Origin of the sequence: Streptomyces sp. I05A-00742 (assembly GCF_013055795.1) — a bacterium.
GTDB lineage: Bacteria > Actinomycetota > Actinomycetes > Streptomycetales > Streptomycetaceae > Streptomyces.
Genome location: NZ_JABETO010000018.1, coordinates 1 through 54,815, shown reverse-complemented (window position 1 = coordinate 54,815; position 54,815 = coordinate 1). Strand labels below are relative to the sequence as shown.

Here is a 54,815-nt window from a genome sequence, read left to right as displayed (position 1 = left end):
CATCCGCCAGCGGGTCAGATACGCCACGGGCGGCTCCCCGACGAGCGTCGTGAACCGCCGGGCGAACGCCGCCCGCGACAGCCCGGAACGCCCGGCCAGCGACTCGACCGTCCACTGCGCCGACGGGTCCTCGTGGATCGCGCTGAGCGCCGGCGCCACCACCGGGTCGCCCAGCGCCGCGGCCCACCCCGCGCCGTCCCCGGCCGGCCGGTCCTCCAGCCAGGCCCGCAGGATGTACAGCAGCAGCGAGTCGATCAGCGAGGGCACGATGCCCGCCGAGCCCGGCCGCGGGTTCTCCACCTCCGCCCCGAGCAACCGCACGGCGGCGCTCAGCTCGGGGTGCCGGCCGTCCCGCGTCGGCAGGTGGATCACCGCGGGCAGCCGCCCGACGAGCGGGTGCGGCCTGCCCTGGTCCAGGTGGTAGTTGCCGCACAGCAGACTGGTGCGCTGCCCGTCGCCGCCCAGCGTGACCGTCCCGATCGGCGTGCCGAGGCAGAACGGCGCGGCGTCCTCGTCCGTGGCCGGGGTGTCCGGGTGATCGGCGAGGATGTGGCCGCGCCCGTCCCGCAGGAAGATCACGTCGCCGGTCTCCAGCAGGACCGGCTCCGGGTACGTCTCCGCGTCGTCCAGCGGGATCATCCAGCACCTGCCGTGCAGCACCACGTGGAACCCCGCCCCCGCGACGGGCGGCAGCCGCAGCCCCCACGGCGCGTGCCCGTCGGTACGGACGGAGGCCGGGCTCCCGGTCCGCATCGAGGCCAGCGCCTCGGTCAGGATGTCCACCGCGTTCTCCTCTCCGTAAGGCCCCACACGATAGGGGCCGGGCCCGGCCGCCCCGGAAGCCGTCAGCCGACGGTCAGCACGACCTTGCCCCGCACCCGCCCGGAGCCCACCAGCTCATGCGCCCCGCCCGCCTCGGCCAGCGGGAACGTCGCGTCGACGTGCGGCCGGATCCGGCCGGCGTCCACGAGTCCGGCGATGGCCTCCAGGGCCGCGTGGTCCGGCTCCACCGAGACCCCGGCGAAGCGGAACCCGGCCGCCTCGGTCCGGGCGGCGAGGTCGCGGTCCCCGTGCTCCATGATGCTGACGAGCGTGCCGCCGGGGCGCAGCACGGTGAGCGAACGGTCGCCCTGGGACGTGGAGTCGAAGACCACGTCCATGTCCTTCACGGCCTCGGTGAAGTCCGTGTTCCGGTAGTCGACGACGTGGTCGGCGCCCAGACCGCGGAGGAACTCGTGCCGCCCGGCACTGGCCAGGGCGGTCACCTCGGCACCGCGGGCCTTCGCGATCTGGACGGCGAGGTGGCCCACGCCGCCCGCCGCGCGGTGGACCAGCACCCGGTCGCCCTCGGCCACCCGCGCCGCGTCCACCAGCCCCTGCCAGGCCGTGAGCGCCGCGAGCGGCAGCGCCGCGGCGTGCACATGGTCCAGCGAGGCGGGCTTGAGGGCCACCTGCCGCGACGGGACGGCCACGTACTCGGCGTAGGCGTTCGCGGCCCGCGGGAAGAACGGCATCCCGTACACCTCGTCCCCGACCTTGAACCGGGCCCCGGGAGCGGCCTCCTCCACCACCCCCGAGACATCCCAGCCCACACCGAACGGCGGCTCCCCCAGCAGCGGATATGCCCCGGACCGCACCGCCACGTCCACCGGGTTCACCCCGCTCGCCACGACCCGCACCAGCACCTCGGCCGCGAGCGGCACCGGCCGCCCGGTCTCCACCAGCTCCAGGACCTCGGGGCCGCCGAAGGACTTCTGGACAACAGCACGCATGGGGGCGCTCCTTGATCTGTGCGAGGTGTTCGCTCGGCTGATGTCCCCAACCGTAGGGACGCCGGACGAGCGGCTGAATGGCCTTCCGTCTCCGGAACATGTCCGAACGTCTTCCTCGGGGCGGCTCCGAAGCCTGCTCCCGCGTCAGGCCCCCGACCGGAGCGGCGCAACCGTGCGTGACCGCCCGGGCGTCTTGCTGGCCGGAGCACCGGTCGCGTGAAAGGGTTATTCCATGAGGTTCATCCTGAATGTCATCTGGCTGGTCCTCTGCGGCCTCTGGATGGCCATCGGCTACGTCGTCGCCGGCCTGATCTGCTGTGTACTCATCGTGACCATCCCCTTCGGCATCGCCAGCTTCCGCATCGCGTCCTACGCACTCTGGCCCTTCGGCCGTACGACGGTCGAACGGCGCGACGCCGGGGCCGGTTCGCTGCTGGGGAACGTCATCTGGCTGGTCTTCGCGGGATGGTGGCTGGCGCTGGGCCACATCCTCACCGGCATCGCGCTCTGCGTGACCATCATCGGCATCCCGCTGGGCATCGCGAACTTCAAGCTGATCCCGATCTCCCTCATGCCGCTCGGCCGCGAAATCGTCCCCACGGACGAGCCGTTCGCGACCCGCTGACGGCGCGCGCCCGGCCGCTCCCGCACCCCGGGCGTCCGCTTTCGGCCAAGACCGGGCGATTCCCTGCCGACGTCCCCCGTACGCACCAGAGTTGGGGGCCGCGCACGTCCGCGCGGGAGTGCGTCGGCCGCCGGGCCGGTGCCCTACGGGAGGGAATCGCACCATGCTCAGCACCAGGCCCCGGCTGCGCGCCGCCGCCGTCACCGCCGCGGCGGTGCTCGCCGTGGGGGCTCCCACGGCCTACGCCGCGCTCGACACCGACACGGCCCCCGCCGCCCAGCAGACACCGGTGCGGGGCAAGCCGTACATCGGCACCCATCTGTATTTCGGCACGGGAGGCAACGGCGGCCGGCCGGACGTGACCGACAAGCAGTTCACGGACTTCGTCGCCAAGCGCGTCACGCCCGTCTTCCCCGACGGCCTGACCATCGAGAACGCCCGCGGCCAGTGGCGGGACGCCAAGGGCGTCGTCATCCGCGAGCGCTCCTACGAGCTGACGGTCCTCTACCCGAAGCGGCAGGCGCGCGCCAAGGACCCGGGCATCGAGGCGATCCGCGCCGCTTACAAGAAGCAGTTCCACCAGGAGTCGGTGATGCGCGTGGACGAGGCCGCGAACGTCGACTTCTGACGGTTCGTCGGGAGCCGTGAAAGCGGTGCACAACGGATGAGGGCGCGCAGGAAAAAGGCCGGAACCTTTCCCTGCGCGCCCTCGCGCCGGGTGCCCGCGGCTAGCGGTAGTTCACGAACTGGAGGGCGAAGTCCAGGTCCTTGCCCTTGAGCAGCGTGATGACGGCCTGGAGGTCGTCGCGGCTCTTGGAGGAGACGCGCAGCTCGTCGCCCTGGACCTGGGCCTTGACGCCCTTCGGGCCCTCGTCGCGGATGATCTTGGCGACCTTCTTGGCGTTCTCCTGGGAGATGCCCTCCTCAAGAGAAGCGAAGATCTTGTACTCCTTGCCCGATGCCTGCGGCTCGCCCGCGTCCAGGGACTTCAGCGAGATGCCGCGCTTGATGAGCTTCGACTGGAAGACATCGAGAATCGCCTTGACCCGCTCCTCGGAGTTGGCCCGCATCTCGATCTTCTCGCCGGACCAGGCGATCGAGGCGCCGACGTTCTTGAAGTCGTAGCGCTGCGAGATCTCCTTGGCGGCCTGGTTGAGGGCGTTGTCGACCTCCTGCCGCTCGACCTTCGAGACGATGTCGAAACTGGAGTCGGCCATATTGAGTTGGCTCCTCGTGCGTAGATTTCCGTCAGGGGTCGCGGCGTGGGGGGCGCCTCCGGGGAGGCTCCCGGCGGGTGGCCGGGACGGGTCCGGAGGGCGGCCGCCCCGCAAGCCTAGTCATCCCGGAAGCGTTCGGCTGGCTTCGAATCGAGTGGCGGAGCACCCCCGGGCATCGGGTATGGTTTACGTCGTTGCCAGGAACTCTCGAAAGGGAGTCCGAAGCAGCCCCATGGCGGTGTGCCCGAGTGGCCAATGGGAGCGGACTGTAAATCCGTCGGCTTAGCCTACCCAGGTTCGAATCCTGGCGCCGCCACAGGAGAAGGCCCCTGTTCCTCCGGGAACAGGGGCCTTTCTGCTGCCCCGAGCCGACCCGTCTCAGCAGCCGGCCACGTTCCGCACCGCCTCCGCCACCGGCGTCGTGCCGCCGGTCAGCTCCAGCGTCCGGCCGGCCGTGCCCGGTGCGTCCAGCAGCGCCAGCAGGACCGCCGCGACATCGTCGCGGGTGACCTCGCCGCGGCCCGTGGACGCGTCGAGCGTGACCCTGCCGGTGCCGGGGTCGTCCGTGAGGCGGCCGGGGCGCAGGATCGTCCAGTCCAGGCCCGCGCGCGAGCGGACGTCCTCGTCCGCGGCGCCCTTGGCCCGCAGGTAGGCCGCGAAGACCGGGTCGGTGCCCTCGGGGGGCTCGCCGTCGGCGCCCATGCTGGAGACGACGACGAAGCGCCGCACCCCGGCCGCCTCCGCCGCGTCGGCGAAGAGCGCGGCCGCGCCGCGGTCCACGGTGTCCTTGCGTTCGACGCCGCTGCCGGGGCCCGCGCCGGCCGCGAAGACGGCGGCGTCGGCGCCCTCCAGGTGCCGGGCGACGTCCGCGACGGACGCCGACTCCAGGTCGCAGACGACCGGTTCGGCGCCCGCGGCGAGCAGGTCGCCCGCCTGTTCCGGCCGACGGACCATGCCGGCCACCTCGTCCCCGCGCGCGGCGAGCAGCCGCTCCAGCCGGCGCGCGATCTGTCCATGTCCACCAGCGATGACAATGCGCATGATCCGACCGTACGCCCCGCCCGGACCGGGCATCAGGAGGGTTCGCCCCCGCGCGGCGCCTGCCGGGGCAGGTCCAGGGACACGGCGCCCGCCGAGTGCCGGTACTCGCGGACGGCGCTGGTACGGGACACCACCCGCCCCCCGTGCACCACCAGGCGGCTGTACCCGAGCGACAGCACCCCGGCGATCCCGCCGCCCCGGACGGCCAGCAGCTCGGCCGGGAAACCGGCCTCCACCCGGACCTCGGCCAGGCCCATCGCCTCCCGCGCCCGCCCGCAGACCGCCTCGTACGCCTGCTCCGGGGTCAGCTCGCCGCGCGAGGCGAGCAGGAAGGCGGCCTCCAGCGGGTCGCCGCGGCCGACCGGGTTGGCGGCGTCCCGGATCGCGCCGCTGCCGGCCGCGACACGGACGCCCGCGGCGCGCAGCAGCCGTACGGGCGCGGCGTGCGAGACGCGGTAGCGGCTCTGCGCGGTCACCCCGCAGTCGCCCTGCGGCAGGCACACCACGGTCACCCCGGCGGCGGCGAGCTGTTCGGCCGCCCGGACGGCCGTCTCGCGCGGCAGCCGGGCCAGCCCGCCGCACGGGCCGAGGGTGACGGCCGGGCGCAGTCCGCCGGCCATCGCGGCGAGCCGGGCCAGCCGGGGCGGGTCGTCGGCGTCGGTGTGCAGGTCGACGGCGCAGCCGTGCTCGGCCGCGATCTGGAGGACGGCCTCCACATAGCCGGTGGGGTCCGGGTCGAGGTCGGGGCAGCCGCCGACGGCGGTGGCGCCCATCTTGACCGCGTCCCGGAGCACGGCCAGTCCGTCGGCCCCGGCGAGCCCGGTGAGCAGCCGGGGGACGGCGACGGCCGTGAGGTCGGTGAGGTCGCGCAGGACGCGGCGGGCGGCCAGGACGCCCTCCAGCGCCCGCAGCCCGTGCACATCGCCGACCCGGACGTGCGAGCGCACGGCGGTGGCACCGTGGCCGAGCTGGAGCAGGGCGGCCTCGGTGGCGCGCCGCTGGACGTCCTCGACGCCGTCCGGGACCGGGCCGTCGAGGTCGGCGGTGAGCGCGGTGTCGGCGTGCGCGTGGGGCTCGGCGGGGGCCGGCAGCAGCAGGTAGCCGGCGAGGTCGCAGCGGACGCCGGGGGCGAGGCTGCCCGCCGTCCCGACGGCCTCGACGCGCCCGCCGCTGAGCCGGACGTCCACCACGCGGCCGTCGGCGAGGTGGGCGCCGCAGAGCACCAGGGGCTTCTCGCCGGGGCCGCCGCCGGCCGGGGAACCGGACGGGGAGCTCGCGTCGCCGTCGGGATTCCTCGAGGGCTGCGGCTGCTGGTTGTCGGGCATCGCGCTCCCTACGGTCCGGGGCATTCGCGCAGCGTGGTCCGAGCCTAGGCCGCGGGGGGAGCGGGTTCGAGCAAGCGACGACGAGCGGGGAATAGTCGTACTGGTGTGGCCCCGGAGTCACCCTGAAGCGGTGCACGGGCCCTCCGGTCGGGGGCGTCCCGATACGGATTTCACCTTCGGCCGCAGAGCGTGTAATGTCTTCCTCGCTCGCCCCAATAGCTCAGTCGGCAGAGCGTCTCCATGGTAAGGAGAAGGTCAACGGTTCGATTCCGTTTTGGGGCTCTGGTGTGAGAGGTTTCCCCGCCTTCGGGCGGGGAGGTTCTCCCGCATCACAGCGGTGTAGCTCAGTCGGTAGAGCAAGCGGCTCATAATCGCTGTGTCACCGGTTCAAGTCCGGTCACCGCTACACATAGTAGCCGATTGCGGGGTCGGTCCTCCGATCGGCTACTCTTGTCTGCGTTCATCCGTCCATCCGTCAAGGAGCACTCACGTGGCTGCCACCGACGTCCGCCCGAAGATCACGCTGGCCTGCGTGGAGTGCAAGGAGCGGAACTACATCACCAAGAAGAACCGGCGTAATGATCCGGACCGTCTTGAGATGAAGAAGCACTGCCCGCGTTGCAACGCGCACACCGCGCACCGCGAAACGCGATAACGCACAGTCGTTCATGAGGCCGTCCCCGATTCCCGGGGGCGGCCTCGTGGCGTATCCACACCCAGGAGGTACCGAGCCGATGGCGCTCGACCAGTCCTTCGTCGGCCGGACCTATCCGGCCACCGCCCCTTATGAGGTCGGCCGCGAGAAGATCCGTGAATTCGCCGAGGCCATCGGCGACGCGAATCCGGTGTACACCGACACCGAGGCCGCCAAGGCGTTCGGTCACCCGGATGTGATCGCCCCGCCGACCTTTGTGTTCGCGATCACGTACCGGGCCGCGGGCCAGGTGATCCAGGACCCGCAGCTGGGGCTCGACTACAGCCGCGTCGTCCACGGTGACCAGAAGTTCGCGTACGTCCGCCCGGTCCGCGCGGGCGACCGGCTGACGGTCACCTCCACCATCGAGTCGATCAAGTCGATGGCGGGCAACGACCTGCTGACGATCCGCGGCGAGGTCCACGACGAGCACGGCGAGCACGTCGTGACCGCCCACACGATGCTGGTGGCCCGGGGCCCCGAAGAAGCCGCTGCCGAGGAGGCGTGATGACGGCCAAGGTTTCCTACGACGAGGTCGAGGTCGGCACCGAGCTGCCGGCGCGGGAGTTCCCCGTGACCCGCGCCACCCTGGTGCGCTACGCGGGCGCCTCGGGGGACTTCAACCCGATCCACTGGAACGAGCGGTTCGCCAAGGAGGTCGGGCTCCCGGATGTGATCGCGCACGGCATGTTCACCATGGCCGAGGCGATCCGCGTGGTCACCGACTGGACCGGTGACCCGGGAGCGGTGGCCGAGTACGGGGTCCGCTTCACCAAGCCGGTCGTCGTGCCGAACGACGACGAGGGCGCGGTCATCGAGGTCAGCGCCAAGGTCGCGGCCAAGCTGGACGACGAGGCGCGGACCGTGCGCGTCGACCTGCTGGCGCGCAGCGCCGGCCAGAAGGTGCTCGGCATGTCGCGGGCCGTGGTCCGGCTGGCATAGGTCCGCGGGGGCCGGGGTCGGGGGTTGCGAGGTTAGTTAGTAGCCACTAATCTTCTCTCCATGGTCAGGATGAGCGCGGAGGAGCGGCGCGCGAGCGTCGTCCGGGCGGCGGTCACGGAGTTCGCGCGGGGTGGCTACCACGGCACCTCGACGGAGGTGATCGCCCGCCGGGTGGGGGTCTCGCAGCCCTACCTCTTCCGCCTCTTCCCCGGCAAGCAGGCGATCTTCCTGGCGGCCGTCGAGGCGTGTCAGGAGAAGATCGTCCGCACCTTCGCGGAGGCCGCCGAGGGCGTGCCGACCGAGGGTCGCAAGGTGGCGATGGGCGTGGCGTACGAGCACCTCATCGCCCGCGACAAGGAAACGCTGCTGATGCTCCTGCAGATGTGCGTCGCGGTCGCCTCCGCCGAAGCGGCGGGGGATATGGAGTTCGGCCGCCCGATCCGGGAGCGCTGGGAGCAGATCCACGACCACGCCCACCTCGCGCTGGGCGGCGACGCGGAGGCGACCGCCCGGTTTATGGGGCACGGGATGCTCATCAACAGCCTGGTCTCGCTGGGTTTCCCGGCCGAGCACCGGGTGTGGGACGGTCTGCCCTCCGAGCAGGACTGACCCGGTCCGGCCCCCGCGGGCCGGACTTTCTTTTGACCCGCAAAGTTAGTGACTGATAAATAAGTAGGGGGAGAAATGGATCAGCACGCCCCGCGACGGGCCTTCTGGGCGCTCGTCGTCGCCGGCGCCGCCGGTTTCATGGCCGCGCTGGACAATCTCGTCGTCACCACCGCACTGCCCTCCATCCGCGAGGACCTCGGCGGATCGCTCGAAGACCTCGAATGGACCGTCAGCGCCTATACGCTCACCTATGCCGTCCTCTTGATGCTCGGCGCCGCGCTCGGCGACCGGTTCGGCCGCCGCCGGTGCTTCGCCATCGGCATCGCACTCTTCACCGCCGCCTCCGCGGGCGCCGCCCTGTCCTCCGGCATCGACGGGCTGATCGCCTTCCGCGCCCTCCAGGGCGTCGGCGCCGCGATCATGACGCCGCTGAGCCTCACCCTGCTCACCGCGGCCACCCCGCCCGAGCGGCGCGGCACGGCCTTCGGCATCTGGGGCGCGATCAACGGCCTCGCCGTCGCCACCGGGCCGCTCATCGGCGGCGGGCTCACGGAACACATCTCCTGGCACTGGATCTTCTGGCTGAACGTCCCCATCGGACTGCTCCTGCTGCCGCTCGTCCGGCTCCGCGTCGCCGAGTCCCACGCCCCGGACGCCCGCCTCGACCTCGTCGGCACGGCCCTCGTCAGCAGCGGCCTGTTCGGCATCGTCTTCGGCGTCGTCAACGTCAACACCCATGGCTGGACCGGCGGCCGCGTGCTCACCGGGCTGATCGCCGGCGCCGTCCTGCTCCTGGCGTTCGTCCGCCACAGCATCACCCACGAGAAGCCCATGCTTCCCATGCGGCTCTTCCGCAGCCGTGCCTTCAGCGGCGTCAACGCGGCCGGACTGCTCATGTTCTTCGGCATGTTCGGCTCGATCTTCCTGCTCAGCCAGTTCCTCCAGGGCGTCGGCGGCTACTCGCCCACCGAGGCAGGACTGCGGATGCTCCCCTGGACCGGGATGTCGCTGATCGTCGCCCCGCTCGCGGGCCTGCTCGCCGACCGCATAGGGGGCCGCATCGTCGTCGTCTGGGGCCTGGCGCTCCAGGCGGTCGGACTCGCCTACTACGCCCTGGTGCTCTCCGCCGACCTCTCCTACACCGACCAGCTCCCCGCACTGGTCCTCAACGGCGTCGGCATGGCGCTTTACTTCGCGCCCGCCTCGGCCCTCGCCATGGGCTCCGTCCGCCCCGCCGAGCAGGGCATCGCGTCCGGCGCGAACAGCGCGCTGCGCGAACTGGGCGGCGCGTTCGGCGTCGCCGTCCTCGGCTCGGTCTTCGCCGCCCGCGGCGGGTTCGGGTCGTCCCAGCAGTTCGTCGACGGGACGGTGCCGGCGCTGTGGATCGGGGCCGGGGGTGTCGCCTTGGCGGCCGTGGCCGCGGCGCTGATACCGCGGGCCCGGCGGCGCTCCGCGGCGCCGGTGGACGCCCCGGAGCCGGTCCGGGCCTAGCCGGGGCGGGGGCGGACCGCGCCGCCCCCGTACCCTTGTCGCCGTGCAGGAACTCCACGACACCCCCCTCGCCCCCCTGACCACCTTCCGCCTCGGTGGCCCCGTGACCCGGCTGGTCACGGCCGTCACCGACGAGGAAGTGATCGCGACCGTGCGCGAGGCGGACGCGGCCGGGACGCCGCTGCTGATCATCGGCGGCGGCAGCAACCTCGTGATCTCCGACAAAGGTTTCAGTGGCACAGCTCTGCGCATCGCTACCACCGGATTCACACTCCAGGGGACCCGTCTGGAGCTCGCCGCCGGCGAGAACTGGTCCGACGCCGTCGCCCGGACCGTCGAGGCCGGGCTCGCCGGCATCGAGTGCCTGGCCGGCATCCCCGGCTCGGCCGGGGCCACCCCGATCCAGAACGTGGGCGCCTACGGCCAGGAGGTCTCCTCCGTGATCACGGAGGTCGTCGCCTACGACCGCCGGACCGGTGAGACCGTCGTCCTGCCGAACGCCGAGTGCGGCTTCTCCTACCGGCACAGCCGGTTCAAGGCCGACCCCGCCCGCTACGTCGTCCTCCGCGTCCGCTTCGCCCTGGAGGACGCGGGTGGGCTCTCCGCCCCTCTCAAGTACCCCGAGACCGCCCGCGCCCTAGGTGTCGGGGCCGGGGACCGTGTCCCCGCCGCCGCCGCCCGGGAGACCGTGCTGCGGCTGCGCGCCGGCAAGGGCATGGTGCTCGATCCGGAGGATCACGACACCTGGTCCGCGGGGTCCTTCTTCATGAACCCCGTCCTCACGGCCGAGCAGCATGCCGCGTTCCTGGCGCGGGCGGCGGAGCGGCTCGGGGCGGACGTCGTCCCGCCCGCCTATCCGGCGGGGGACGGGCTGGTGAAGACCTCTGCCGCGTGGCTGATCGACAAGGCGGGATTCACCAAGGGGTACGGGGGTGGGGCTGCCCGGATCTCGACCAAGCACACGCTGGCTCTCACGAACCGGGGGGCCGCGACGACGGAGGATCTGCTGGCTCTCGCCCGTGAGGTGCGGGATGGGGTGCGGGACGCGTTTGGGGTGACGCTGGTGAATGAGCCGGTGACGGTGGGGGTCAGCCTTTAGGGGGATGCCCCAACCCCTCCCCCAGAGGGGGCACCCCCATTTCACCGTTTCTTGCGGGGGCAAGCCCCCGCACCCCCGAGCACGCCTGCGGCGCGCGTCCTCAAACGCCGGACGGGCTGATGTGCGCCCCCCTACGCCGCCCCACCCCCCACCCACGCGTCGATCCCCGCCAGCATCCGCCCCCGCACGTCCGCCGGCGCCACCGACCCGCGTACCGACTGCCGGGCCAGCTCCGCCAGCTCCTCGTCCGTGAAGGCGTGGTGCTCGCGGGCCAGCTCGTACTGGGCGGCCAGGCGGGAGCCGAAGAGGAGGGGGTCGTCGGCGCCGAGGGCCATGGGGACGCCGGCTTCGTAGAGGGTGCGGAGGGGGACGTCGGAGGGTTTTTCGTAGACGCCGAGGGCGACGTTGGAGGAGGGGCAGACCTCGCAGGTGACGCCGCGGGTGGCGAGCTTGCGGAGGAGGCGGGGGTCCTCGGCGGCGCGGACGCCGTGGCCGACGCGGCCGGCGTGGAGGTCGTCGAGGCAGTCGCGGACGCTGCCGGGGCCGGCGAGCTCGCCGCCGTGCGGGGCGGCGAGCAGGCCGCCCTCGCGGGCGATCTGGAAGGCGCGGTCGAAGTCGCGGGCGAGGCCGCGCCGCTCGTCGTTGGAGAGGCCGAAGCCGACCACGCCGCGGTCGGCGTAGCGCACGGCGAGCCGGGCGAGCGTCCGGGCGTCCAGGGGGTGCTTCATCCGGTTCGCGGCGACGAGGACCCGTATCCCGAGGCCCGTGTCGCGGGAGGCGCGCTCCACCGCGTCCAGGATGATCTCGATCGCGGGGATCAGGCCGCCCAGCCGGGGCGCGTACGAGGTGGGGTCGACCTGGATCTCCAGCCAGCCCGAGCCGTCCCGGACGTCCTCCTCGGCGGCCTCGAACACCAGCCGCTGGATGTCCTCGGGGGAGCGCAGGCAGGAGCGGGCGATGTCGTAGAGCCGCTGGAACCGGAACCAGCCGCGTTCGTCCGTGGCCCGCAGGCTCGGGGGTTCGCCGCCGCTCAGGGCCTCCGGCAGGTGCACCCCGTACTTGTCGGCGAGCTCCAGCAGGGTCGCGGGGCGCATCGAGCCGGTGAAGTGGAGGTGCAGATGGGCCTTCGGCAGCAGACGGACGTCGCGAACGTTCTCCATTCCCGGATCCTGCCGTATCGACCCGGCCGACCGGAAGGGCGTTTCCCTGAACGGGGAACGGCCCGAAAACGAGAACGAGGCACCCCCTCGCCGACGGGGGTGCCTCGTCGCGTCAGCGCGCCTCGGCCAGCAGCTTCTGGATCCGCGAGACGCCCTCGGTCAGGTCCTCGTCGCCGAGCGCGTACGACAGGCGCAGGTAGCCCGGGGTGCCGAACGCCTCACCAGGGACGACCGCGACCTCGGCCTCCTCCAGGATGAGCGCCGCCAGCTCCACGGAGGTGGCGGGCCGCTTGCCGCGGATCTCCTTGCCGAGCAGCGCCTTGACCGACGGGTAGGCGTAGAACGCGCCCTCCGGCTCGGGGCAGAGGACGCCGTCGATCTCGTTGAGCATACGAACGATCGTGCGGCGGCGGCGGTCGAAGGCGACCTTCATCTCCTCGACGGCCGTCAGGTCGCCGGCGACGGCGGCCAGGGCCGCGCGCTGGGCGACGTTGCTCACGTTGGACGTGGCGTGCGACTGGAGGTTGGTCGCGGCCTTCACCACGTCCTGGGGGCCGATGATCCACCCCACGCGCCAGCCCGTCATCGCGTACGTCTTGGCGACACCGTTGACCACGATGCACTTGTCCCGCAGCTCGGGCACGACCACCGGCAGCGACGAGAACTCGGCGTCGCCGTAGACGAGGTGCTCGTAGATCTCGTCCGTCAGCACCCACAGCCCGTGCTCCGCGGCCCAGCGGCCGATCTCCTCGACCTGGGCGCGGGAGTAGACGGCGCCGGTCGGGTTGGACGGGGAGACGAAGAGCAGCACCTTGGTGCGCTCGGTGCGGGCCGCCTCCAGCTGCTCGACGGAGACCCGGTAGCCGGTGGTCTCGTCGGCGACGACGTCGACCGGGACGCCGCCCGCGAGCCGGATCGACTCGGGGTACGTGGTCCAGTACGGCGCCGGGACGATCACCTCGTCGCCCGGGTCGAGGATCGCGGCGAACGCCTCGTAGATGGCCTGCTTGCCGCCGTTGGTGACGAGCACCTGGGACGCCTCGACCTCGTAGCCCGAGTCGCGCAGCGTCTTCGCGGCGATGGCGGCCTTGAGCTCGGGGAGCCCGCCGGCCGGGGTGTAGCGGTGGTTCCTGGGATCGCGGCAGGCCTCCACGGCGGCGTCGACGATGTAGCCCGGCGTCGGGAAGTCCGGCTCGCCCGCGCCGAAGCCGATCACCGGACGCCCGGCGGCCTTGAGGGCCTTGGCCTTGGCGTCCACGGCGAGCGTCGCGGACTCGGAGATCGACCCGATACGGGTGGAGACCCGGCGGTCGGTGGGTGCCTGGGCGGCGGGGAAGGGAGCGGTGGCATCGGTCATAAGGGCATCGTCGCAGAACCCGCGCACGGGGGGCGCGCAGGTTCCACGGACCGGTACGTGACGTCCACGCCCCGGCCCCGGAGACCCGCGCGAGCCCTTCGGAACAGGGGGCGGACCACGTCCTGTCCGGGGGTTTTCCACCGACCCCGGCGGTATCTGTTCGACGTCGGAGCCAGGACCACGTACACTCAGGCGTCGTTGGCCCCTCACAGGCGAATCCGTCCGGACACATCGTGCGGTCGTACGGATGCGGTACGTTGGGGGAACCACAAAGGGTCGTAGCTCAATTGGTAGAGCACTGGTCTCCAAAACCAGCGGTTGGGGGTTCAAGTCCCTTCGGCCCTGCTACACGCATCGTCACCGAGGTGCGTGCGTACGCACTGATGCACCGCCGTGCGGCTCAACCGGGCGCGGCACGGCCACGACCCGGATTCAGGTGAGGACGTAGTGACGGAAGCCCTTGGCTCCACCGCGACGCCTGAGAGCGGTCGTCCCGAGGACGAGGTCGCCGTCAAGAAGCGCCGCGGCGGCAAGCGTGGCAAGAAGGGCCCGCTGGGGCGCATGGCGCTGTTCTACCGCCAGGTCGTCGCGGAGCTCCGCAAGGTCGTCTGGCCCTCGCGTGGCCAGCTCTCGACGTACACCACTGTGGTGATCGTCTTCGTCGTCATCGTCATTGGTCTCGTGACCGTGATTGACTATGGGTTCAGCCACGCCGTCAAGTACGTCTTCGGCTGAGCCCGCCCGCGCGCCAAGGCGGTCGCCTCCGGGAGGGTTCCGGAGAGCCGCCTTTTCGCACGTTCCACCCCTTGTAGCCAGGAAGAAGCAGCCACGTGTCTGACCCGAACCTGAACGACGCCGCCGAGCCCGTCGAGTCGGCAGAACCGGCCGACGTCGATGCCGCGGCTGCCTCGGCCGAGGTCGAGGGCGGGGCTGCCGCTGACGACACCGAGCGCGAGATCGTCGAGAATGCCGATGGCGCCGACGAGCTCGACGCGGAGGAGGCAGCGGCCGGCGAGCCGGCCGAGGAGGCCGCCGTGCGTGTCGAGGACGAGACCGAGGCACTCGCCGAGGCCGACGCCGACGCCGAGGAGACCGCCGAGGCCGAGGAGACCGCTCCGGTGGACCCGGTCGCCGCGCTCCGCGAGGAGCTCCGCGGGCTGCCCGGCGAGTGGTACGTCATCCACACCTACGCGGGTTACGAGAACCGCGTGAAGACCAACCTCGAGCAGCGCGCCGTCTCGCTCAACGTCGAGGACTACATCTTCCAGGCCGAGGTGCCGCAGGAAGAGGTCGTCCAGATCAAGAACGGCGACCGCCGCACCGTCCGCCAGAACAAGCTCCCCGGCTATGTGCTGGTGCGCATGGACCTGACGAACGAGTCCTGGGGCGTCGTCCGCAACACCCCCGGCGTCACCGGCTTCGTGGGCAACGCCTACGACCCGTACCCGCTGACCCTGGACGAGATCGTCAAGATGCTCGCCCCGGAGGCCGAGGAGAAGGCCGCCAAGGAGGCCGCCGAGGCCGAGGGCCGCCCGGCCCCCAGCCGCAAGGTCGAGGTCCAGGTGCTGGACTTCGAGGTCGGCGACTCCGTCACCGTCACCGACGGCCCGTTCGCGACGCTCCAGGCCACGATCAACGAGATCAACGCCGACTCGAAGAAGGTCAAGGGCCTCGTCGAGATCTTCGGCCGCGAGACCCCGGTCGAGCTCAGCTTCGACCAGATCCAGAAGAACTGACACCTTCTGGCACGTAAGCCTCCGAAGAGGTCAGACCGGCTCACAGGGCCTGTCTGACCTCTCGGTTTTTGGCCCGGCCACGTTACCCGTTATCGTGGTGCGGTATGCCTGCGCGCAGTGTGTCGCGGGCAAAAAACTCTCACTAGGACCCGGAGAGAGCAATGCCTCCCAAGAAGAAGAAGGTCACGGGGCTTATCAAGCTCCAGATCCAGGCCGGTGCCGCCAACCCGGCTCCGCCGGTCGGCCCCGCGCTGGGTCAGCACGGCGTCAACATCATGGAGTTCTGCAAGGCCTACAACGCCGCGACCGAGTCGCAGCGTGGCATGGTCGTGCCGGTGGAGATCACGGTCTACGAGGACCGTTCCTTCACCTTCGTGACCAAGACTCCGCCGGCCGCGAAGCTGATCCTCAAGGCCGCGGGCGTGGACAAGGGCTCCGGCGAGCCGCACAAGACCAAGGTCGCCAAGATCACCGAGGCGCAGGTCCGCGAGATCGCCACGACCAAGATGCCCGACCTGAACGCCAACGACCTGGACGCCGCCGCGAAGATCATCGCCGGCACCGCCCGTTCCATGGGCATCACGGTCGAGGGCTGACAACCGAATTCGCGGAGTGGCCGGCGGAGCGCAGCGAAGCCGTCCGCGGAGCGAATGAGGGCGGAAGCCCGCCCCAAGAAGGGCGCGGGCTGACAACCACCCCTGGCAGCACCCGTGGAAGGGCCAGCGCTGGCCCGGACCACGACTCCAATCACCACTGAGGAGTTTCAGTGAAGCGCAGCAAGACTCTTCGCAACGCGGACGCGAAGATCGACCGGGAGCGTCTGTACGCCCCGCTCGAGGCCGTCCGTCTGGCGAAGGACACCTCCGGCACCAAGTTCGACGGCACCGTCGAGGTCGCCCTGCGTCTGGGCGTCGACCCGCGCAAGGCGGACCAGATGGTCCGTGGCACCGTGAACCTTCCGCACGGCACCGGTAAGACCGCCCGGGTCCTGGTCTTCGCGACCGGTGACCGTGCCGAGGCCGCGCGTGCCGCGGGCGCCGACATCGTCGGCGCCGACGAGCTCATCGACGAGGTCGCCAAGGGCCGTCTGGACTTCGACGCCGTCGTCGCCACCCCGGACCTCATGGGCAAGGTCGGCCGCCTCGGCCGCGTGCTCGGTCCCCGTGGTCTGATGCCGAACCCGAAGACCGGCACGGTCACCCCGGACACGGCCAAGGCCGTGACCGAGATCAAGGGCGGCAAGATCGAGTTCCGTGTCGACAAGCACGCGAACCTGCACTTCATCATCGGCAAGACGTCGTTCGACGAGAAGTCGCTGATCGAGAACTACAGCGCCGCGCTCGAGGAGATCCTCCGCCTCAAGCCGTCCGCCGCCAAGGGCCGCTACGTCAAGAAGGCGACCCTGAGCACCACCATGGGCCCCGGCATCCCGCTGGACCCGAACCGCACCCGCAACCTCCTCGTCGAGGACGAGACCGTCTGAACGACGGTCCCGCACAGCGTGTGACCTGGGGGCCGTCCCCCGTACCCGTTCCGGGTGCGGGGGACGGCCTCTTTCTTATTGTCTTCTTGTCGTGCGGCTGCGTTATCGTCGGGCGAACGAACGTGCAAGTGGTCTCCAAAAAGGTGGGGGATATGTCCAAGTCCACGGTCCGTCGCATAGGTATCTCGCTGTCCGCCGCGGCGGTTCTCGTCGGCGCCGTCGCATGCGACTCCGACGACAAGAAGAAGGACGACAAGAGCTCTTCGCAGAACCAGTCGAAGAGCGACGCGAAGACCGAGGGCCGGAGCCCGGTCCAGGCCCTTCAGGCGGCCTTCAAGAAGACCAGCGCGGCGAAGTCGGCCAAGGTCCACATGACCATGGAGATGCCGACCGGCATGAAGGACGCCCCCGCCGGGACCATGGTGATGGACGGCGTTCAGGGCTGGAACCCCACGGTCCTGGACATGACGGTGAGCGGTACGGCACTCGCCGGCAAGGACGGCCCCGGTGCCACGCGCATGATCATGCTGGGCAACGTGATGTACATGCAGATGCCCGCCAAGGCCATGGAATCCGCCCCCGCCGAAATGCGCGGCAAGAAGTGGATGAAGATCGACGTGGCCGCCGCTGCCAAGGAGTCGGGGGACCCCGCGCTCCAGAAGCAGATGACGGGGAACATGAACGACATGAACCAGGACCCGGCCAAGCAGATGGCCGTCCTGCTCGACTCGCCCAACCTCAAGAACCTCGGTTCGGAAAAGGTCAATGGTGTCGACGCCCAGCACTACAAGGGCACGCTGAGTGTCGACGAAGTGGTGAAGGGCAACGAGTCCGCCAAGCTCATGGACGCCAAGGACCGTGAGCAGCTGCTGGACAACATCAAGAAGTCCGGCATCAAGAACTACGACATGGAGTTCTGGCTCAACAGCGAGGACCTGCCGGTGAAGATGGTCGTGGGCATGGACAGCGCCCAGGGCAAGATCAAAATGGCCGCGGACTACAAGGACTACGGCGCCAAGGCCGACGTCCAGGCGCCGCCGGCCGGTGAGACCCTCGACTTCATCGAAATGATGAAGAAGCTGAAGGGCGGTTCCGGCGCCGGCGCGTAGAGCCGCGCGGACCTCATCCGCTGAGCGAATACGGCCCCCGCGCCTCACCCCGAGGTGCGGGGGCCGTATTGTCGCTGTTCCCTTTGGGCTACCGAAGGGTATTGTCACGGAAGTTTGCAAAAGTTTTCGCGAAAACCGCGATGCCCATTGGGGAAAAGATCATGAACTCGATGCACCGGAAGGCCGCTGGAGCCCTGCTCGTCGGCGCCCTGCTGTGCGGCACGGCCGCCTGCTCGTCGGACGACGGCAAGGATGACAAGAAGGCCTCCGGGCACAGCTCCGATGCGGCCGCGAAGCCCGCGCAGAAGCCGGTCGACGCGTCCTTCGCGGCGGCGGTGGAACGGGCCGCGAAGAAGAACGAAGAGATCACTTCGCTGCGGTACACCATGAGCGGCGCCATGCCCGAGAACGGGCATGTCGAGGCCATGGCCTCGATGAGCATGAAGCCGCAGGCCATGCAGATGAAGATGAAGGTGAAGGGCGCCACCCCGGACGAGAGCGGGGAAATGGAGATCCGCCTCGTCGACGGCGGCATGTACCTCAACGCCGGCGAGAAGGGCTCTGCCGCCACCGGTGGCAAGAGCTGGATGAAGTTCCCCTCGGGGACCGCCGGAAAGGCCCCGGGCGGCACCAATGCCTTCGGGATGCGCGGCCAGGCCGAGCAGAACCCGGTGGACGACGCCGGCTCCATGAAGGCCGCCAAGGACCTCGACAAGGTCGGCCAGGAGACCGTCGACGGCGTGAGGACCACCCACTACAAGGGCACGGTCACCCTCGCCCAGATGCGGAAGTCCCTGGCGAAGGAGGACGCGGCCGCCAGGAAGCGTCACGAGGCCAAGCTGAAGTCGTACGAGGACCTTGGCGTCGAGAAGTTCCAGATGGACATATGGATCGACGGCAAGGACCACACCAAGCAGTTCCGGATGCGGTCCGCCACCAAGAAGGGTCCGATGGACCTGACGATCAAGTTCCTGGACTACAACAAGCCGGTCGACGTCAAGGCCCCGGCGGCCTCCGAGGTCATGGACCTGGGGCAGCTGGGCAAGGACTCCTAGGGTCTCCCGGGGGCGTCTCCCAGGGGGCGCCCCCCCGGCCGTTACGGCCGATTTGCCTGACGACGGCTCGTTCACGTACTCTCTGGCAGAAGCCAAAGACCGCTGGTCGTTGCTGTGCCTTCATCCGAAGGCGTGGTGGCCGAAGGATCCGCTAGCTGCGGGCGACCTGCGCAGGTGACTGTGGTTGAACTCCCGTGTGGACGTCATGTTCATAGTGGTCGAGTCACGCCCCGTGCGCCCGCGCCGGGGCGTTTCGTTTTGCCCAGGTCCCTTCTCGCGTCTATGCGGTCCGAATCACCCGGAAGGAGGCCGAGGCTCATGGCGAGGCCCGACAAGTCCGCCGCGGTTGCCGAGCTGACGGACAAGTTCCGCAGCTCCAATGCCGCCGTGCTGACCGAGTACCGCGGTCTCACCGTGGCGCAGCTCAAGCAGCTGCGTCGTTCGCTCGGTGAGAACGCCCAGTACGCCGTGGTGAAGAACACGCTGACCAAGATTGCGGCCAATGAGGCCGGGATCACGCTCGAGGACCAGCTCTTCGCTGGCCCGACGGCCGTCGCCTTCGTCACCGGTGACCCGGTGGAGTCGGCGAAGGGTCTGCGTGACTTCGCCAAGGACAACCCGAACCTCATCATCAAGGGCGGTGTCCTTGACGGTAAGGCGATGTCCGCCGATGAGATCAAGAAGCTTGCGGACCTCGAGTCCCGCGAGGTTCTGCTCAGCAAGCTGGCCGGTGCCATGAAGGGCAAGCAGTCCCAGGCTGCCTCGCTCTTCCAGGCGCTGCCGACGAAGCTCGTCCGCACCGTGGACGCGCTCCGTGCCAAGCAGGCCGAGCAGGGCGGTGCCGAGTAATTCGGCTCGCGCATTGACCGGCGCCACCAGGCACCGGTCGCAGCGGGCCGTACGCCCGCCGACATGTACATCCCGGCACCTGCCGATTTAGTGGAAGGACCCGCCATCATGGCGAAGCTCACCCAGGACGAGCTGCTCTCGCAGTTCGAGGACATGACCCTTCTCGAGCTGGCCGCGTTCGTCTCCGCCTTCGAGGAGAAGTTCGACGTCACCGCCGCCGCTGCCGCGCCGGTCGTCGTCGCCGGTGGTGCCGCTGGTGGCGCCGCCGCCGAGGCCGCCGACGAGAAGGACGAGTTCGACGTCATCCTCACCGGCGCCGGCGACAAGAAGATCCAGGTCATCAAGGTCGTGCGTGAGCTGACCTCCCTGGGTCTGAAGGAGGCCAAGGACCTCGTCGACGGCACCCCGAAGCCGGTCCTCGAGAAGGTCACCAAGGAGGCCGCGGAGAAGGCCGCCGAGTCCCTCAAGGGCGCCGGCGCCTCCGTCGAGGTCAAGTGATCTCAGGGAGTCGTATGACTCCCGTCTGACGAACGTCAGAGAGCCAAGGGCGATCACCCATGCGGGTGGTCGCCCTTCGGCGTACCCGGGAGGGCTGCGCCACCTCGCCCCCGAGGCGAGTATGGTGATCTTTGTTGCCCCGCAGCAGTGGCCCGGCGTGGCTGCTCAGGGCCGCCCGGGGGCCGGAGGGCCTTGACGAACGGCACGCCGCGCGCAATTCTCGGGACGCAGTGACTTTCGGAATCCCGCTGGTTCGGTCCGAAGTTCCATCCGAGGCACCGTCCGAGGCATGGATCGCCGGCGGAGAGGGAAGTATCGTCGTGCGCTTCCGGTAGGCGGTCGGCGGGCAGGGCCCGCAGGGGCGCCGGAGGCGTCCGGCACGGCGAGGACAACAGGATCCCGGAGGGAGAGATTGGTATCGCACCGGTCTCGGGACATCCGCTCTGGACATCAGTGGGCCAAGTGGCTACACTGACCCTTTGCGCTGCCTGTTAGCTGCTCCCTGCCCGTCACCAGGGGCATGCCCACTGCCGAGCACTGCTGATGGAAACCCCTTGAGCTGGGATTTCTCTCGTATGCACGGAGTGGGACCGGTACGCGCGTAGTGAGTCCGAGCCCTCGGAAGGACCCCCTCTTGGCCGCCTCGCGCAACGCCTCGACCGCCAATACGAACAACGGCGCCAGCACTGCCCCGCTGCGCATCTCATTTGCGAAGATCAAGGAGCCCCTTGAGGTTCCGAACCTCCTTGCGCTGCAGACCGAGAGCTTCGACTGGCTGCTCGGCAACGCCGCCTGGAAGGCTCGCGTCGAGGCTGCGCTGGACAGTGGACAGGACGTCCCCACCAAGTCCGGTCTGGAGGAGATCTTCGAGGAGATCTCCCCGATCGAGGACTTCTCCGGGTCGATGTCGCTGACTTTCCGCGACCACCGTTTCGAGCCCCCGAAGAACTCGATCGACGAGTGCAAGGAGCGCGACTTCACGTACGCGGCCCCGCTCTTCGTCACGGCCGAGTTCACCAACAACGAGACCGGTGAGATCAAGTCCCAGACGGTCTTCATGGGCGACTTCCCGCTCATGACGCCCAAGGGCACCTTCTGCATCAACGGCACTGAGCGTGTCGTCGTCTCGCAGCTGGTCCGTTCCCCCGGTGTCTACTTCGACTCCTCCATCGACAAGACGTCCGACAAGGACATCTTCACGGCCAAGATCATCCCGTCCCGGGGTGCCTGGCTGGAGATGGAGGTCGACAAGCGCGACATGGTCGGCGTCCGCATCGACCGCAAGCGCAAGCAGTCCGTCACCGTGCTGCTCAAGGCTCTCGGCTGGACGACCGAGCAGATCCTGGAGGAGTTCGGCGAGTACGAGTCGATGCGCGCCACCCTGGAGAAGGACCACACCCAGGGCCAGGACGACGCGCTGCTCGACATCTACCGCAAGCTGCGTCCGGGCGAGCCGCCCACGCGTGAGGCCGCGCAGACGCTGCTGGAGAACCTGTACTTCAACCCGAAGCGCTACGACCTGGCGAAGGTCGGCCGCTACAAGGTCAACAAGAAGCTGGGCGCGGACGCCCCGCTCGACGCCGGTGTGCTGACCGTCGACGATGTCATCGCGACGATCAAGTACCTGGTGAAGCTGCACGCCGGCGAGGTCGAGACGGTCGGTGAGAACGGCACGCAGATCGTCGTCGAGACCGATGACATCGACCACTTCGGCAACCGCCGTCTGCGCAACGTCGGCGAGCTCATCCAGAACCAGGTCCGCACGGGTCTGGCTCGTATGGAGCGCGTCGTCCGCGAGCGGATGACCACCCAGGACGTCGAGGCGATCACGCCGCAGACCCTGATCAACATCCGGCCGGTCGTCGCCTCCATCAAGGAGTTCTTCGGCACCAGCCAGCTGTCCCAGTTCATGGACCAGACCAACCCGCTGTCGGGTCTGACCCACAAGCGCCGTCTGTCGGCGCTGGGTCCGGGCGGTCTCTCCCGTGAGCGGGCCGGCTTCGAGGTCCGTGACGTCCACCCGTCGCACTACGGCCGTATGTGCCCGATCGAGACGCCCGAAGGCCCGAACATCGGTCTGATCGGCTCGCTCGCGTCCTACGGCCGCGTCAACGCGTTCGGTTTCGTCGAGACCCCGTACCGCAAGGTCGTGGACGGCCAGGTCACCGACGAGGTGCACTACCTGACCGCCGACGAGGAGGACCGCTTCGTCATCGCCCAGGCGAACGCGGCGCTCAACGACGACCTGCGCTTCGCCGAGGCCCGTGTGCTGGTCCGCCGCCGTGGTGGCGAGATCGACTACATCGCGCCGGACGAGGTCGACTACATGGACGTCTCGCCGCGCCAGATGGTGTCGGTCGCGACCGCCATGATCCCGTTCCTCGAGCACGACGACGCCAACCGCGCGCTCATGGGATCGAACATGATGCGCCAGGCCGTTCCGCTGATCAAGGCGGAGGCCCCGCTGGTCGGCACCGGCATGGAGTACCGCTGCGCGGTCGACGCCGGTGACGTCATCAAGGCCGAGAAGGACGGCGTGGTCCAGGAGATCTCCGCGGACTACGTCACCGTCGCCAACGACGACGGCACCTACAACACCTACCGGGTCGCGAAGTTCTCGCGCTCCAACCAGGGCACGTCCTTCAACCAGAAGGTCGTCGTCGACGAGGGTTCCCGCGTCGTCGCCGGCCAGGTGCTCGCCGACGGCCCGTCCACCGAGAACGGTGAGATGGCGCTCGGCAAGAACCTGCTCGTGGCGTTCATGCCGTGGGAGGGTCACAACTACGAGGACGCGATCATCCTGTCGCAGCGCCTCGTGCAGGACGACGTCCTCTCCTCGATCCACATCGAGGAGCACGAGGTCGACGCCCGTGACACCAAGCTGGGCCCCGAGGAGATCACCCGGGACATCCCGAACGTCTCCGAGGAGGTCCTCTCCGACCTCGACGAGCGCGGCATCATCCGGATCGGTGCCGAGGTCATCGGCGGCGACATCCTGGTCGGCAAGGTCACCCCGAAGGGTGAGACCGAGCTGACCCCGGAGGAGCGTCTGCTCCGCGCGATCTTCGGTGAGAAGGCCCGTGAGGTCCGTGACACCTCGCTGAAGGTCCCGCACGGCGAGATCGGCAAGGTCATCGGCGTCCGCGTCTTCGACCGCGAGGAGGGCGACGAGCTTCCTCCGGGCGTGAACCAGCTGGTCCGCGTCTACGTCGCCCAGAAGCGCAAGATCACCGACGGTGACAAGCTCGCCGGCCGTCACGGCAACAAGGGCGTCATCTCCAAGATCCTGCCGGTCGAGGACATGCCGTTCCTGGAGGACGGCACCCCGGTCGACATCATCCTCAACCCGCTCGGTGTCCCGTCCCGGATGAACCCGGGACAGGTCCTCGAGATCCACCTCGGCTGGCTCGCCAGCCAGGGCTGGCAGGTCGAGGGCGACGAGGACTGGATGAAGCGGCTCCAGGCGATCGGCGCCGACGAGGTCGCGCCGGGCACCAACGTCGCGACCCCGGTCTTCGACGGCGCCCGCGAGGACGAGATCGCCGGCCTCTTCGAGTCCACGATCCCCAACCGTGACGGCGAGCGCATGGTGCTCCCGTCCGGCAAGGCCCGGATGTTCGACGGCCGCTCCGGCGAGCCGTTCCCGGACCCGATCTCGGTCGGGTACATGTACATCCTCAAGCTCCACCACCTGGTCGACGACAAGCTGCACGCCCGTTCGACCGGTCCGTACTCCATGATCACCCAGCAGCCGCTGGGTGGTAAGGCTCAGTTCGGTGGCCAGCGCTTCGGTGAGATGGAGGTGTGGGCGCTGGAGGCTTACGGCGCCGCGTACGCCCTCCAGGAGCTCCTGACCATCAAGTCCGACGACGTCACCGGCCGAGTGAAGGTCTACGAGGCGATCGTCAAGGGCGAGAACATCCCCGAGCCCGGCATCCCCGAGTCCTTCAAGGTGCTCATCAAGGAGATGCAGTCCCTCTGCCTCAACGTGGAGGTGCTGTCCTCGGACGGCATGTCCATCGAGATGCGGGACACCGACGAGGACGTCTTCCGCGCGGCGGAGGAGCTCGGTATCGACCTGTCCCGGCGCGAGCCGAGCAGCGTCGAAGAGGTCTGACGGGTCTGACCGGGGCCTCCCTGTGAGGCCCCGGTCGTCCCCGGACCCCCAGACCACTGATGTAGAGCCCATACCTCGCTGACGCGAGAGGGCACGAACCCTGAAAGAGGGATTGACGACAAAGTGCTCGACGTCAACTTCTTCGACGAGCTGCGGATCGGCCTGGCGACCGCGGACGACATCCGAACCTGGTCCCACGGCGAGGTCAAGAAGCCGGAGACCATCAACTACCGCACCCTGAAGCCGGAAAAGGACGGGCTCTTCTGCGAGAAGATCTTCGGCCCCACCCGGGACTGGGAGTGCTACTGCGGCAAGTACAAGCGTGTCCGCTTCAAGGGCATCATCTGTGAGCGCTGTGGCGTCGAGGTCACCCGCGCCAAGGTGCGCCGTGAGCGGATGGGCCACATCGAGCTCGCCGCTCCCGTCACCCACATCTGGTACTTCAAGGGCGTTCCGTCGCGGCTGGGCTACCTGCTCGACCTCGCCCCGAAGGACCTCGAGAAGGTCATCTACTTCGCCGCCTACATGATCACGTGGGTGGACGAGGAGCGCCGTACGCGCGACCTGCCCTCGCTGGAGGCCCATGTCTCCGTCGAGCGCCAGCAGATCGAGCAGCGCCGCGACGCCGACCTGGAGGCCCGCGCCAAGAAGCTCGAGTCCGACCTGGCCGAGCTCGAGGCCGAGGGTGCCAAGGCCGATGTGCGCCGCAAGGTGCGCGAGGGTGCCGAGCGTGAGATGAAGCAGCTGCGCGACCGCGCGCAGCGCGAGATCGACCGTCTCGACGAGGTCTGGAACCGCTTCAAGAACCTCAAGGTCCAGGACCTGGAGGGCGACGAGCTGCTCTACCGCGAGCTGCGCGACCGCTTCGGCACCTACTTCATGGGTGCGATGGGCGCCGCCGCGCTGCAGAAGCGCCTGGAGTCCTTCGACCTCGACGAGGAGGCCGAGCGCCTCCGCGAGATCATCCGGACCGGCAAGGGCCAGAAGAAGACCCGTGCGCTCAAGCGCCTCAAGGTCGTCTCCGCCTTCCTGCAGACCCGCAACAGCCCCAGCGGCATGGTGCTGGACTGCATCCCGGTGATCCCGCCGGACCTGCGTCCGATGGTGCAGCTGGACGGTGGCCGTTTCGCGACCTCCGACCTGAACGACCTGTACCGCCGCGTCATCAACCGCAACAACCGCCTCAAGCGACTCCTTGACCTCGGTGCCCCCGAGATCATCGTGAACAACGAGAAGCGCATGCTTCAGGAGGCCGTCGACGCGCTCTTCGACAACGGCCGTCGTGGTCGCCCGGTCACGGGCCCCGGCAACCGTCCGCTGAAGTCGCTGTCCGACATGCTCAAGGGCAAGCAGGGCCGCTTCCGTCAGAACCTGCTGGGCAAGCGAGTCGACTACTCGGCGCGTTCCGTCATCGTCGTCGGCCCGCAGCTCAAGCTGCACCAGTGCGGTCTGCCCAAGGCCATGGCGCTGGAGCTCTTCAAGCCGTTCGTGATGAAGCGCCTGGTCGACCTGAACCACGCGCAGAACATCAAGAGCGCGAAGCGCATGGTCGAGCGCGGCCGCACGGTCGTGTACGACGTGCTGGAAGAGGTCATCGCGGAGCACCCGGTTCTGCTGAACCGTGCGCCCACGCTGCACCGCCTCGGCATCCAGGCCTTCGAGCCGCAGCTGGTCGAGGGCAAGGCCATCCAGATCCACCCGCTCGTCTGCACCGCGTTCAACGCGGACTTCGACGGTGACCAGATGGCCGTCCACCTGCCGCTCTCCGCGGAGGCGCAGGCCGAGGCCCGCATCCTGATGCTGTCCTCGAACAACATCCTCAAGCCGGCCGACGGCCGTCCGGTCACCATGCCGACGCAGGACATGGTGCTCGGTCTGTTCTTCCTCACCACCGACGAGGAGGAGCGCGAGGTCATCGGCGAGGGCCGGTCCTTCGCGTCCGTCGCCGAGGCGATCATGGCGTTCGACGCCCGGGAGCTCTCGCTCCAGGCGAAGGTCGACATCCGCTTCCCGATCGGCACCGTTCCCCCGCGCGGCTGGGTTCCCCCGGTCGAGGAGGAGAACGACGGCGGCATCGGGGCAGGTGAGTGGCAGACGGGCGACAGCTTCCGCCTGCGCACCACCCTGGGCCGCGCGCTCTTCAACGAGCTGCTGCCCGAGGACTACCCGTTCGTCGACTACTCGGTGGGCAAGAAGCAGCTCTCCGAGATCGTCAACGACCTGGCCGAGCGCTACCCCAAGGTCATCGTGGCGGCGACGCTCGACAACCTGAAGGCGGCCGGCTTCCACTGGGCCACCCGTTCCGGCGTCACCGTCGCCGTCTCCGACATCGTCGTGCCGGAGGCCAAGAAGGAGATCGTCAAGGGCTACGAGGCCCAGGACGAGAAGGTCCAGAAGCAGTACGAGCGCGGTCTGATCACCAAGGACGAGCGCACGCAGGAGCTCATCGCGATCTGGACCAAGGCGACCAACGAGGTCGCCGAGGCGATGAACGCGAACTTCCCCAAGACGAACCCCATCTTCATGATGGTTGACTCGGGTGCCCGAGGAAACATGATGCAGATGCGGCAGATCGCCGGTATGCGTGGTCTGGTGTCGAACGCGAAGAACGAGACCATCCCGCGGCCCATCAAGGCGTCGTTCCGCGAGGGTCTCTCCGTGCTGGAGTACTTCATCTCCACCCACGGTGCCCGTAAGGGTCTCGCGGACACCGCCCTCCGTACCGCCGACTCGGGTTACCTGACCCGTCGTCTCGTGGACGTCTCGCAGGACGTGATCATCCGCGAGGAGGACTGCGGCACCGACCGCGGCCTCAAGCTGTCGATCGCGACCCGGGACGCCAACGGCGTGCTGCGCAAGGCCGACGACGTCGAGACCAGCGTCTACGCCCGCATGCTGGCCGAGGACGTCGTCGTCGACGGCAAGGTCATCGCGCCGGCCAACGTCGACCTCGGTGACGTGCTCATCGAGCAGCTCGTCGCCCATGGCGTCGAGACGGTCAAGACCCGCTCGGTCCTCACCTGCGAGTCCGCGGTCGGCACCTGTGCCTACTGCTACGGCCGCTCGCTGGCGACCGGCAAGCTGGTGGACATCGGCGAGGCGGCGGGCATCATCGCCGCCCAGTCGATCGGTGAGCCCGGTACCCAGCTGACGATGCGTACCTTCCACACCGGTGGTGTGGCCGGTGACGACATCACCCAGGGTCTGCCCCGTGTCGTCGAGCTCTTCGAGGCCCGTACCCCGAAGGGTGTCGCCCCGATCTCCGAGGCCGCCGGCCGTGTGCGGATCGAGGAGACCGAGAAGACCAAGAAGATCGTCGTCACCCCCGACGACGGCAGCGACGAGACGGCGTTCCCGATCTCGAAGCGTGCCCGTCTGCTGGTGGGCGAGGGCGACCACGTCGAGGTGGGCCAGAAGCTCACCGTGGGTGCCACCAACCCGCACGACGTGCTCCGGATCCTCGGTCAGCGCGCGGTCCAGGTCCACCTGGTCGGCGAGGTCCAGAAGGTCTACAACTCGCAGGGCGTGTCGATCCACGACAAGCACATCGAGATCATCATCCGGCAGATGCTCCGCCGCGTGACGATCATCGAGTCCGGCGACGCGGAGCTGCTGCCGGGCGAGCTCGTCGAGCGCTCGCGCTTCGAGGCCGAGAACCGTCGTGTGGTCCAGGAAGGCGGCCACCCGGCCTCCGGCCGTCCGCAGCTGATGGGTATCACCAAGGCCTCGCTGGCCACCGAGTCGTGGCTGTCCGCCGCGTCCTTCCAGGAGACGACCCGAGTGCTGACGGACGCGGCGATCAACGCCAAGTCCGACTCGCTCATCGGCCTCAAGGAGAACGTGATCATCGGTAAGCTCATCCCGGCCGGTACGGGTCTGTCCCGTTACCGGAACATCCGGGTCGAGCCGACCGAGGAGGCGAAGGCCGCGATGTACTCGGCCGTCGGGTACGACGACATCGACTACTCGCCCTTCGGGACGGGGTCGGGTCAGGCGGTTCCGCTGGAGGACTACGACTACGGTCCGTACAACCAGTAGTCCCCGCTTGTTCGGGGCGCAGGGCGGTCATCCCTCGGGGGGTGGCCGCCTTGCGGCGTTTCTGGGGTGCCCCGGGCCCGCCCTTTCACCGTTTCTTGCGGGGGGTGCCCCGCACCCCCTTGAAACCGCGCTCCGCGCGGTTGTCCTCAAACGCCGGACGGGCTGACTTCAGCCCGTCCGGCGTTTGAGGACGCGCGCCGCAGGCGCGCTCTGGGGGAGCGGGGGCGCAGCGCCTGCAGAACCGGTGAAAGGGCGGGACCGGGGCACACCCACCCCCCACCCCCCACCCCCTACCTCCCCACCACCTCCACCACCGCCACAACCACCCCCGCCAACCCCACCAACGCCGCCACACTCGCCAACGGCCACCGCCCCCGCTCCAGCGCATCAAGCCGCGCCTCGTGATCCGCAAGCTGCCGATCCGTCTGATCGTTGCGCTGGACGACGAGGGCGAGAGCACCGTCGACGCGGGCGAAACCGGCCTCCATGGTGCCGCGGAGGCGTTCGAGCTCCAGGGCGACGGCGGTGGGCGGAGGCGGGTCGGCGGTCATGGGCCGCTCCGGTCGGCGGCCGGGGGGTCGGTGCGGAGCCAGTGGGGGAGGAGGGCCTGGACGGAGGGCAGGGCCATGACGCGGGTGAGTCCGCCGGCGACGGCGAGGGCGCCGGCGGCCCACGGGAGGGAGGCCGGGATTCCGGAGGCGTCGACGATCGCGGGGAGGGCGACGGCGAGGGCCACGGCCGTCTGGAGAACGGTGCGCAGGGTGCGCTTCGCGGTGTCGGTCATGAGCGCGGCACCTTCAGTGCCTCCCAGCTCGCCCGCCCCGGCCAGCCGTCGGCGTCCGCGCCGGAGTAGCCGAGTTTCCGCTGCCACTGTGCGTAGGAGCGGCGGTCGGCATCGCTCCAGCGGGGGCCGGGGCCCTCGGCGTACGCCGAGCAGCCTTCGGCGACGAGGCGCCGGCCCATGGCGGTGACGACGGGGGAGTCGGGGCCGTCCCGGAAGAAGCCGGCGCAGGGGAAGGGCTCGTACCCCGTCGGCCCGGGTCCGGACGGGGACGTACCGCCCCGCGCCCAGTCCCGCATCGCGTCGCGGGAGGAGAACCTGGCCACGTTGGTGTCGACCGGATCGTCGGTGTACTGGTGAATCAGCCAGTCCGCCCGTACGCCGGGCGCCCCGGCCCCGGCCCCGTAGGCGGCGATCCACAGCCCGTCCCCGGCGTAACCGCTGGTGTCGCGGTTCAGCCAGAAGTCGCGGTTGCAGTACAGGATCACGCGGTGCCCGGGGCGCAGCGCCTTCACCTTGCGGAGGAAGGCGTCCTTCTCCGCGCAGGACGCGACGCCGCCGCCGGTCGACTCCCAGTCGACGGCGAGGATGTCCCCCTCGGCGGAGTCGCAGCGCTCGACGAAGAACGCCGCCTGCTCGTCGAGGTTCCCCGGGTGCAGGAAGTGGTAGAAGCCGAGGACGAGCCCGGCCCGGCGGGCGCGGGCGGCCTGGTCCGCCATACGGGGGTTGACGTAGGAGCGGCCCTCGGTGGCCTTGACGAGGACGAAGTCGAGGCCGGAGGTGGAGTAGGCGGCGGACTGGTAGGACGAGATGTCGATGCCCTTGATGGTGCTCATGCGATGGCCTTTCAGGAGGAGCGCGGGACCTTGAGGGCGTCCCAGGACGACGTGCCGGGCCAGCCGTCGGCGTCGGCCCCGGTGAAGCCGAGTTTGCGCTGCCAGCGGCGGTAGGACTCGCGGTCGGCGTCGGTCCAGCGGGGGCCCGGGCCGTCCGTGTAGGCCGAGCAGCGCTCCTCGACGAGGCGGCGGCCCATGGCGGTGACGAGGGGGGAGTTCGGGGCGGAGTGGAAGAAGGCCGCTCCGGGGAACGGCTGGTGGCCGGTGGGGCCGGCGGGGACCGTGAGCTCGTCGCCGGGGTGGAGCAGGTACGGGTCCTTGAGGTGGTTGAGCGAGGCCAGCTCGGGGACGGTGGTGCCGTGGTCCTCGGCGATGCCGGTGAGGGTGTCGCCGGTGCGGACGGTGTACCGGGCGGTGCCGCCGGACGGCGTGGCGGGCTTCTCCGGCGCGGAGCCCAGGCGCTTGGCGATACGGGCGCGCAGGTCGTCCATGCCGAAGCCGAGTGGATCGATTTTGTCGTTCGTCCACTCCTTGTGGCCGATGACGGAGGCGGCTGTCCAGTGGTGCGCCCGGCAGAGTGCCGCCGACACCCGCTCGACGGCCTCCAGTTGGGCGGTCGGCCAGGGGTCCTCGCCGTCGCCCTCGTTGACGCACTCGAAGCCGTAGAAGCGGGCGTTGCCGTCGGTGTCCATCGCCGTCGGGCGGGGGAGCGCGGACTCGCGGACGACGGCGTTCAGTACGTCGCCGTCGCCGAGGCCGGCGTGGTTGGTGCGGCCGTTGCCGATGAGGTGAACGGTGCCTTCTTTGTCGATCACGCCGTGGCAGAGCGGGCCGGGCAGCTCGTCGTAGCCGTCCCAGCAGAGGTCGACGGAGTCGCGGGTGCCGCTGGAGGCGGTGTGGTGGATGACCACGCCGTTGACCGGGCCCCAGGCGCCCTTGTGGTCGCGGTTGTGCGTACGCCAGTCGCCTACCTCGACGACGGTGACGCCCTCGGCGCGGAGAGCGGTGAGGAGGTGGTCTGCGGTCAGGGGGGTTGCCATGAGGCATCGCTCCTCGGTGGGACGGGAACGGGCGTGCCCCGCACCGCGACCGCGGTGCGGGGCACGCCCGTGGGCGGGGTCACGCGAGCGCGACCCAGATGGCGTTGGCGTCGTCGATGACGGTGGACGGGTTGAACGACGTAGGCAACGATGTCTGGCCCGTGACCGGCAGGCGGGCGTGACGGACAAAGGCGCCGGGCATGCGGGCGCCGCTGGAGGGGCGGTTGCCGAAGTTCGCCGCGACGGCGAAGCCGGGGCCGTTGTTCGGCTTGTCCGGCCCGTTCAGGACGAACGCCACCCAGTAGCAGCCGGGCGGTGCGACATACGGCGCGGTCAACGGGAGGGGGACGGTGGTGCCTTCGAGAACCTTGGGGAAGATGTCCTTCAGGGACGGGGTCACCGCCACCCGCTTGCCCGTCGCGTCGTACAGGCCCGCGTACGAGGCGGCGGCGAGCGTATTGCCGGCGTAGCCGTGGATGTAGAAGACGATGTTGTTGATTTCCGTGGCGGCACGGAGCATGAGGCCCATCAGATAGACCTGGCCCGGCGGACAGTACTGGGGTGAGGCGTAGGCCTTGTCGTTGGGGATCGTCGTCGACATCGACGCCGTCGCCGGGTCGAACGTCCACGCCTTGAACCCCAGGTCCGTCGGCCCCCAGGTGCCCGGCGTGCCGAGCGCGTCGACATAGCTCTTGCGGACCAGGTGGTCGCCGGACGTCGGGTCGGCCTTCGCCGTGGGGACGTTGGTGAACGTCTTGGTGCCGGAGACCGTCTGGTCGCCGGTCAGGGCGACCACCGAGCCGGCCGCCGCCGCGCCCAGCATCGTCGCGTCCAGGCTGACGGCGCCCGTCCTGCCGTTCACCGACAGCACGGCCGCCGACTGCTGGACGTACCGCAGGTCGGCCGCCGCCTGGTCGAGGGCGCGGACGTCCGAGGCGACGAGGGTCACCTCGCCCTTCTTGCCGTTGACCGATGACACGGGGGCGACCGCGCCCGGGGGCAGCTGGGCGGTGGGGACCTTGCCGGAGGCGTCGAGGGTGGCGACTCCGCCCGCCTGACCGACCGTCGCGGTGGGCACGGCCTGGACGTCGGCGGCGCCGAGCGTGACGGCCGCGGCGCTCTTGCCGTTGACGGACTGGATCAGGCCCGGCGCGCCGGCCGGGCCCGCCGGGCCTGGGGCGCCAGCCGGGCCGGGCGGGCCGGGCACGGCGACGTAGTGCGGTGCCTCCGGGTCGACGGGGGCGAGGTCGGCGAGGTCCACCGTCTTCTGCGCGGAGGGGAGGGCGATGTCGTAGCTGCGGTTGACCGGTATCCCGGCCAGCTGCTCGACGACGGTGTACGTCCACTTGGCAGGGTTCATGCCGGGGGTGTCGGTGGCGGGCAGGACGGCCTTGAGGCGGCCTTCCGGGTCCAGGGGAGCCACGATCGGGCCGCCCAGGATGGTGTCGCTGCCGGTGTGGGTCAGCAGGGTCGGGGCCCGGAAGGTGACGGTGCCGCTCAGCGGCAGGCCGTCCGGGGTGAGGTAGCGGGCGGTGACGGTCACTGTGGGGATGCCGTTGGGCAACACGGTTGTGCCTCCCGAAGTAGGGGGAATCGGTCAGGACTTGACGCCGTACAGGGCGCGTGGGGAGCAGCCGACCGTCGCGCCGGGAGTGGTGACGCGGGCCTGCACCTCGAACGTGACGTGGGTGTCGAAGGGCAGCCCGACGGGTGCCGTGAACTCCAGCGGTCCCGTGCCGGCGGGGCCCACCGGGACGCCGTTCACGAGCAGTTGGGCCTCGCCGCCCTCCGTGGTGAGGATCAGGCAGCGCAGCGCGGGGTGCTGGACGATGCCGGTGCTGCTGTGGAGCGTCGTCCACTCGGCCGAGGAGGTCGTCTCCCAGCGCCCGGTGTTCACCGGGACCGGCAGTGGGTACGCCAGATAGGGCCTGGCCAGGCCCTCGCCCCCGGTGTCGTCCGCGACGATGGCGTTGCTCCTGCCGTCGAAGATCTTCACCGACTGGCGCGGCTCGATGTCGGGCGCGTCGGTGCGCACCGCCATCGCCACCGACCCGTCGTCGCGACGGAGCATGAAGCCGCTCTGGCCCGTGCCGTCGGGGCGGTTGGGGAAGACCTCCGGACTCTTGCCGATGTAGAGCAGCTCGGCACCCTTCTCGCCCTCGCTGTCGCGGACCGCCAGCTGCCCGCCGTCGCTGATCACGACGTTGCCGCCCTTGACGCGGTCCATGGCCGGGCGGGTGTTGGCGCTGCCCATGAGGGCGCGCACCTGGCGTTCCAGGGAGCGGATGCGGTCGAGCAGATCGAGGGGGATCGCGGCCACTTACATCGCCTCCAGGTAGAGCCGGGCCGTCTCGGCCTTGCCCCGGTCGGGGGGCGTCACCGTCAGCCCGACGACGCGGAAGCGCCGGTCGGGGGTCTCCGCGTGCCAGCCGTCGCGGATGCGCAGCCGGACCGTGCCGCCGATGAGGACGGGGGTGATCCGGCCGTCCAGCCGGAAGGTGGCCTCGGGGATGGCCTGCGGCTGCCGGGCCCGGTTCAGTTCGGCCACGGCCGCGCTGGTGAGCAACTTCTTGTCGGAGACACCGCTGTGGTCCGACGTGCCCTCCAGCCGCGGCCAGCCGGCGTCGAGCTCCTCGGCGATCTGGGTTTCGGACACCTCGGGGAGGGAGTCCGAGGCCTGGTCGCGGTTGGCGGACTCGCCGCGTGCCACCCAGACGTTGGCCTGGACGGTCGAGTCCACGGGCAGGCTGTAGGTGAGCAGCTGCCCGGGCCGGTCGAGGACGATGTCCGCGGCGCGGGTGAGGATCTTGGGGTGGCCGAGCTGCAGGCGTTTGACCCGCTCGCCGGTCTCCGGGTGCCGGTAGCACTGGATCCGCCACTCGAAGCCGTTGTCCAGCGCGGCGAGCCCGTCGATCAGCTCCCGGATGCGGGCCAGGTCGGTGTAGGCGTAGACACGTTCGTCCAGCACGGCTTTCGACTGCTCGTCGCCGAATGTGAGCCCGATGTCGCCGCCGGGCTGGGACTGGGCGTGCTGGAGGAGTTCCCGGACGATGTGGAAGCGGTCGCGCTTCTTGAAGATGTAGCTGGAGGCCAGGATGCGGTGTTCGAAGTACGAGTCGAAGGTCCCCGCCTGGATCTGGACGCGGAGCCGGCCGCGCTCGTCCCCCTCCGCGGTGCAGGTCCACAGGATTCCGCCCCACCAGATCTCGGAGCCGCGCTCCAGCCAGACCGCGGTGCGGCCCGTTCGCAGCGCGGCGCGCGCCCGGCGGGCGAGGGCCTCGTCGGGCAGCGGGACGGTCGCACGGAGCTGCCCCGGCTTGCCGATGAAGTCATCGAACTCGACGTCCGTGAGCGGCAGCGCGTCGACGACGCGGTCGGTGAGGAGGTCGCAGAAGAGGGCGCGGTAGGTGATGTCCGCGGGGGGCGTCAGGCCCGTCATGCGTCGACCTCGTAGGTGCCCCAGACCTCGTACCAGGAGCCGGGCTGGGGAGTGGCGGGGTGGGTGGCGTCCACCCAGTCGCCGGTGGCCTTGCCGTCCGGAGCGGGGCAGGACCAGCTGCGGGCGATGCCCGTGCCCGCGGGCAGACCTTGGATCCGCTGGCCGGGGCTGGTCCTGAAGAGGTGGCACCCGCCGAAGTAGTAGGCACCGCCGTTCGGGCCGGTGCGCGCCCGGAAGGTGCCGGGCATGGCCAGGGACGGGGCGAACGGCAGCGTGAGGTACCAGTTGCTGTTCTTGGCGGTGCCCCAGTTGGTCGTCGTGTCGATGTAGAGCGCGGCGTAGAACTGGACCTGGGGTCCCTCCTTGAGGTAGCGGCCGGTCACCCTGCCGTTTCCCAGCTTGGGCTGGTCCCCGATCTCGGCGCCCCACTGCGGGGTGTACGACTGCCACGTCGGCCGCAGGTCCTGCCACTCCTTGCCGTTCCAGCGCTGGAGCCCGGTGCCGTTGTCGCGGTACTGGCCGGGGTACGCGCCGTTGAAGCCGGGACCCCGGTCGGCGGGGATGATGCCGCCGGCCGCGACGGTGGCCTGCCGGCGGTCCCGGACGGCGCCGGTCCGCCAGTCGAGGCCGCCGGTACCGGCCGAGGCGCCGGTCTTCACCGTCACCTCGGCCAGGGCCAGGGACGCCGGGGGGACCGGGGGAGCGACAGCCTTCGCCCCCGGGACGCCGGGCACGATCTCGATGAACGCGCCGGTCTTGCCGGAGGCGTCCTGCTGGTCGTCGTAGATCCGGACGACGACGAGGTCGACGCGCGGGTTGCCGGGGTCGCCGTCGGCGAAGGTGATACCGGCGGGCTCGGGGAGGTGGACCGGGTAGGCGCCCGCGGCGGCGGCACCCTGGACGACCGCGCGCCCGGGGCCGACCCGGGTGCTCATGCCGGTGCCGTCGGTTGCGACGGCGAGGCCGGTGACGATCTCGCGGCCGTCGGCCGAGCCGGGCAGCACGCCGGGCCGGGAGGCCAGCGGGCCGGCCGCGGCCATCGCGCCCAGCGGGGCGAGCCGGGTGTCGAGGCGGGACTGCCCGCCCTCGCCGTTGGTGGAGTTGAGCAGCCACGCGCTGCCGAGGTTCATGTCGTTCTCCTGGGTGGGTGGTGACGGAAGGGACGGGGGAAGCACCGGCTCACCAGTGGGCGCCGCGCCAGGTGACGGTGGCCGTGGCACCCGCGCCCGGCGCGTCGGGGCTTGCCCGGAAAGCGAACGTGCTCTCCCCGGACGGCAGTTGGAACAACTGCTCGGGGGCGGACGACGGGGTGGCGGTGTGCAGGCGCGACGAACTGCCGTTGAGCAGGACCGTGCCCGCGAAGGTGTCGACGGTCAGGACGTCGGACGGCGCGAGCGTGACGTCGTACTCGATCCGCAGCCCGTCGCCGAGCCGGGTCAGGGACGGCCGGCTCACCTGCCCGCGGAACTCGACGACGGGGCCCGTCGGCGCGTCGCCCTCGTTGAGCAGGGTCAGCAGGCCGGTGGCGCCGGGCTTGCCCCAGTCGAGCGGCCAGGTGAGCCCCTGTCCGGCGGCCCGGTTCCCGTCCTGTCCCCAGGACAGGCCGCCGTCCGGTGTGGGGAGGCCGGTGACGGCGGTCCGCTCGTGGAGGGAGTACCGGCGCGGGTCGGCGCAGATCCACTGCACGGTCGCCTTCGCGGCGCCCCGGGTGACGTACATCCGGTCCTGCGGCACGACGCGCTGGGCGACCCGGGCCCGGCAGGCCAGCGTCTCGCCGTGCAGGCGGACGGCCAGCCACTGTTCGCCGGCGCGCACGCCGGTCGCGGCGCTGAACGCCCGCGTGACCTCCGCGGCCCGTTCGGGCTGGTCGGGGAGGAGCCAGACGGGCGCGGTGACCGTACGCGCCTGGGCCCACTGGCTGCCGGGCCAGGCGCCGTGCTGGTCGGGACGGAGGACGTCGCCGCTGTCCAGGCCGGGGAGGTCGGCCCAGCCGGTGAGTCCGGAGTCGGCGATCTGGTAGTCGGTTCCGGGGCCCATCAACAGTCCGGCCCACTGGATCTGCCCGTCGCGGGTGATCAGTGAGCCGGGGGAGTGCTCGGTGGTGTCCGGGAACGTTGGTGGCATGAGTGTCGGGGACATGGGAGGTCGGCCTTCACCTTCCGGTAGCTGGCTGAGGTCCGGTGTGTGGGGGTGGGGCTTCGGGTGCGTCGTCGGGTTCCGGTGCGTGGGTGGGCTCGGGGTACGTTGCCGGGTTCCGGTGCGTCACGGGGTTCCGGTCCGTGTCCGGGCCAGGAACAGCAGGTCCTCGGCGATGCCGTACGCGCTGCGGTTCGCGGGTTCGCGGTAGTCGCGCAGGTCAGGACCGCCCGCCCGCCGGGTGGTGCCGGCGCGGGCCGCTTCCGCGGTCGCCGCCAGCAGCCGGTCGAGTTTCGAGAGCGGCAGGACGGCCTCCGCCTCGCCGGCCTCCGCGAGGAGCACGGGGACCCCGCCGCCGCGCGGAGCGACGATGCCGCCCCGGGCGAGCTGCGGGATGCGGGGCAGGTCGACGAAGGGGATGGTGTTGAGCGCGTTGATGATCGCGTTGGCGAAACTGATCAGCGCGTTGATCGGAGCCGCGACCACACCGGCGACCAGGTGGAAGCCGGCCCTGATGAGATCGGCGAAGCCGCCGAGGGTGGTCAGCAGGGCCTCGCCGAGGCTGCGGAAGCCGCCGGAGAAGTCGCCCTCGAGGAACGCGCGGACCGGCTCGACGAACCTCTTGAGCCCGGTCCAGATCCTCTGGACGGCGGTCAGGTATTCGCGCACCGGGGGGATGATCGCCGCCGTGGCGGTCACGAATATCTCTCCCACCTGGGAGAAGACGTCTTCCATGATCCTTCGCCCGGTCTCCGACTCCAGGGCGAAGGTGATCAGTTCGGTGGCGATCGGCAGGAGCAGGCCGGCCAGGAGGGTCCAGGGGCTGCCCTTCATCACCAGGTTGACCGCCTGCATGACCTTGTCCAGGATCCCGATCGAGGTTCCCGCCGTGCCGATGACGCCGCCGGCCTTCCCCGCGGCGCCGCCGATGCCGCCGAGAGACCCGCCGAGACCGCGCGCCTTGCCGGGCAGCCCGGCCAGCTGCCGGTTCACCCGGCGGCGGGCGTCGCGCTGCCGGTCCAGGCCCTTGGCCGCGCCGGACGCCTCCTTGCCGGCCTTCGTCAGGGCCGGGCCCGCGGTGGACGCGGCCGTCCCGAGCTGCTTCGACGCCGTTCCGGACCGGCTCGTGGCGGCGGCCAGCCGGGTGAGGAACCGGGTGGCCGCGCGGACGCCGGTCAGGGAGCCGCGTACCGCTCCGGTGAGTCGGCCGATGCCGGCCGAGAAGGCGGCGAGGGGGCCCGCGGTTCCGGCGAGCGGGTTCCGGACCGGACCGGTGAGTGCTGCTGCCGCCATGCGGGCCTCCTCAACCGCGGGCCTTGGCGAGGAACATCAGCGCCATGGCGGTGTCCCGGGGGTCGTCGGCCTGCGTCGCGTAGTAGTTCTCGATGCGGAACCCGCCGTCGGCGGGGGAGCCGCCGGCCGCCGAGAGCCTTGCCGCCACGGCCGTACGGGTCAGCAGCCGGTCCAGCCGCGACAGCGGCAGCACGGCCTCGGCCTCGCCCGCCTCCGCGACGACGGCCGGCACGCCGCCGCTGCGCGGGGTGACGATGCCGCCCTCGGCGAGCTTGGGGATCGGCGGGACGTTGATGGTGAAGCCCTTGCCGCCGAAGTGCGGGATCCAGCTCGGGACGGTGACGTGGATGCCGTTGAGGGAGGTGATGAGGGTGTTGATCATCCCGATCAGGGAGTTGATGGGGTCCTTCACCGCCGAGCCGATCGCCCGGAAGATGGTCTTGACCGACTCCGGGAGCGCGTCCCAGGCCGCGTGCAGCGCTTTCTTCACGGCACCGAACGCGGCCGGCAGGTCGGTCATGAACCAGAGAGCGATCGGCAGGACCGCCTTCTTGATCCCGCCCCAGACCAGCGACATCAGGCTGCCGAGGCCCTTCATCAGCGGACCGATGATCTTCGACGCCTGGTCGACGGCCTTGCCGATGACCTCGAAGGCCTTCTTCATGATCCGCCGCATGGTCGTCGACTTGGAGGCCATGTCGACGACCTTCTCTATCAACGGCTGGAAGAGGCTCACCAGTTGGGCGATGAAGTTCTTCTTCATCGACCGGTTGAGGCCGTCGGTATTCTTCGCGGCCTTCTTCATGCTTCCGCCGGCCTTGTCCAGCCCGGGCGCTGCCTTGGTGGACTCCTTGCCGACCTTGCCGATCGCCTTGGCGGTGGCGTCGGCACCGCCTTTCAGGTTCTTGACTTCGCGGCCGGCCTGCTGGGCGGAGGTCTTGACCTTGCCCATGCCGGTGTTGAGGGCGCCGGTGTGATTGCTGAGCCTTTGGGCGGATTTGCCGGTGCCGTCGATCGCGGTTTTGAATATCTGTGCGTTTCGGGTGCCGCTCTGAAAGGATCGGACCAGTGTCATTGTTCAGCTCATTCGCCGGGTGGATTGTTCCGGACTGATTCGTTACTGTCCGATGGCATTGCTGACCTTCCTTGTCGAGCCCTCCAAAGCCTCAATCCTGGTTTTTATGGCCTGTAGGTTTTCGCTGGCGTCTTCCATGCGATTCCTGGTCGCCTCGCTCTTGTTCTTTATGTTTTTCTCGTATTTCTCAAGATCTTGGTACAGGTTGGCTAGTTTCAGGCGCGCCTTCTCGAGATCCTCCAGTTTTGTGCGGGCTATCTTCTCCGCCTTGCTGTCCCCTCTGGTCCTGTTTGCGGTGCGCGCAGCATCTCGGGCTGGATCGTATTGTGCCTCGATCTCATTCTCGAGTTTTTGAATTCTCTTTTCCGTGAAGGCAGAGTTCAGTTTGTCGTCCCGGGCCCAAGACCAGGTCTTCAGCTGGATACCGAAAAGAGATGCTCCCTTTTCGTCCACCTTGAATCCGGTGAAATCCGTCTTGACGGCAGTCAGGCCGCCTGCCCAAATGCCGCCGCTTGCCTTCGCCGTGTCCCAGCCGACGCTGATGCCGTTGACGGTCACGGCGATGTCGTTGACCTTTTTCTTCAAGTGGTCGTAGTCGGCCTTGAACCAGAGTTGATTGGGGAGGAGGTCGCTGTTATTCCTGTCGGTGTACACGCTGTCGCCCATGGCGAACATTCACCTTCCTTATCGTCTGTTTCGTGCACAGATATCAGCCTGGGCGGCTCCCGGCGAGACTGTGTAAGCTGCGGCTGCGGGTGCAGGCGTCGACCGTCTCAACGGAGGGTTCCATGAGCTGGTTCGGAGGGAATGCGGGATGGATCTTTTACGTATTCATCATGACCGTTCTGTTCGGGGCGCTGATTTGGCCGTTCGGCATAAGGCCACTGCTTGTGGCGCGGAGGCTGAGGCGGGTGGGTGTGAAGGCAGAGGCGGAATGCGTGGACTGCTACTGGTCCGAAAGCCGGGTTTCTGAACGGTTTGACTTCGTCACATCAGATGGAATTCAAGCGACCTACCGCACAGCCCTTCGGGGGCGGCGTATAGCCGAGACCGGTGAAATTGTCGATCTGCTCTACGACCCTCAAGCGCCGAACCGGCGGGCGCGCACCGTGCGGGAGCTTTCGGTGAAATCTCAGGCCGGACTTCCCTTGTGGGGAGGGATTGCCCTGGTCGTGGTGATAAATCTATACTTCTTGGCTATCTGGCTATGAGGCTGAAGGGTGCGGTGGAGCCGCGAGCTGCTCGGTCAATATCACGCGAAAAATGCGGCTAGCCGGTCTTTATCGGCGATGTCCCCAGACATGTAAGAGGGGGCTTCCTCGGGGCGTTCCTCCGTGTCCAAGGTGTTGCTGCCCGGTCGCGGTACCGGCTCCGGGTACTCCAGCGGTTCCGTGTCCTCGTCGCTGTGGAGGGTGGCCGTCATCCAGTTGGCGACGGCCAGGTGGTCCACCGCTGCGGCGAGGAGGTGTTCGGCCGGTCCCCAGTCCGTGGCTTCGCCGTGGAGGTCGCGGTTGACCGCGCTGTCGCGTGGGAGGTGCTTGACGAGCACTGTGAGGCGGCGGGAGGAGAGTGTGCCGCGGTGCCAGTCCAGGACGTCCACGCCGTAGTGCCGCAGGAGGTCGGCTTCGAGTGCCTCGGCGTGTTCTTCTACGAACGCGTCGAGGCTCAGTCTTCCCCCAGGCCGAGCCCGGTCTCCTTGCCGTATGCCTCCAGGATCGCGGCGATGTCCTGCATGGTGACGTCGTGCGACGCGAAGCGCTTGAACTGCTTCTCGCCCATGAGGAGACCCAGCAGGCCGTCGACGTCGTTGTCGTCGAGGTCGCGCAGGGCGCGGGCCGTGCGGTGGTTGATCTCGGTGGGAAGTTCGAAGGTGTCGCTGTCGAGGGTGAAGGACCAGGCGCTGCCCTGTGCCTCCAGGCGCTGGGCGCGGGCGGCGTTGACGTCGAATGCGGGCATGGTGATTGCTCCTTTGCCAAAGGGAAGTTCAGGGGGCGGCGCCGCCCCGGTGCGGAGGGAAGTGGGGCGGCGCCTGGTTCAGGTGGTGCGAGTGGGTTCTACTTCGGCGGGGCTACCGCGTACGCCTTGTCCTTCATCAGCCACGTCGCCAGCGCCGCACCGGGCTTCGGGGCGAGGGCCGTGAAGGTGACGCCCAGCTTCACCGCGCCCTTGCGGTTGAAGTCCAGGTCGTCGTTGGTCGTCACCAGGCCGCGCGGGATGACGAAGCGGTAGCGGATCTCGGCGCCGTCGTTGAATTCGAGGCCGAGCGCACGCTCGTCCTCCGTCCGCTCGGTCTGGAGCTCGTACTTGAAGATGCCCGAGTTCGGGGCGGTCTCGGCGGTCTCGCCCTCGCCGAAGAAGAACGGCAGGGTGTCCTCGTTGAGCTGGAGCATGCCGAACTTGAGGGTCAGTTCGCGGTCGGTGTAGATGGTCCGGACCGGGGTCAGGGACTGCCAGGTGTCGACGTTCGCCGTCTTGCCCTTGCGGCTGAACTTCACGCCGTCCGTGCTGGTGTAGCCCAGGTCCCGCCAGGCGGGCCCCCATTCGACGGTGGTGTCGGCAGGGCCGTCGGTGCCGGCCTTGGCGACGAGGATGCGGCCGGTGCCGGCCACGCGGATCTCGCTCGGGTTCATTCCGGGCATGGGTTCTCCTTGGTGAGGTGACGGGAAAGGCCCCGCCGTCGTCGGCGGGGCCCGGGTGAAGAGGCGGTCGGTGGATCAGGCGGGGCGGAGCGAGAACCACACCGTCGTGCGGTAGCGGTTCGCGCCCGGGCGGTTGAAGTCCGGGAACCAGCGCACCGCCTCGGTCTCGACGACGTCGGCGACGACCGTCTTCCCGTAGACGGTGCCGCGCAGTTGGAGCAGCGCGGTGCGGACCAGCAGCGAGAGTGCGTGGGCCGCCGTCTTGTCCGGCCCGTACACCTCCAGCTCGACGAGCGGCTGGTCGAGGTGCAGGTCGTCGACCCAGGCGCCGCCGGTCCGGGAGACCAGCACCGCTTTCTGTGTGCCGTCGAAGCCGGCGGGCGGGCGGTTGTCGACGATCGCCCCGGCCAGTTCGGAGCGGAGCTTCAGGTTGTCGACGATGAGGCGTTCCACATCGGGGAACGAGATCGGGGCGTCCATCACATGGGGGCTCCTTTTCGGGGGAGGGTGCGCGAACGGGACGGCGCGACGCGCGCCGTGCGGAGGGAGGAAGGGAGGGGCGGCGTGTGCGCCGTCCCGCTCAACGCGAAGCGGCGGATGCCGTGGCCCGGTTTCCCGGGCACAGCTCCGCCGCTGCATCTATTGTGAACGACTTCGCGCGAACGCGCAACAACAACTTTCGCGCTCGCGCGCTACAGCCTTCTGATCACGCTGTCCGGGTCGTCCAGCCAGACCCGGCCGTCGGCTCCGTCCACCGTCACCCCGAAGCGTCCGGGTGGCGGCTCGCCCTGCCCCACCCACCAGCGGTACGCGGCCTCCGCCTCGTCCCACAGGCGGCGCGGGCCGCCCTGCCAGACCAGCGTCGTCAGGTGCGGCTCGGACCGGAACAGGACGCAGGCCCAGGACGGGTCGTCGTCCAGCCCCTGGAACCACACCGCCCTGCCGTAGCCCTGCCGGGGCGCGGCCGCCTGCCGGCAGTCCCGGAGCCGGACGCCCAGGGCGAACTCGACCGGGCTGAAGCCGTTCGCCTCGCGGCAGAACTCGGCCTCCGTGAGCGCCGTCGTGGACACGTCGCCCTCCGCGGCGACGTCCACGGTCGGCGACGTCGGGCCGCTGCCCGGCCGCGCGGTCCGCCGCTCGGGTCCTGGTGAGAAGCGGCCCTCCGCCGTCCTGCCGTCGGCCGACACCGTGAGCGTCACCCGGGCCTCCTGTGTGCTGTACGGCGTCCGCCACGGTATGACGAGCACGGCGCCGGGGCGGGCTCCGGACGCGGCCGGGTGTGCGAGCGCGCTCACGCCGCCGCCGTCCAGGCGTACGGCCGCCTCCGGAGCAGCCTGGCTCGTGCCTCCAGGAACCGCGTCCCCAGCACCGCCACGGCCGTCGCCGCCGCGACCGCCCGCTCCGTTCCCGTCCGCCCGCCGAGCCCGCCCTCGTCCTCCGGCAGCCGCAACGCCCCGTACGAGCCGTAGCGCTCCACCCCGCAGGACACGCAGCGCCGCACCCCGCCGCCGGCGGTTGCCCAACCGTCGCGGTGGGCGCAGGTCCGGACCAGCCGTCCGGTGGTGGTGTGGGTGCTGTGGCGGTAGCCGTCCCCGCTCATCGAGTCCTCCGGCCGATGCCCGCCGCCATCTGCTCGTCCCGCGTCGCCAGGCGCAGCGCCTCCGGTGGCGCCTCCCACTCCCGGCCGCCGCCGGGCGGTCTCACGTAGACGCGGGGGCCCACGCGGGCCATGACCTGTGCGAGCTTCGCGCTACGGGTGTCCACCACGTAGGCGCCTTCGCGGTACGTCACGGGAAGGTTCCCTTCGGGTTGTGCGTGCGGATTCGGGTTCCAGGGTGGGGTGGTGTGGTTAGGCTCGGAAGCGGTCCGGGCGCCACAACGGCGTTGTAATCAAGGGGAGTTAATCAATGGCCAATGCTGCTTCCGCGAGGAAGTCCGGTCAGCTGCTCGGCTGGGGGTTCTTCGGTAGCGAGTTGAAGCGCCGCCGGGAAGCCGCAGGGCTCACCCAGCAGGAGCTGGGGAACAAGGTGTTCTGTTCCGGGTCGTACATCGGGCAGTTCGAGACGGCAGTCCGGCGGCCACAGCCCGAGATCGCGGAGCGGATCGACGCTTGCTTGGGGTCCGACGGATTCTTCAAGCGCCTGTGCGAGGAGCTGATCCGGAGCTCACCGTACGCCGACTACTTCGCGGAAGCGGTCTACCTGGAAGGCCTGGCCACGGGGATTCGCGAGTACGCGTCCACCTTCGTGCCGGGGCTCCTCCAGACGGCGGCCTACGCGCGGGCCGTCTTTTTGGGCGGATTCCCGTTCGCGCCCGAGGACGAGATCGAGTCCTGGGTGGCAGCCAGGCTGGAACGGTCACGGATCCTTGGGCATCCAACAGCCCCTCTGTTGTGGGTCATTCTCGACGAGAGCGTCATCCGAAGGCGGGTCGGTGGAGCCTCGGTGATGAGCGAGCAGCTCCTCCACGTGGCCTCGCTGGCACGGAGGCGCAGGATCGGAGTGCAGGTGCTGCCCTTCGGCATGGGTGCCCATGCGCTGGGCGGGGCACTCAGTCTTATGACGTTCCAGGACGCCCCGCCGGTGGCTTACACCGAAGCGGTTCACACCGGCAACCTGTTGGATGACCCGGCCACGGTGAGCCGGTGCGAGCAGATCTATGACCTTGGCGAGGGCGAACGCGCTGTCACCGGACGCGTCCTTGTCGTTGATCCAGTCAGTGGCAGAGGAGTACGCGCATGAAGAGGACGCCTGACATGAGTGCAGTGGTGTGGCGGAAGAGCACGTTCAGTGGTCCGGGCAACGGACAAGGTGGGGACAGCTGCCTGGAGGTTGCCGACAACATGCCCGGTGTTGTTCCCGTCCGGGACTCCAAGCGTCCGCATGGGCCCGCTCTCCTGATACCGGTCCCCGCGTGGGGCGCGTTCGTCGCGAACCTGCGGGGTTGAGTGGGGAGCGGCATCCCTGGGCGGTTTACATGGCGGGTGCTCTGCCGACCGTCGGCTTCGTCGTTGCGTGCGCTGAAAGGGCGCTGGCTGCAGGGAGGGGGCCGGGCCCGGACGTTGGCCTCCTGGAGTGGGGGTGCGGCAGCGGTGGGCTCACGTGGCGGGTGCTCTGCCGTCCGGCCCTCTCGTTGTCGCGGGCTACCGGAAACGGCTGGTTGCGTGGCCGGGGGTGAGGTGTCTGGTGCTCTGTTCGACGTGGGGTGCCTGTGAGGTGGTTCGGGCTTGAACAGTGGTGGGATCGGGCGGGTGACGTCCGGCGGTGCAGGTTTCGGGTGGCTCTGCTGTTGGGTGTGCCCCGGTCCCGCCCTTTCACCGTTTCTTGTGGGGGCGGGCCCCCGCTCCCCCCGAAACCGCGCTCCGCGCGGTTGTCCTCAAACGCCGGACGGGCTGGGTGGGGGTGGCGGCCCCGCGCCCCCTGAAGCCGTGCTTCGGGCGGTTGTCCTCAAGTGCTGGGCGGGCTGGGTGGGGGTGATGGCCTCACGTCCCTGAAGCCGTGCTTCGGGCGGTTGTCCTCAGGTGCCGGGCGGGCTGGGTGGGGGTGGCAGCCCGCGCTCCCGAAGCCGCGCTCCGCACGGCTGTCCTCAAACGCCGGACAGGCTGGGTGGGGCGTCGGCGGGGCATCCGATGCGACGGGCTGAGTGGAAACCGGTGGCTGTGGGCGCCCTGAACGGCTGTTTGCCCGATTTGCCCCGCCGGGATCCACCACTGTTGACGATCGGACCACCACGCATCCCGCCCCTGCGCCCGTATCCGCACTCCGCACGGCTGTCCGCAGACGCCCCGGTCACGTAGCCGGCCGCCTTTGGGCGCGCGCAACGACGATGCCGGTGGTCGGCGGCGCACCCGCCATGTAAACCGCCCATCGTTGCCGTTCCAACACGACATGCGGCAGTCGACATCCGGCCTCGCCCCTTCCGCAGGCCGCGTCCTTTCGGCGCGCGCAACGACGATGCCAGCGGTCGGCGAAGCACCCGCCACGTAAACCGCCCACCGTTGCCGCTCCAACACGACATCCGGCAGCCGACATCCGGCCCCGCCCCTTCCGCATCCGCAGGCCGCGTCGTTTCAGCGCGCGCAACGACGAAAGCGGCGGTCGGCGGAGCACCCGCCACGTAAACCGCCCACCGTTGCCGCTTCAACACGACATCCGGCAGCCGACATCCGGCCCCGCCCCTTCCGCATCCGCAGGCCGCGTCGTTTCAGCGCGCGCAACGACGAAAGCGGCGGTCGGCGGAGCACCCGCCACGTAAACCGCCCATCGTTGCCGTTCCAACACGACATGCGGCAGTCGACATCCGGCCCCGCCCCTTCCGCATCCGCAGGCCGCGTCTTCTCCGCGCGCGCAACGACGATGCCGGTGGTCGGCGGCGCACCCGCCACGTAAACCGCCCACCGTTGCCGCCCACCCCCCACCCCCCGCAGTTGCGACACTGTCCGTCATGAGTGCCGACGCGATACACCCCCACTCCCCGTCCCCGACCCCCCTCCAAGAAGCCGGCCTGCCGGACGTCGACCTGTCCCCCGTGCTCGCGCAGCAGACGCATCCGCTCGTCTTCGCGACCGTGTCGGGGGCGCACCTGTACGGGTTCCCGTCGCGGGATTCGGATGTGGATCTGCGGGGGGTGCATCTGCTGCCGGTGGAGGAGCTGGTCGGGTTGCGGGAGGGGGAGGAGACGCTGACGCGGATGGGGGAGCGGGATGGGGTGGAGATGGATCTCGTCACGCATGATCTGCGGAAGTTCGCGCGGCTGATGCTGCGCAGGAACGGGTACGTGATCGAGCAGCTGCTCTCGCCGCTCGTCGTGCGCACGACCGACGTCCATGCCGAACTGGCAGCCCTCGCGCCCGGTGTGCTCACGAGCAACCACGCCCATCACTACCGGGGCTTCGCGGGCACCCAGTGGCGGCTCTTCGGCAAGCGGCAGGAGCTCAAGCCGCTGCTGTACACCCTGCGGGTGCTGCTCACGGGCATTCATCTCATGCGCAGCGGTGAGGTCGTCGCGCATCTGCCCAGCCTGCTTGAGCTGGTGGAGGCGCCGGGGTACGTGCCGGAGCTGATCTCGGCGAAGGCGGTGGCCGAGCACGGGGCGGTCGGCGGGATCGTGGACGGGGAGAGGTTGCGCGTCGATGTGGAGGCGTTGCACGGGGAGCTGGACGCGGCGCAGGCCGCATCCCGGTTGCCGGAGGGGCCGGAGCCGGCTGTCTTCGAGGCGTTGCACCGGCTGGTCGTGCGGGCCCGCGTACACGCCTAGCGGTCAGAGGCGCGGTACCTCGTCGCGGATGGCCGCGATCGCCGCTTCCGTCTCGCGGTACAGGTCAGGGGTCTCGTGGACGTTGTCGACCGCCACCCGGCCCGCGTCCAGCGCGTGCAGGTGGTCCGCGAGGGCGTGGAGGCGGGCTTCCAGGGCGTAGCGGCCGGGGGTTGCCGGGGGTGCCCAGGCGAGGTCACGGGTGGCGGCGGTCAGGGCGGCGTGGGTGCGGGCGCGGATGGGGGCGAGGGTGGAGCCGAGGGTCAGCAGGGTGCGGTACAGGTCCTGGTAGTTCTCCAGGAGGTCCTCCAGGCTCTTGACGGCCTTGTCGGATTCCCTGGCGTATTTCTCCAGGCTCCGTACCACGCCGGCCAGTTGACGTGACGAGGCATGGCCCGCGTCGATGTCCGGGTACGAGGAACGTGCCTCGGCGTAGAAGGCCGTGGTCGCGGCGTGCCCGTCCCACACCGCGCGGCCGGTCTCGATGGCTTCCCGTATCGAGAGGGCGGGCAGTCCGTCCCCGCGGTCGAGCAGTCCTTCCAGCGCGGCGCGCGCCTCGTTCAGCCGGTCGAAGATCTCGCCCCGCACCACGTGCGCGGCGTCGGCGGCGCGGAGGGCCTCCGTCAGCACGGCCTGTCGGTGGGCGGCTTTCGCCGCCTCTTCCCCGTCGTCGCGGTTCTTGCGCCGCCGTCCCGTGGCCCGCCCCCACATGCGTCTCTCCGCCTCCGGTGCCCCGTCCCGCTCACCATCCCCGTGGACGCGATCCTACGGCGGGACGTTGAGCAGGTCAGGAGGTGTGTGCGCACGGTCTTCGGTCCGACAGGGCGTCAGAGGGAGGCGTTAGGTTATGGACGATCGTGCACGCGGCGATCGAACGCGCTTCCCAACGTCTCGCCGTAGAGGCGCAGGAGGTGTCACGGGGGGCATGTGAATGGGCGGACAGCACCTGGGGGTGGCATGAGTGCGCACAGCGACAGGCTCGTGGACGTCGTGGCGGCAACGCTGGAGGTGGCGGCCGAATCGGGGCACTCGGGGTACTACACGCCCGACGTCGGACGGGCGCTGGCCGCGGTCGTGCAGAAGGTGGCGGAAGGGGCGGTGGAGGCTGCCGAGGTGAGCGGGTTCGTCAGCGGGTGGCAGGAGGCGGTGGGCGCCGCGGACGGGCAGCAGGGAGGTCCCGTGACGGCCCGGGTGCTCCGGATCCACCAGGCCGAGGACTGAGGCGAAGGGCGGTGGGTCCGGCCCCGCCCGGGGCCGGACCCACCGCCGGACGTCAGGCGAGGGTGCGCAGTTCGCGCGGGCGGCGTGTGGCGCGTTCCGCCGCGAAGACGTCCTCCAGCCGGAAGAGGTTGGCCCGGCCCCGGCGGCCGGCCGGCGCCAGGCGCCCCAGCTGGACCCACTTGCGGACGGCGTCCGGCGTCACGGCCGCCTCGCGTGCGGCCATGGCCGTGGTGACCAGGGTGTCGGAGGCCGGGAGCAGCGGCGTCATCAGCGGGTGCCCCCGAGTTCCTCGGCGGCGGGCGCTTCGGCCGGGTCCAGCCACTCGGCGCGGGCCCAGGAGTGCCGGTGCCCGGCGTCCGTGCGGCAGGCGCAGGAGGCGTTCCCGCACCGGCAGCCGGGGTTGACGCAGAGCACCGCCTCGCGCTGCGGGAAGACCCGGAGGGAGACCGAGCCGCAGTGCTCGCAGCGGCCGCGGACGCGGACCGGCGCCTCGGCCTCGCCGAGGGCGAGCGAGCAGCGCCGGGCCATACGGCGGGCCTCGGCGCGGATGTGCTCCGCCAGGACGGGGTCGGCGGAGGCGCGGTCCAGCAGGCCGATGAGCCTGGTGAGCCGCTGCTCCACCGTGCCGCGTCGCGGTCGCGGGGTGCGGAGTTTCTCGCAGACCGCTTCCTCCAGCTCGATCACACCGTCGGTGATGTCGCGGATGGTGTCGGAGACGAACAGCCGGATGGCGGTACCGGGGGCGGAACGAGTGGCACGGCCGGTCGGGGAGGGAGCGGCGGTGCGGCTCGGGGCGAGCTCCTGGCTCAGTTCGGGGAACTGGCGGAGAAGGATGCCCAGCCATACAGCGGCGCTCCGGGGGCGGCTGGGGCTGTCGGTCATGAGGGCTCCTGCGGGTGCGGACGAGCAGGGGACGCCCGGAACGGAGTGGTGCTCCGGGCGCAGGGTACGGGCGGTGCCCAGGGGGCCGGATCAGCCCTCTGTTGCTTTCTCGCCACGCACCGTATCGACCGTGCGTGCGAGCGCGCAACACATTCTCGTCACCAGACATCCACCATTTCTCCCCAGGGTGTTACCGGACCTGGTCAACCCACACCTTGCGTGCGCGAACGCCCGGTAGGGTCTGCGGTGCGGAGGGAGTGTGTTATGGGAAGCAGAACTTCGGAGTTGGAGCAGTTCGCGGGCTGGGTCGAGGGCCTCATGCGCGAACGGGGGTACGACATCGACAGTCCGCGCGGCGGCGGCCGGACCCGGCTGGCCGAGGACGCGGGGGTGCACCGCGCCGCCGTCACCCGGCTGTTGCAGCGGCAGAGCATGCCCGACCTGGACACCATGCGCGGGCTGGCGCGCGTCCTCGGGGTGAGCCTCCGTGACGTGCTGGTCAGGTCGGGCCGGGCGACCGAGGCGGAGCTGCCGCTCCCGGGGGCCGTCCGCGGGGGCGTGGCGGTCGAGGGATCCGACCGGCTGACCCCCGAGGAGGCCGCCGTGCTGCTGGGCATCCCCGGCAGTCATCGACGCCAGTTCGTGGAGATGACGGAGATGATCCTGGCCGTGAGCGGGGTCGCCGCCAAGCGCGCGGAGGGCGGACGGCGCGGAGCCTCCGGGGGGCGGTGAGCGGGCGGGCCGGGCGGGAGCGGCCCGCCGTCGGTCATCCCGGCCGCGACGTGACCTCGTACCGTCGGGCGCGACGTGACCTCCCGTCGGGCGCGCGTCGCTTCTCACCTCTCACCGGTGGGCACCGCCCCCGCCCACCGCCTCGTAGAATCCGGACATACATCACACACCGGTACGTCCTCCGCGTGTGCATTTGTTTTGACCGCAGCCCATGCGGTAGGTACGCTCTGACCTTGTGCCTGGGGTGTCCCTGGGCTCTTGTGCGTGCCTTCAAACCGCATGAGAGGCCGGGCCTGAACGGTCCTCGATGGTCCCGAACGGTTCAAAGACACCGGAAATCTGCGCCGAACCGCCGTCGGGCGGGGGTGTGCAGCCTCCGACACACCCGACCGCGTGGGTCGGAGCGTAGTCCCAGGTTAGTTTTATCGTGATCGGCACACAGAAACCGGAGAAACGGTGCCTACGATCCAGCAGCTGGTCCGAAAGGGCCGGCAGGACAAGGTCGAGAAGAACAAGACGCCCGCACTCGAGGGTTCGCCCCAGCGTCGTGGCGTCTGCACGCGTGTTTTCACGACCACCCCGAAGAAGCCGAACTCGGCCCTGCGTAAGGTCGCGCGTGTGCGTCTGACCAGCGGCATCGAGGTCACCGCTTACATTCCGGGTGAGGGCCACAACCTGCAGGAGCACTCGATCGTGCTCGTGCGCGGCGGCCGTGTGAAGGACCTGCCGGGCGTTCGCTACAAGATCATCCGTGGCTCGCTCGACACCCAGGGCGTCAAGAACCGCAAGCAGGCTCGCAGCCGCTACGGCGCCAAGAAGGAGAAGTAAGAATGCCTCGTAAGGGCCCCGCCCCGAAGCGCCCGGTCATCATCGACCCGGTCTACGGCTCTCCTCTGGTCACGTCCCTGATCAACAAGATCCTGCTGCACGGCAAGCGCTCCACCGCCGAGCGCATCGTCTACGGCGCCATGGAGGGTCTGCGCGAGAAGACCGGTAACGACCCGGTCATCACCCTCAAGCGCGCCCTCGAGAACGTCAAGCCGGCCCTTGAGGTCAAGTCCCGCCGTGTCGGTGGCGCGACCTACCAGGTGCCGGTCGAGGTCCGTCCGGGCCGCGCCTCCACCCTGGCGCTGCGCTGGCTGGTCGGCTACTCCCGCGCCCGTCGCGAGAAGACCATGACCGAGCGCCTCATGAACGAGCTGCTGGACGCCTCGAACGGCCTCGGCGCTTCCGTCAAGAAGCGCGAGGACACGCACAAGATGGCCGAGTCCAACAAGGCCTTCGCGCACTACCGCTGGTAGTCGCTACCCCCATCGAGAACCGAGAGAAGACTGAGCCATATGGCCACCACTTCGCTTGACCTGGCCAAGGTCCGCAACATCGGGATCATGGCCCACATCGACGCGGGCAAGACGACCACCACCGAGCGGATCCTGTTCTACACCGGTGTTTCGTACAAGATCGGTGAAGTCCACGACGGCGCTGCCACGATGGACTGGATGGAGCAGGAGCAGGAGCGCGGCATCACGATCACGTCTGCCGCGACGACCTGCCACTGGCCGCTGGACAATGTCGACCACACCATCAACATCATCGACACCCCGGGCCACGTCGACTTCACGGTCGAGGTGGAGCGCTCGCTGCGCGTCCTCGACGGTGCCGTGACGGTGTTCGACGGCGTCGCCGGTGTTGAGCCGCAGTCCGAGACCGTTTGGCGTCAGGCGGACCGCTACGGCGTGCCGCGTATCTGCTTCGTCAACAAGCTGGACCGTACCGGTGCCGAGTTCCACCGCTGCGTCGACATGATCGTCGACCGCCTGGGCGCGGTTCCGCTGGTCATGCAGCTGCCGATCGGTGCCGAGGCCGACTTCAAGGGCGTGGTCGACCTCGTCCAGATGAAGGCTCTGGTCTGGTCCGCCGAGGCCGCCAAGGGCGAGATGTACGACGTCGTCGACATCCCGGACACCCACATCGAGGCTGCCGAGGAATGGCGCGGCAAGCTCCTCGAGGGCGTCGCCGAGAACGACGAAGAGATGATGGAGCTCTTCCTGGAGGGCCAGGAGCCCACCCAGGAGCAGCTGATGGCGGCCATCCGCCGCATCACGCTCGCGTCGAAGGGCGGCGGCGACTCCGTCACCGTCACCCCGGTGTTCTGTGGCACCGCGTTCAAGAACAAGGGCGTTCAGCCCCTGCTCGACGCGGTCGTGCGCTACCTGCCGTCGCCGCTGGACATCGAGGCTGTCGAGGGCCACGCCGTCAACAACCCCGACGAGGTCGTCAAGCGCAAGCCGTCCGACGACGAGCCGTTCGCGGGCCTTGCCTTCAAGATCATGAGCGACCCGCACCTCGGCAAGCTCACCTTCGTCCGGGTCTACTCGGGCCGTATGACGGCGGGCACCCAGGTGCAGAACTCCGTCAAGGGCAAGAAGGAGCGCATCGGCAAGATCTACCGGATGCACGCGAACAAGCGTGAGGAGATCGAGTCGGTGGGTGCCGGTGACATCGTCGCCGTCATGGGTCTGAAGCAGACCACCACCGGTGAGACCCTCTGCGACTCCGCGAACCCGGTGATCCTGGAGTCCATGGACTTCCCGGCGCCGGTCATCCAGGTCGCGATCGAGCCCAAGTCCAAGGGCGACCAGGAGAAGCTGGGTGTCGCCATCCAGCGCCTGGCCGAGGAGGACCCGTCCTTCCAGGTCCACACGGACGAGGAGACGGGCCAGACCATCATCGCGGGTATGGGCGAGCTGCACCTCGACGTGCTGGTCGACCGTATGAAGCGTGAGTTCAAGGTCGAGGCCAACGTCGGCAAGCCGCAGGTCGCGTACCGCGAGACGATCCGCAAGGCCGTCGAGCGCATCGACTACACCCACAAGAAGCAGACCGGTGGTTCCGGTCAGTTCGCGAAGGTTCAGATCGCGATCGCGCCTCTTGAGGGCGACGGCTACGAGTTCGAGAACAAGGTCACCGGTGGCCGCATCCCGCGGGAGTACATCCCGTCGGTGGACGCGGGCTGCCAGGAGGCCATGGAGTTCGGCGTGCTGGCCGGCTACCCGCTGACCGGCGTCAAGGTGACGCTGCTCGACGGTGCCTTCCACGACGTCGACTCGTCCGAGCTCGCCTTCAAGATCGCCGGTTCCATGGCGTTCAAGGAGGGTGCCCGCAAGGCGTCGCCGGCTCTGCTCGAGCCGATGATGTCCGTCGAGGTCACCACCCCTGAGGACTACATGGGCGATGTGATCGGTGACATCAACTCCCGCCGTGGCCAGATCCAGGCCATGGAGGACCGTCACGGCGCCAAGCTCGTCAAGGGCCTGGTTCCGCTGTCGGAGATGTTCGGCTACGTCGGAGACCTCCGCAGCAAGACGTCGGGTCGCGCAAGCTACTCGATGCAGTTCGACTCCTACGCCGAGGTTCCGCGGAACGTCGCCGAGGAGATCATCGCGAAGGCCAAGGGCGAGTAACCGGCTCCCGTCTCCACAGACGGGGCTGACGCCTTAGGCTTGACACCGACCGTCGGGGCATACCGCCGCGAATCGTGAGGAACCGGTTTCCCCGGATCCCCCCGGCACGCGGCGGGTGCCCCGCCGGGCGGCACCCCAGCAAAGATCCCTGGCGCCGTAACGTAAGGCGTACAGAACCACTCCCAGGAGGACCCCAGTGGCGAAGGCGAAGTTCGAGCGGACTAAGCCGCACGTCAACATCGGCACCATCGGTCACGTCGACCACGGTAAGACCACTCTTACCGCGGCGATCACCAAGGTGCTGCACGACGCTCACCCGGAGCTGAACCCCTTCACGCCGTTCGACCAGATCGACAAGGCGCCTGAGGAGCGGCAGCGCGGTATCACCATTTCCATCGCGCACGTCGAGTACCAGACCGAGTCGCGTCACTACGCCCACGTTGACTGCCCGGGTCACGCGGACTACATCAAGAACATGATCACCGGTGCCGCCCAGATGGACGGCGCGATCCTCGTGGTCGCCGCGACCGACGGTCCGATGCCGCAGACCAAGGAGCACGTGCTCCTGGCCCGCCAGTCCGGCGTGCCGTACATCGTTGTCGCCCTGAACAAGGCCGACATGGTGGACGACGAGGAGATCCTGGAGCTCGTCGAGCTCGAGGTCCGTGAGCTCCTCAACGAGTACGAGTTCCCGGGCGACGACGCTCCGGTCGTCAAGGTCTCGGCGCTGAAGGCGCTCGAGGGCGACGCCGAGTGGGGCGAGTCGGTCATGAACCTCATGAACGCCGTCGACGAGTCGATCCCGCAGCCCGAGCGCGACGTCGACAAGCCGTTCCTGATGCCGATCGAGGACGTCTTCACGATCACTGGTCGTGGCACCGTCGTCACCGGTCGTATCGAGCGCGGTGTCCTCAAGGTCAACGAGACCGTGGACATCATCGGCATCAAGACCGAGAAGACCACCACCACGGTCACCGGCATCGAGATGTTCCGCAAGCTGCTCGACGAGGGCCAGGCCGGTGAGAACGTCGGTCTGCTCCTCCGTGGCATCAAGCGCGAGGACGTCGAGCGCGGCCAGTGCATCATCAAGCCGGGTTCGGTCACCCCGCACACCGAGTTCGAGGCCACGGCGTACATCCTCTCCAAGGACGAGGGCGGCCGCCACACCCCGTTCTTCAACAACTACCGTCCGCAGTTCTACTTCCGTACGACTGACGTGACCGGTGTTGTGACCCTCAAGGAGGGCACGGAGATGGTCATGCCCGGCGACAACGCCGAGATGTCCGTCTCCCTGATCCAGCCTGTCGCGATGGAGGAGGGCCTGCGCTTCACCATCCGTGAGGGCGGCCGCACCGTCGGCGCCGGCCAGGTCACCAAGATCAACAAGTAAGTCCTCTTACTTGCAGGTCTGAGCGGGCCCGCACATCTTCGGATGTGCGGGCCCGTTTCTTTGTGCCCGGACGGGGACCGGCAGGGGTCAGGCGCCCGTCGGTGCCATTCGGTCGCGCAGCTGGCGGCGGTGCTTGATCCGGTACTTGCGGTAGATCCGCGTGAGGTGCTGTTCGACGGTGCTCACCGCGATGGACAGCTCGGCGGCCACCTCCCGGTTGGACAGGCCCCGCGCCGCAAGGGACGCCACCCGGTGCTCCGCACCCGTGAGCACGTCGTCCCCAGCAGCCGGGCGGGCGGCGGGGGCCAGGGAGCGCCACAGCCCGGTCGCCCCGCACGTCAGGGCCGCGTCGCGGGCCCGCGCGAGCAGCGGGCGCGCCGCCGCGTCGTCGCCCAGCTCGCGGTGCGCCCGGCCGAG

The 54,815-nt window shown here is 69.6% G+C and carries 57 protein-coding genes, 4 tRNA genes and 1 pseudogene (1 of these 62 running past the window's edge); 32 read left to right on the top strand and 30 right to left on the bottom strand.

The features are described from left to right. Nucleotides 1-783 carry the 5' portion of an AraC family transcriptional regulator gene (locus tag HN013_RS18580; protein WP_171167574.1) on the bottom strand. The gene continues 159 nt to the left of window position 1, outside the view, so only the first 783 of its 942 coding nucleotides appear in the window; its start codon is at nt 781-783; its stop codon lies beyond the left edge, outside the window. A gap of 62 nt (nt 784-845) precedes the next feature. Beyond that, nucleotides 846-1,772, bottom strand: coding sequence for an NADP-dependent oxidoreductase (locus tag HN013_RS18575; RefSeq protein ID WP_171167572.1), 927 nt, complete (start codon nt 1,770-1,772; stop codon nt 846-848). Nucleotides 1,773-2,004: 232 nt separating this feature from the next. Between HN013_RS18575 and HN013_RS18570 the strand changes: the two genes are divergently transcribed. Beyond that, nucleotides 2,005-2,397 carry a YccF domain-containing protein gene (locus HN013_RS18570; RefSeq protein WP_171167571.1) on the top strand — a complete coding sequence of 131 codons (393 nt, stop codon included), beginning with the start codon at nt 2,005-2,007 and terminating at the stop codon, nt 2,395-2,397. A 163-nt stretch (nt 2,398-2,560) separates the two neighbouring features. Then, a complete protein-coding gene (locus tag HN013_RS18565) occupies nt 2,561-3,025 on the top strand; it encodes a DUF3574 domain-containing protein (protein ID WP_171167569.1) in 465 nt (154 codons plus the stop codon). A 100-nt stretch (nt 3,026-3,125) separates the two neighbouring features. Here HN013_RS18565 and HN013_RS18560 read toward each other — a convergent pair whose 3' ends face one another. Next, nucleotides 3,126-3,614, bottom strand: a complete 489-nt coding sequence (locus HN013_RS18560) for a YajQ family cyclic di-GMP-binding protein (protein ID WP_171167567.1) — start codon at nt 3,612-3,614, stop codon at nt 3,126-3,128. 234 nt (nt 3,615-3,848) lie between these two features. Here HN013_RS18560 and HN013_RS18555 point away from each other — a divergent pair. Beyond that, a tRNA-Tyr gene (locus HN013_RS18555) sits at nt 3,849-3,930 on the top strand. Nucleotides 3,931-3,992: 62 nt separating this feature from the next. Here the strand turns inward: HN013_RS18555 and HN013_RS18550 are convergent. Together HN013_RS18550 and HN013_RS18545 are read right to left on the bottom strand one after the other, a co-directional pair. After that, nucleotides 3,993-4,655, bottom strand: coding sequence for an NAD(P)H-binding protein (locus HN013_RS18550; RefSeq protein ID WP_171167566.1), 663 nt, complete (start codon nt 4,653-4,655; stop codon nt 3,993-3,995). A 32-nt stretch (nt 4,656-4,687) separates the two neighbouring features. Then, nucleotides 4,688-5,980 (bottom strand): amidohydrolase family protein, encoded by a 1,293-nt coding sequence (locus HN013_RS18545; RefSeq protein ID WP_171167699.1) that lies wholly within the window; start codon nt 5,978-5,980, stop codon nt 4,688-4,690. Between the two features lie 209 nt (nt 5,981-6,189). On the opposite strand from HN013_RS18545, the gene HN013_RS18540 reads away from it, so the two are divergent. From HN013_RS18540 to HN013_RS18505, 8 genes are all read left to right on the top strand, one after another. Beyond that, nucleotides 6,190-6,262 (top strand) — tRNA-Thr (locus HN013_RS18540). Nucleotides 6,263-6,313: 51 nt separating this feature from the next. After that, nucleotides 6,314-6,386 (top strand) — tRNA-Met (locus HN013_RS18535). A gap of 84 nt (nt 6,387-6,470) precedes the next feature. Beyond that, nucleotides 6,471-6,635, top strand: coding sequence for a 50S ribosomal protein L33 (gene rpmG, locus HN013_RS18530; RefSeq protein ID WP_004571794.1), 165 nt, complete (start codon nt 6,471-6,473; stop codon nt 6,633-6,635). A 79-nt stretch (nt 6,636-6,714) separates the two neighbouring features. Beyond that, on the top strand, nt 6,715-7,182 hold the full coding sequence (locus tag HN013_RS18525) for a MaoC family dehydratase N-terminal domain-containing protein (RefSeq protein ID WP_171167564.1): 468 nt from the start codon (nt 6,715-6,717) through the stop codon (nt 7,180-7,182). After that, on the top strand, nt 7,182-7,616 hold the full coding sequence (locus HN013_RS18520) for a MaoC family dehydratase (RefSeq protein WP_171167562.1): 435 nt from the start codon (nt 7,182-7,184) through the stop codon (nt 7,614-7,616). The genes HN013_RS18525 and HN013_RS18520 overlap by 1 nt, the downstream gene beginning before the upstream one ends. Nucleotides 7,617-7,676: 60 nt before the next feature. After that, on the top strand, nt 7,677-8,225 hold the full coding sequence (locus tag HN013_RS18515; RefSeq protein WP_171167560.1) for a TetR/AcrR family transcriptional regulator: 549 nt from the start codon (nt 7,677-7,679) through the stop codon (nt 8,223-8,225). A 75-nt stretch (nt 8,226-8,300) separates the two neighbouring features. Beyond that, on the top strand, nt 8,301-9,716 hold the full coding sequence (locus HN013_RS18510; RefSeq protein ID WP_171167559.1) for a DHA2 family efflux MFS transporter permease subunit: 1,416 nt from the start codon (nt 8,301-8,303) through the stop codon (nt 9,714-9,716). A gap of 43 nt (nt 9,717-9,759) precedes the next feature. Then, on the top strand, nt 9,760-10,815 hold the full coding sequence (locus tag HN013_RS18505; protein ID WP_171167557.1) for a UDP-N-acetylmuramate dehydrogenase: 1,056 nt from the start codon (nt 9,760-9,762) through the stop codon (nt 10,813-10,815). A 131-nt stretch (nt 10,816-10,946) separates the two neighbouring features. Here the strand turns inward: HN013_RS18505 and HN013_RS18500 are convergent, their stop codons facing one another. Next, nucleotides 10,947-11,975: an adenosine deaminase gene (locus HN013_RS18500; protein WP_171167555.1), complete on the bottom strand. Its 1,029-nt coding sequence runs from the start codon at nt 11,973-11,975 to the stop codon at nt 10,947-10,949. A 112-nt stretch (nt 11,976-12,087) separates the two neighbouring features. Beyond that, nucleotides 12,088-13,332: a pyridoxal phosphate-dependent aminotransferase gene (locus HN013_RS18495; protein WP_171167553.1), complete on the bottom strand. Its 1,245-nt coding sequence runs from the start codon at nt 13,330-13,332 to the stop codon at nt 12,088-12,090. Between the two features lie 272 nt (nt 13,333-13,604). Between HN013_RS18495 and HN013_RS18490 the strand changes: the two genes are divergently transcribed. The 11 genes from HN013_RS18490 to HN013_RS18440 all read left to right on the top strand — a co-directional run bounded on the left by HN013_RS18490 (nt 13,605) and on the right by HN013_RS18440 (nt 28,217). Further along, a tRNA-Trp gene (locus HN013_RS18490) sits at nt 13,605-13,677 on the top strand. A 102-nt stretch (nt 13,678-13,779) separates the two neighbouring features. Continuing rightward, nucleotides 13,780-14,067 (top strand): preprotein translocase subunit SecE, encoded by a 288-nt coding sequence (gene secE / locus HN013_RS18485; protein ID WP_171167551.1) that lies wholly within the window; start codon nt 13,780-13,782, stop codon nt 14,065-14,067. Between the two features lie 95 nt (nt 14,068-14,162). After that, complete coding sequence (nusG, locus tag HN013_RS18480; protein ID WP_171167549.1) at nt 14,163-15,068, top strand: transcription termination/antitermination protein NusG; 906 nt, start codon at nt 14,163-14,165, stop codon at nt 15,066-15,068. A gap of 161 nt (nt 15,069-15,229) precedes the next feature. Continuing rightward, the gene (gene rplK / locus HN013_RS18475; RefSeq protein ID WP_171167547.1) at nt 15,230-15,664 is read left to right on the top strand and encodes a 50S ribosomal protein L11; all 435 of its coding nucleotides are present in this window, start codon (nt 15,230-15,232) and stop codon (nt 15,662-15,664) included. Between the two features lie 170 nt (nt 15,665-15,834). Continuing rightward, nucleotides 15,835-16,551: a 50S ribosomal protein L1 gene (gene rplA, locus HN013_RS18470; protein WP_171167545.1), complete on the top strand. Its 717-nt coding sequence runs from the start codon at nt 15,835-15,837 to the stop codon at nt 16,549-16,551. Between the two features lie 152 nt (nt 16,552-16,703). Continuing rightward, nucleotides 16,704-17,660 (top strand): hypothetical protein, encoded by a 957-nt coding sequence (locus HN013_RS18465; RefSeq protein ID WP_171167543.1) that lies wholly within the window; start codon nt 16,704-16,706, stop codon nt 17,658-17,660. 161 nt (nt 17,661-17,821) lie between these two features. Next, nucleotides 17,822-18,715 (top strand): DUF1396 domain-containing protein, encoded by an 894-nt coding sequence (locus HN013_RS18460; RefSeq protein WP_171167541.1) that lies wholly within the window; start codon nt 17,822-17,824, stop codon nt 18,713-18,715. 318 nt (nt 18,716-19,033) lie between these two features. After that, a complete protein-coding gene (rplJ, locus tag HN013_RS18455) occupies nt 19,034-19,564 on the top strand; it encodes a 50S ribosomal protein L10 (protein WP_171167539.1) in 531 nt (176 codons plus the stop codon). 108 nt (nt 19,565-19,672) lie between these two features. Continuing rightward, complete coding sequence (gene rplL / locus HN013_RS18450) at nt 19,673-20,062, top strand: 50S ribosomal protein L7/L12 (protein ID WP_171167537.1); 390 nt, start codon at nt 19,673-19,675, stop codon at nt 20,060-20,062. Between the two features lie 634 nt (nt 20,063-20,696). Beyond that, the gene (rpoB, locus tag HN013_RS18445) at nt 20,697-24,179 is read left to right on the top strand and encodes a DNA-directed RNA polymerase subunit beta (RefSeq protein ID WP_171167535.1); all 3,483 of its coding nucleotides are present in this window, start codon (nt 20,697-20,699) and stop codon (nt 24,177-24,179) included. Between the two features lie 123 nt (nt 24,180-24,302). After that, nucleotides 24,303-28,217 (top strand): DNA-directed RNA polymerase subunit beta', encoded by a 3,915-nt coding sequence (locus HN013_RS18440; protein WP_171167534.1) that lies wholly within the window; start codon nt 24,303-24,305, stop codon nt 28,215-28,217. 290 nt (nt 28,218-28,507) lie between these two features. Here HN013_RS18440 and HN013_RS18435 read toward each other — a convergent pair whose 3' ends face one another. The 12 genes from HN013_RS18435 to HN013_RS18380 form a co-directional block, all read right to left on the bottom strand. After that, entirely contained in the window at nt 28,508-28,768 is a 261-nt protein-coding gene (locus HN013_RS18435) for a hypothetical protein (RefSeq protein WP_171167532.1), read from the bottom strand. Beyond that, complete coding sequence (locus HN013_RS18430; protein WP_171167530.1) at nt 28,765-29,001, bottom strand: hypothetical protein; 237 nt, start codon at nt 28,999-29,001, stop codon at nt 28,765-28,767. Before HN013_RS18430 ends, HN013_RS18435 begins: the two co-directional genes overlap by 4 nt. Then, nucleotides 28,998-29,834 (bottom strand): GH25 family lysozyme, encoded by an 837-nt coding sequence (locus HN013_RS18425; protein WP_171167528.1) that lies wholly within the window; start codon nt 29,832-29,834, stop codon nt 28,998-29,000. The genes HN013_RS18430 and HN013_RS18425 overlap by 4 nt, the downstream gene beginning before the upstream one ends. An 11-nt stretch (nt 29,835-29,845) precedes the next feature. After that, nucleotides 29,846-30,874: a peptidoglycan-binding protein gene (locus HN013_RS18420; protein WP_171167526.1), complete on the bottom strand. Its 1,029-nt coding sequence runs from the start codon at nt 30,872-30,874 to the stop codon at nt 29,846-29,848. Nucleotides 30,875-30,953: 79 nt separating this feature from the next. Then, nucleotides 30,954-32,441, bottom strand: coding sequence for a phage tail protein (locus tag HN013_RS18415; protein WP_171167524.1), 1,488 nt, complete (start codon nt 32,439-32,441; stop codon nt 30,954-30,956). 30 nt (nt 32,442-32,471) lie between these two features. Then, the gene (locus HN013_RS18410; RefSeq protein ID WP_171167522.1) at nt 32,472-33,194 is read right to left on the bottom strand and encodes a hypothetical protein; all 723 of its coding nucleotides are present in this window, start codon (nt 33,192-33,194) and stop codon (nt 32,472-32,474) included. Next, a complete protein-coding gene (locus HN013_RS18405) occupies nt 33,195-34,313 on the bottom strand; it encodes a hypothetical protein (RefSeq protein ID WP_171167521.1) in 1,119 nt (372 codons plus the stop codon). It abuts the gene before it with no gap. Further along, nucleotides 34,310-35,443, bottom strand: a complete 1,134-nt coding sequence (locus tag HN013_RS18400) for a hypothetical protein (RefSeq protein WP_171167519.1) — start codon at nt 35,441-35,443, stop codon at nt 34,310-34,312. Before HN013_RS18400 ends, HN013_RS18405 begins: the two co-directional genes overlap by 4 nt. 49 nt (nt 35,444-35,492) lie before the next feature. Further along, nucleotides 35,493-36,452, bottom strand: a complete 960-nt coding sequence (locus HN013_RS18395; RefSeq protein ID WP_249375136.1) for a phage distal tail protein — start codon at nt 36,450-36,452, stop codon at nt 35,493-35,495. A 123-nt stretch (nt 36,453-36,575) separates the two neighbouring features. Beyond that, complete coding sequence (locus HN013_RS18390) at nt 36,576-37,742, bottom strand: hypothetical protein (protein ID WP_171167516.1); 1,167 nt, start codon at nt 37,740-37,742, stop codon at nt 36,576-36,578. Nucleotides 37,743-37,752: 10 nt separating this feature from the next. Further along, on the bottom strand, nt 37,753-38,817 hold the full coding sequence (locus HN013_RS18385; RefSeq protein WP_171167515.1) for a phage tail protein: 1,065 nt from the start codon (nt 38,815-38,817) through the stop codon (nt 37,753-37,755). A gap of 42 nt (nt 38,818-38,859) precedes the next feature. Next, entirely contained in the window at nt 38,860-39,492 is a 633-nt protein-coding gene (locus HN013_RS18380) for a hypothetical protein (RefSeq protein WP_171167513.1), read from the bottom strand. Nucleotides 39,493-39,605: 113 nt separating this feature from the next. Between HN013_RS18380 and HN013_RS18375 the strand changes: the two genes are divergently transcribed. Then, nucleotides 39,606-40,028, top strand: a complete 423-nt coding sequence (locus HN013_RS18375; protein ID WP_171167510.1) for a DUF3592 domain-containing protein — start codon at nt 39,606-39,608, stop codon at nt 40,026-40,028. Between the two features lie 41 nt (nt 40,029-40,069). On the opposite strand, the gene HN013_RS18370 is transcribed toward HN013_RS18375, so the two are convergent. From HN013_RS18370 to HN013_RS18340, 7 genes are all read right to left on the bottom strand, one after another. Then, a complete protein-coding gene (locus HN013_RS18370; protein ID WP_171167508.1) occupies nt 40,070-40,417 on the bottom strand; it encodes a hypothetical protein in 348 nt (115 codons plus the stop codon). Nucleotides 40,418-40,482: 65 nt separating this feature from the next. Beyond that, the gene (locus HN013_RS18365) at nt 40,483-40,773 is read right to left on the bottom strand and encodes a hypothetical protein (RefSeq protein WP_171167505.1); all 291 of its coding nucleotides are present in this window, start codon (nt 40,771-40,773) and stop codon (nt 40,483-40,485) included. Nucleotides 40,774-40,871: 98 nt separating this feature from the next. After that, the gene (locus tag HN013_RS18360; protein WP_171167504.1) at nt 40,872-41,456 is read right to left on the bottom strand and encodes a phage tail protein; all 585 of its coding nucleotides are present in this window, start codon (nt 41,454-41,456) and stop codon (nt 40,872-40,874) included. Nucleotides 41,457-41,531: 75 nt separating this feature from the next. Beyond that, complete coding sequence (locus HN013_RS18355; RefSeq protein WP_171167502.1) at nt 41,532-41,936, bottom strand: hypothetical protein; 405 nt, start codon at nt 41,934-41,936, stop codon at nt 41,532-41,534. Between the two features lie 212 nt (nt 41,937-42,148). After that, nucleotides 42,149-42,751: a hypothetical protein gene (locus HN013_RS18350; protein ID WP_171167500.1), complete on the bottom strand. Its 603-nt coding sequence runs from the start codon at nt 42,749-42,751 to the stop codon at nt 42,149-42,151. Beyond that, on the bottom strand, nt 42,748-43,056 hold the full coding sequence (locus HN013_RS18345; protein WP_171167497.1) for a DUF6255 family natural product biosynthesis protein: 309 nt from the start codon (nt 43,054-43,056) through the stop codon (nt 42,748-42,750). The genes HN013_RS18350 and HN013_RS18345 overlap by 4 nt, the downstream gene beginning before the upstream one ends. Then, a complete protein-coding gene (locus HN013_RS18340; protein ID WP_171167496.1) occupies nt 43,053-43,247 on the bottom strand; it encodes a hypothetical protein in 195 nt (64 codons plus the stop codon). The genes HN013_RS18345 and HN013_RS18340 overlap by 4 nt, the downstream gene beginning before the upstream one ends. 116 nt (nt 43,248-43,363) lie before the next feature. On the opposite strand from HN013_RS18340, the pseudogene HN013_RS18335 reads away from it, so the two are divergent. The 3 genes and pseudogenes from HN013_RS18335 (at nt 43,364) to HN013_RS18325 (ending at nt 46,712) form a co-directional block, all read left to right on the top strand. Further along, nucleotides 43,364-44,210: pseudogene (locus HN013_RS18335) on the top strand (helix-turn-helix domain-containing protein). Beyond that, nucleotides 44,194-44,403: a DUF397 domain-containing protein gene (locus HN013_RS18330; protein WP_171167494.1), complete on the top strand. Its 210-nt coding sequence runs from the start codon at nt 44,194-44,196 to the stop codon at nt 44,401-44,403. Before HN013_RS18335 ends, HN013_RS18330 begins: the two are co-directional and overlap by 17 nt. Nucleotides 44,404-45,899: 1,496 nt before the next feature. After that, nucleotides 45,900-46,712, top strand: a complete 813-nt coding sequence (locus HN013_RS18325) for a DNA polymerase beta superfamily protein (RefSeq protein WP_171167492.1) — start codon at nt 45,900-45,902, stop codon at nt 46,710-46,712. Nucleotides 46,713-46,715: 3 nt separating this feature from the next. Here HN013_RS18325 and HN013_RS18320 read toward each other — a convergent pair whose 3' ends face one another. Then, the gene (locus HN013_RS18320) at nt 46,716-47,420 is read right to left on the bottom strand and encodes a hypothetical protein (RefSeq protein WP_171167490.1); all 705 of its coding nucleotides are present in this window, start codon (nt 47,418-47,420) and stop codon (nt 46,716-46,718) included. Between the two features lie 246 nt (nt 47,421-47,666). On the opposite strand from HN013_RS18320, the gene HN013_RS18315 reads away from it, so the two are divergent. Beyond that, nucleotides 47,667-47,930, top strand: coding sequence for a hypothetical protein (locus HN013_RS18315; RefSeq protein WP_171167488.1), 264 nt, complete (start codon nt 47,667-47,669; stop codon nt 47,928-47,930). A gap of 52 nt (nt 47,931-47,982) precedes the next feature. Here the strand turns inward: HN013_RS18315 and HN013_RS18310 are convergent, their stop codons facing one another. Next, on the bottom strand, nt 47,983-48,198 hold the full coding sequence (locus HN013_RS18310; protein WP_171167486.1) for a hypothetical protein: 216 nt from the start codon (nt 48,196-48,198) through the stop codon (nt 47,983-47,985). Continuing rightward, a complete protein-coding gene (locus HN013_RS18305; RefSeq protein WP_171167484.1) occupies nt 48,198-48,812 on the bottom strand; it encodes a hypothetical protein in 615 nt (204 codons plus the stop codon). Before HN013_RS18305 ends, HN013_RS18310 begins: the two co-directional genes overlap by 1 nt. A 264-nt stretch (nt 48,813-49,076) precedes the next feature. Between HN013_RS18305 and HN013_RS18300 the strand changes: the two genes are divergently transcribed. The 5 genes from HN013_RS18300 to tuf all read left to right on the top strand — a co-directional run bounded on the left by HN013_RS18300 (nt 49,077) and on the right by tuf (nt 54,398). Then, entirely contained in the window at nt 49,077-49,544 is a 468-nt protein-coding gene (locus tag HN013_RS18300) for a helix-turn-helix transcriptional regulator (protein WP_171167482.1), read from the top strand. A 456-nt stretch (nt 49,545-50,000) separates the two neighbouring features. Beyond that, complete coding sequence (gene rpsL, locus HN013_RS18295; RefSeq protein ID WP_003948652.1) at nt 50,001-50,372, top strand: 30S ribosomal protein S12; 372 nt, start codon at nt 50,001-50,003, stop codon at nt 50,370-50,372. A gap of 2 nt (nt 50,373-50,374) precedes the next feature. Further along, entirely contained in the window at nt 50,375-50,845 is a 471-nt protein-coding gene (gene rpsG / locus HN013_RS18290) for a 30S ribosomal protein S7 (protein WP_004950419.1), read from the top strand. Nucleotides 50,846-50,884: 39 nt separating this feature from the next. Next, complete coding sequence (gene fusA / locus HN013_RS18285) at nt 50,885-53,008, top strand: elongation factor G (protein WP_171167481.1); 2,124 nt, start codon at nt 50,885-50,887, stop codon at nt 53,006-53,008. Nucleotides 53,009-53,204: 196 nt separating this feature from the next. Beyond that, nucleotides 53,205-54,398 (top strand): elongation factor Tu, encoded by a 1,194-nt coding sequence (gene tuf / locus HN013_RS18280; protein WP_171167479.1) that lies wholly within the window; start codon nt 53,205-53,207, stop codon nt 54,396-54,398. A gap of 87 nt (nt 54,399-54,485) precedes the next feature. On the opposite strand, the gene HN013_RS18275 is transcribed toward tuf, so the two are convergent. Next, on the bottom strand, nt 54,486-54,815 hold a 330-nt coding region (locus HN013_RS18275), incomplete at its 5' end, for a helix-turn-helix transcriptional regulator (protein WP_171167476.1).

Coding starts and splice junctions, on each gene's coding strand:
- HN013_RS18460 (WP_171167541.1), top strand. CDS start 17,822: ATGAACTCGATGCACCGGAAGGCCGCTGGAGCCCTGCTCGTCGGCGCC.
- HN013_RS18435 (WP_171167532.1), bottom strand. CDS start 28,768: ATGACCGCCGACCCGCCTCCGCCCACCGCCGTCGCCCTGGAGCTCGAA.
- HN013_RS18380 (WP_171167513.1), bottom strand. CDS start 39,492: ATGTTCGCCATGGGCGACAGCGTGTACACCGACAGGAATAACAGCGAC.
- HN013_RS18375 (WP_171167510.1), top strand. CDS start 39,606: ATGAGCTGGTTCGGAGGGAATGCGGGATGGATCTTTTACGTATTCATC.
- HN013_RS18395 (WP_249375136.1), bottom strand. CDS start 36,452: ATGTCCCCGACACTCATGCCACCAACGTTCCCGGACACCACCGAGCAC.
- HN013_RS18575 (WP_171167572.1), bottom strand. CDS start 1,772: ATGCGTGCTGTTGTCCAGAAGTCCTTCGGCGGCCCCGAGGTCCTGGAG.
- rpsG (WP_004950419.1), top strand. CDS start 50,375: ATGCCTCGTAAGGGCCCCGCCCCGAAGCGCCCGGTCATCATCGACCCG.
- HN013_RS18570 (WP_171167571.1), top strand. CDS start 2,005: ATGAGGTTCATCCTGAATGTCATCTGGCTGGTCCTCTGCGGCCTCTGG.
- HN013_RS18560 (WP_171167567.1), bottom strand. CDS start 3,614: ATGGCCGACTCCAGTTTCGACATCGTCTCGAAGGTCGAGCGGCAGGAG.
- HN013_RS18430 (WP_171167530.1), bottom strand. CDS start 29,001: ATGACCGACACCGCGAAGCGCACCCTGCGCACCGTTCTCCAGACGGCC.
- HN013_RS18305 (WP_171167484.1), bottom strand. CDS start 48,812: ATGACCGACAGCCCCAGCCGCCCCCGGAGCGCCGCTGTATGGCTGGGC.
- HN013_RS18525 (WP_171167564.1), top strand. CDS start 6,715: ATGGCGCTCGACCAGTCCTTCGTCGGCCGGACCTATCCGGCCACCGCC.
- HN013_RS18300 (WP_171167482.1), top strand. CDS start 49,077: ATGGGAAGCAGAACTTCGGAGTTGGAGCAGTTCGCGGGCTGGGTCGAG.
- HN013_RS18405 (WP_171167521.1), bottom strand. CDS start 34,313: ATGACGGGCCTGACGCCCCCCGCGGACATCACCTACCGCGCCCTCTTC.
- HN013_RS18365 (WP_171167505.1), bottom strand. CDS start 40,773: ATGCCCGCATTCGACGTCAACGCCGCCCGCGCCCAGCGCCTGGAGGCA.
- HN013_RS18465 (WP_171167543.1), top strand. CDS start 16,704: ATGTCCAAGTCCACGGTCCGTCGCATAGGTATCTCGCTGTCCGCCGCG.
- HN013_RS18385 (WP_171167515.1), bottom strand. CDS start 38,817: ATGACACTGGTCCGATCCTTTCAGAGCGGCACCCGAAACGCACAGATA.
- HN013_RS18565 (WP_171167569.1), top strand. CDS start 2,561: ATGCTCAGCACCAGGCCCCGGCTGCGCGCCGCCGCCGTCACCGCCGCG.
- HN013_RS18495 (WP_171167553.1), bottom strand. CDS start 13,332: ATGACCGATGCCACCGCTCCCTTCCCCGCCGCCCAGGCACCCACCGAC.
- HN013_RS18550 (WP_171167566.1), bottom strand. CDS start 4,655: ATGCGCATTGTCATCGCTGGTGGACATGGACAGATCGCGCGCCGGCTG.
- rplJ (WP_171167539.1), top strand. CDS start 19,034: ATGGCGAGGCCCGACAAGTCCGCCGCGGTTGCCGAGCTGACGGACAAG.
- HN013_RS18420 (WP_171167526.1), bottom strand. CDS start 30,874: ATGGCAACCCCCCTGACCGCAGACCACCTCCTCACCGCTCTCCGCGCC.
- HN013_RS18310 (WP_171167486.1), bottom strand. CDS start 48,198: ATGACGCCGCTGCTCCCGGCCTCCGACACCCTGGTCACCACGGCCATG.
- HN013_RS18500 (WP_171167555.1), bottom strand. CDS start 11,975: ATGGAGAACGTTCGCGACGTCCGTCTGCTGCCGAAGGCCCATCTGCAC.
- rplK (WP_171167547.1), top strand. CDS start 15,230: ATGCCTCCCAAGAAGAAGAAGGTCACGGGGCTTATCAAGCTCCAGATC.
- HN013_RS18425 (WP_171167528.1), bottom strand. CDS start 29,834: ATGAGCACCATCAAGGGCATCGACATCTCGTCCTACCAGTCCGCCGCC.
- HN013_RS18325 (WP_171167492.1), top strand. CDS start 45,900: ATGAGTGCCGACGCGATACACCCCCACTCCCCGTCCCCGACCCCCCTC.
- HN013_RS18330 (WP_171167494.1), top strand. CDS start 44,194: ATGAAGAGGACGCCTGACATGAGTGCAGTGGTGTGGCGGAAGAGCACG.
- fusA (WP_171167481.1), top strand. CDS start 50,885: ATGGCCACCACTTCGCTTGACCTGGCCAAGGTCCGCAACATCGGGATC.
- HN013_RS18360 (WP_171167504.1), bottom strand. CDS start 41,456: ATGCCCGGAATGAACCCGAGCGAGATCCGCGTGGCCGGCACCGGCCGC.
- HN013_RS18390 (WP_171167516.1), bottom strand. CDS start 37,742: ATGGCGGCAGCAGCACTCACCGGTCCGGTCCGGAACCCGCTCGCCGGA.
- HN013_RS18520 (WP_171167562.1), top strand. CDS start 7,182: ATGACGGCCAAGGTTTCCTACGACGAGGTCGAGGTCGGCACCGAGCTG.
- HN013_RS18345 (WP_171167497.1), bottom strand. CDS start 43,056: ATGAGCGGGGACGGCTACCGCCACAGCACCCACACCACCACCGGACGG.
- rplL (WP_171167537.1), top strand. CDS start 19,673: ATGGCGAAGCTCACCCAGGACGAGCTGCTCTCGCAGTTCGAGGACATG.
- HN013_RS18315 (WP_171167488.1), top strand. CDS start 47,667: ATGAGTGCGCACAGCGACAGGCTCGTGGACGTCGTGGCGGCAACGCTG.
- HN013_RS18400 (WP_171167519.1), bottom strand. CDS start 35,443: ATGAACCTCGGCAGCGCGTGGCTGCTCAACTCCACCAACGGCGAGGGC.
- HN013_RS18545 (WP_171167699.1), bottom strand. CDS start 5,980: ATGCCCGACAACCAGCAGCCGCAGCCCTCGAGGAATCCCGACGGCGAC.
- HN013_RS18515 (WP_171167560.1), top strand. CDS start 7,677: ATGGTCAGGATGAGCGCGGAGGAGCGGCGCGCGAGCGTCGTCCGGGCG.
- HN013_RS18355 (WP_171167502.1), bottom strand. CDS start 41,936: ATGGACGCCCCGATCTCGTTCCCCGATGTGGAACGCCTCATCGTCGAC.
- HN013_RS18510 (WP_171167559.1), top strand. CDS start 8,301: ATGGATCAGCACGCCCCGCGACGGGCCTTCTGGGCGCTCGTCGTCGCC.
- HN013_RS18320 (WP_171167490.1), bottom strand. CDS start 47,420: ATGTGGGGGCGGGCCACGGGACGGCGGCGCAAGAACCGCGACGACGGG.